The sequence below is a fragment of the Mammaliicoccus sciuri genome, from assembly GCF_002901825.1.
Taxonomy (GTDB): domain Bacteria; phylum Bacillota; class Bacilli; order Staphylococcales; family Staphylococcaceae; genus Mammaliicoccus; species Mammaliicoccus sciuri.
Genome location: NZ_PPQD01000001.1, coordinates 1 through 52,971, shown reverse-complemented (window position 1 = coordinate 52,971; position 52,971 = coordinate 1). Strand labels below are relative to the sequence as shown.

General features: G+C 34.1%; 52 protein-coding genes, 1 tRNA gene, 1 other RNA gene and 2 riboswitches. Of the genes, 15 read left to right on the top strand and 39 right to left on the bottom strand.

The features are described from left to right. Positions 1-234 precede the first annotated feature (234 nt). The 9 genes from CD035_RS00270 to treP all read right to left on the bottom strand — a co-directional run bounded on the left by CD035_RS00270 (position 235) and on the right by treP (position 8,752). A complete protein-coding gene (locus tag CD035_RS00270; RefSeq protein WP_078354892.1) occupies positions 235-1,083 on the bottom strand; it encodes a patatin-like phospholipase family protein in 849 nt (282 codons plus the stop codon). A gap of 81 nt (positions 1,084-1,164) precedes the next feature. Continuing rightward, a complete protein-coding gene (gene recR / locus CD035_RS00265) occupies positions 1,165-1,761 on the bottom strand; it encodes a recombination mediator RecR (protein WP_025906091.1) in 597 nt (198 codons plus the stop codon). A 2-nt stretch (positions 1,762-1,763) separates the two neighbouring features. After that, a complete protein-coding gene (locus CD035_RS00260) occupies positions 1,764-2,084 on the bottom strand; it encodes a YbaB/EbfC family nucleoid-associated protein (protein ID WP_048540322.1) in 321 nt (106 codons plus the stop codon). A gap of 91 nt (positions 2,085-2,175) precedes the next feature. Beyond that, positions 2,176-3,867 carry a DNA polymerase III subunit gamma/tau gene (dnaX, locus tag CD035_RS00255; protein WP_048540320.1) on the bottom strand — a complete coding sequence of 564 codons (1,692 nt, stop codon included), beginning with the start codon at positions 3,865-3,867 and terminating at the stop codon, positions 2,176-2,178. A 69-nt stretch (positions 3,868-3,936) separates the two neighbouring features. Then, complete coding sequence (locus tag CD035_RS00250; RefSeq protein ID WP_048540318.1) at positions 3,937-4,473, bottom strand: GNAT family N-acetyltransferase; 537 nt, start codon at positions 4,471-4,473, stop codon at positions 3,937-3,939. Positions 4,474-4,564: 91 nt separating this feature from the next. After that, positions 4,565-4,833: signal recognition particle sRNA large type (gene ffs / locus CD035_RS00245), an RNA gene on the bottom strand. A gap of 54 nt (positions 4,834-4,887) precedes the next feature. Next, entirely contained in the window at positions 4,888-5,616 is a 729-nt protein-coding gene (treR, locus tag CD035_RS00240) for a trehalose operon repressor (RefSeq protein ID WP_048540316.1), read from the bottom strand. A gap of 28 nt (positions 5,617-5,644) precedes the next feature. Continuing rightward, complete coding sequence (gene treC, locus CD035_RS00235; protein ID WP_048540314.1) at positions 5,645-7,288, bottom strand: alpha,alpha-phosphotrehalase; 1,644 nt, start codon at positions 7,286-7,288, stop codon at positions 5,645-5,647. 27 nt (positions 7,289-7,315) lie between these two features. Continuing rightward, positions 7,316-8,752 (bottom strand): PTS system trehalose-specific EIIBC component, encoded by a 1,437-nt coding sequence (treP, locus tag CD035_RS00230; RefSeq protein WP_048540312.1) that lies wholly within the window; start codon positions 8,750-8,752, stop codon positions 7,316-7,318. Between the two features lie 119 nt (positions 8,753-8,871). Here treP and CD035_RS00225 point away from each other — a divergent pair, with 119 nt between their 5' ends. Then, the gene (locus tag CD035_RS00225) at positions 8,872-9,618 is read left to right on the top strand and encodes a serine hydrolase (RefSeq protein WP_048540310.1); all 747 of its coding nucleotides are present in this window, start codon (positions 8,872-8,874) and stop codon (positions 9,616-9,618) included. Here the strand turns inward: CD035_RS00225 and CD035_RS00220 are convergent. From CD035_RS00220 to gltB, 6 genes are all read right to left on the bottom strand, one after another. Further along, positions 9,607-10,515: a C40 family peptidase gene (locus CD035_RS00220; protein WP_048540308.1), complete on the bottom strand. Its 909-nt coding sequence runs from the start codon at positions 10,513-10,515 to the stop codon at positions 9,607-9,609. The genes CD035_RS00225 and CD035_RS00220 overlap by 12 nt on opposite strands. Beyond that, positions 10,512-11,612 (bottom strand): dipeptide epimerase, encoded by a 1,101-nt coding sequence (locus CD035_RS00215; protein ID WP_048540306.1) that lies wholly within the window; start codon positions 11,610-11,612, stop codon positions 10,512-10,514. The genes CD035_RS00220 and CD035_RS00215 overlap by 4 nt, the downstream gene beginning before the upstream one ends. Before the next feature lie 12 nt (positions 11,613-11,624). Beyond that, complete coding sequence (locus tag CD035_RS00210) at positions 11,625-12,548, bottom strand: S66 peptidase family protein (RefSeq protein ID WP_048540304.1); 924 nt, start codon at positions 12,546-12,548, stop codon at positions 11,625-11,627. 601 nt (positions 12,549-13,149) lie between these two features. Further along, positions 13,150-13,242 (bottom strand) — tRNA-Ser (locus CD035_RS00205). A gap of 60 nt (positions 13,243-13,302) precedes the next feature. Next, positions 13,303-14,760: a glutamate synthase subunit beta gene (locus tag CD035_RS00200; RefSeq protein ID WP_048540302.1), complete on the bottom strand. Its 1,458-nt coding sequence runs from the start codon at positions 14,758-14,760 to the stop codon at positions 13,303-13,305. A gap of 15 nt (positions 14,761-14,775) precedes the next feature. Continuing rightward, positions 14,776-19,269, bottom strand: a complete 4,494-nt coding sequence (gltB, locus tag CD035_RS00195; protein ID WP_048540301.1) for a glutamate synthase large subunit — start codon at positions 19,267-19,269, stop codon at positions 14,776-14,778. A gap of 142 nt (positions 19,270-19,411) precedes the next feature. On the opposite strand from gltB, the gene gltC reads away from it, so the two are divergent. The 4 genes from gltC (at position 19,412) to CD035_RS00175 (ending at position 22,870) form a co-directional block, all read left to right on the top strand. After that, positions 19,412-20,299 (top strand): glutamate biosynthesis transcriptional regulator GltC, encoded by an 888-nt coding sequence (gene gltC, locus CD035_RS00190; protein ID WP_048540299.1) that lies wholly within the window; start codon positions 19,412-19,414, stop codon positions 20,297-20,299. Between the two features lie 16 nt (positions 20,300-20,315). Further along, positions 20,316-20,927, top strand: a complete 612-nt coding sequence (locus CD035_RS00185) for a DNA-3-methyladenine glycosylase (RefSeq protein WP_048540297.1) — start codon at positions 20,316-20,318, stop codon at positions 20,925-20,927. 69 nt (positions 20,928-20,996) lie between these two features. Next, the gene (locus CD035_RS00180; protein ID WP_048540295.1) at positions 20,997-22,112 is read left to right on the top strand and encodes a YibE/F family protein; all 1,116 of its coding nucleotides are present in this window, start codon (positions 20,997-20,999) and stop codon (positions 22,110-22,112) included. Further along, on the top strand, positions 22,112-22,870 hold the full coding sequence (locus CD035_RS00175) for a YibE/F family protein (protein WP_048540293.1): 759 nt from the start codon (positions 22,112-22,114) through the stop codon (positions 22,868-22,870). Before CD035_RS00180 ends, CD035_RS00175 begins: the two co-directional genes overlap by 1 nt. A 106-nt stretch (positions 22,871-22,976) precedes the next feature. Here the strand turns inward: CD035_RS00175 and CD035_RS00170 are convergent, their stop codons facing one another. Together CD035_RS00170 and CD035_RS00165 are read right to left on the bottom strand one after the other, a co-directional pair. Next, positions 22,977-23,906 carry a VOC family protein gene (locus CD035_RS00170; protein ID WP_048540291.1) on the bottom strand — a complete coding sequence of 310 codons (930 nt, stop codon included), beginning with the start codon at positions 23,904-23,906 and terminating at the stop codon, positions 22,977-22,979. A gap of 122 nt (positions 23,907-24,028) precedes the next feature. Continuing rightward, a complete protein-coding gene (locus CD035_RS00165) occupies positions 24,029-24,787 on the bottom strand; it encodes a nucleotidyltransferase domain-containing protein (RefSeq protein WP_048540289.1) in 759 nt (252 codons plus the stop codon). 128 nt (positions 24,788-24,915) lie between these two features. On the opposite strand from CD035_RS00165, the gene CD035_RS00160 reads away from it, so the two are divergent. Beyond that, positions 24,916-26,076: an MFS transporter gene (locus CD035_RS00160; protein ID WP_048540288.1), complete on the top strand. Its 1,161-nt coding sequence runs from the start codon at positions 24,916-24,918 to the stop codon at positions 26,074-26,076. 43 nt (positions 26,077-26,119) lie between these two features. On the opposite strand, the gene CD035_RS00155 is transcribed toward CD035_RS00160, so the two are convergent. The 3 genes from CD035_RS00155 to CD035_RS00145 all read right to left on the bottom strand — a co-directional run bounded on the left by CD035_RS00155 (position 26,120) and on the right by CD035_RS00145 (position 29,545). Next, a complete protein-coding gene (locus CD035_RS00155; protein WP_048540286.1) occupies positions 26,120-27,190 on the bottom strand; it encodes an NAD/NADP octopine/nopaline dehydrogenase family protein in 1,071 nt (356 codons plus the stop codon). 116 nt (positions 27,191-27,306) lie between these two features. Further along, a complete protein-coding gene (gene rocD / locus CD035_RS00150) occupies positions 27,307-28,512 on the bottom strand; it encodes an ornithine--oxo-acid transaminase (protein ID WP_048540284.1) in 1,206 nt (401 codons plus the stop codon). A gap of 136 nt (positions 28,513-28,648) precedes the next feature. After that, positions 28,649-29,545, bottom strand: coding sequence for a TIGR01777 family oxidoreductase (locus CD035_RS00145; RefSeq protein WP_048540282.1), 897 nt, complete (start codon positions 29,543-29,545; stop codon positions 28,649-28,651). An 85-nt stretch (positions 29,546-29,630) separates the two neighbouring features. On the opposite strand from CD035_RS00145, the gene CD035_RS00140 reads away from it, so the two are divergent. Further along, positions 29,631-30,083, top strand: a complete 453-nt coding sequence (locus CD035_RS00140; RefSeq protein WP_048540280.1) for a GNAT family N-acetyltransferase — start codon at positions 29,631-29,633, stop codon at positions 30,081-30,083. Between the two features lie 12 nt (positions 30,084-30,095). Here CD035_RS00140 and CD035_RS00135 read toward each other — a convergent pair whose 3' ends face one another. Together CD035_RS00135 and CD035_RS00130 are read right to left on the bottom strand one after the other, a co-directional pair. Further along, positions 30,096-30,410, bottom strand: coding sequence for a DMT family transporter (locus tag CD035_RS00135; protein ID WP_037589390.1), 315 nt, complete (start codon positions 30,408-30,410; stop codon positions 30,096-30,098). 1 nt (position 30,411) lies between these two features. Next, positions 30,412-30,735, bottom strand: coding sequence for a DMT family transporter (locus CD035_RS00130; protein WP_025906137.1), 324 nt, complete (start codon positions 30,733-30,735; stop codon positions 30,412-30,414). Between the two features lie 47 nt (positions 30,736-30,782). Next, positions 30,783-30,882: riboswitch (guanidine-I (ykkC/yxkD leader) on the bottom strand. Between the two features lie 138 nt (positions 30,883-31,020). Between CD035_RS00130 and CD035_RS00125 the strand changes: the two genes are divergently transcribed. Then, positions 31,021-31,356, top strand: coding sequence for a helix-turn-helix domain-containing protein (locus CD035_RS00125; RefSeq protein WP_048540278.1), 336 nt, complete (start codon positions 31,021-31,023; stop codon positions 31,354-31,356). A gap of 49 nt (positions 31,357-31,405) precedes the next feature. Here the strand turns inward: CD035_RS00125 and CD035_RS00120 are convergent, their stop codons facing one another. The 3 genes from CD035_RS00120 to CD035_RS00110 are packed head-to-tail and all read right to left on the bottom strand — an operon-like array spanning position 31,406 to position 33,070. Next, positions 31,406-32,197 (bottom strand): DUF4097 family beta strand repeat-containing protein, encoded by a 792-nt coding sequence (locus CD035_RS00120; protein WP_048540276.1) that lies wholly within the window; start codon positions 32,195-32,197, stop codon positions 31,406-31,408. Next, positions 32,194-32,754 carry a DUF1700 domain-containing protein gene (locus CD035_RS00115; RefSeq protein ID WP_048540275.1) on the bottom strand — a complete coding sequence of 187 codons (561 nt, stop codon included), beginning with the start codon at positions 32,752-32,754 and terminating at the stop codon, positions 32,194-32,196. Before CD035_RS00115 ends, CD035_RS00120 begins: the two co-directional genes overlap by 4 nt. Beyond that, positions 32,747-33,070 carry a PadR family transcriptional regulator gene (locus CD035_RS00110; protein WP_025906145.1) on the bottom strand — a complete coding sequence of 108 codons (324 nt, stop codon included), beginning with the start codon at positions 33,068-33,070 and terminating at the stop codon, positions 32,747-32,749. The genes CD035_RS00115 and CD035_RS00110 overlap by 8 nt, the downstream gene beginning before the upstream one ends. 170 nt (positions 33,071-33,240) lie before the next feature. Here CD035_RS00110 and CD035_RS00105 point away from each other — a divergent pair, with 170 nt between their 5' ends. Next, on the top strand, positions 33,241-33,717 hold the full coding sequence (locus CD035_RS00105; protein WP_048540274.1) for an SRPBCC domain-containing protein: 477 nt from the start codon (positions 33,241-33,243) through the stop codon (positions 33,715-33,717). Positions 33,718-33,770: 53 nt separating this feature from the next. Here CD035_RS00105 and CD035_RS00100 read toward each other — a convergent pair whose 3' ends face one another. Then, the gene (locus CD035_RS00100) at positions 33,771-34,343 is read right to left on the bottom strand and encodes a helix-turn-helix domain-containing protein (protein ID WP_048540271.1); all 573 of its coding nucleotides are present in this window, start codon (positions 34,341-34,343) and stop codon (positions 33,771-33,773) included. 183 nt (positions 34,344-34,526) lie between these two features. Beyond that, on the bottom strand, positions 34,527-34,709 hold the full coding sequence (locus CD035_RS00095; protein WP_048540269.1) for a hypothetical protein: 183 nt from the start codon (positions 34,707-34,709) through the stop codon (positions 34,527-34,529). 142 nt (positions 34,710-34,851) lie between these two features. Here CD035_RS00095 and CD035_RS00090 point away from each other — a divergent pair, with 142 nt between their 5' ends. After that, positions 34,852-35,196: a nuclear transport factor 2 family protein gene (locus tag CD035_RS00090; protein ID WP_048540267.1), complete on the top strand. Its 345-nt coding sequence runs from the start codon at positions 34,852-34,854 to the stop codon at positions 35,194-35,196. 323 nt (positions 35,197-35,519) lie between these two features. Here the strand turns inward: CD035_RS00090 and CD035_RS00085 are convergent, their stop codons facing one another. Together CD035_RS00085 and CD035_RS00080 are read right to left on the bottom strand one after the other, a co-directional pair. Continuing rightward, positions 35,520-35,882, bottom strand: coding sequence for a hypothetical protein (locus CD035_RS00085; RefSeq protein WP_048540265.1), 363 nt, complete (start codon positions 35,880-35,882; stop codon positions 35,520-35,522). 106 nt (positions 35,883-35,988) lie between these two features. Then, entirely contained in the window at positions 35,989-36,951 is a 963-nt protein-coding gene (locus CD035_RS00080) for a VOC family protein (protein ID WP_048540264.1), read from the bottom strand. Positions 36,952-36,987: 36 nt separating this feature from the next. Between CD035_RS00080 and CD035_RS00075 the strand changes: the two genes are divergently transcribed. Next, positions 36,988-37,569: an alpha/beta hydrolase gene (locus tag CD035_RS00075; protein ID WP_048540262.1), complete on the top strand. Its 582-nt coding sequence runs from the start codon at positions 36,988-36,990 to the stop codon at positions 37,567-37,569. Position 37,570: 1 nt separating this feature from the next. Here CD035_RS00075 and CD035_RS00070 read toward each other — a convergent pair whose 3' ends face one another. From CD035_RS00070 to xpt, 9 genes are all read right to left on the bottom strand, one after another. Next, positions 37,571-38,842 carry an MFS transporter gene (locus CD035_RS00070; RefSeq protein ID WP_048540261.1) on the bottom strand — a complete coding sequence of 424 codons (1,272 nt, stop codon included), beginning with the start codon at positions 38,840-38,842 and terminating at the stop codon, positions 37,571-37,573. Beyond that, entirely contained in the window at positions 38,842-39,420 is a 579-nt protein-coding gene (locus CD035_RS00065) for an ArsR/SmtB family transcription factor (RefSeq protein ID WP_048540259.1), read from the bottom strand. The genes CD035_RS00070 and CD035_RS00065 overlap by 1 nt, the downstream gene beginning before the upstream one ends. A gap of 138 nt (positions 39,421-39,558) precedes the next feature. Next, positions 39,559-40,137, bottom strand: a complete 579-nt coding sequence (isaB, locus tag CD035_RS00060) for an immunodominant staphylococcal antigen IsaB family protein (RefSeq protein ID WP_048540256.1) — start codon at positions 40,135-40,137, stop codon at positions 39,559-39,561. Positions 40,138-40,343: 206 nt separating this feature from the next. After that, positions 40,344-41,126 (bottom strand): hypothetical protein, encoded by a 783-nt coding sequence (locus tag CD035_RS00055; protein ID WP_048540255.1) that lies wholly within the window; start codon positions 41,124-41,126, stop codon positions 40,344-40,346. A gap of 189 nt (positions 41,127-41,315) precedes the next feature. Further along, positions 41,316-41,636 carry an antibiotic biosynthesis monooxygenase family protein gene (locus tag CD035_RS00050; protein ID WP_037589416.1) on the bottom strand — a complete coding sequence of 107 codons (321 nt, stop codon included), beginning with the start codon at positions 41,634-41,636 and terminating at the stop codon, positions 41,316-41,318. Between the two features lie 123 nt (positions 41,637-41,759). After that, positions 41,760-43,304 carry a glutamine-hydrolyzing GMP synthase gene (guaA, locus tag CD035_RS00045; protein WP_048540252.1) on the bottom strand — a complete coding sequence of 515 codons (1,545 nt, stop codon included), beginning with the start codon at positions 43,302-43,304 and terminating at the stop codon, positions 41,760-41,762. Between the two features lie 19 nt (positions 43,305-43,323). Further along, positions 43,324-44,793 carry an IMP dehydrogenase gene (guaB, locus tag CD035_RS00040; RefSeq protein WP_048540251.1) on the bottom strand — a complete coding sequence of 490 codons (1,470 nt, stop codon included), beginning with the start codon at positions 44,791-44,793 and terminating at the stop codon, positions 43,324-43,326. Positions 44,794-44,827: 34 nt separating this feature from the next. Continuing rightward, entirely contained in the window at positions 44,828-46,096 is a 1,269-nt protein-coding gene (locus tag CD035_RS00035) for a nucleobase:cation symporter-2 family protein (RefSeq protein WP_048540250.1), read from the bottom strand. A gap of 1 nt (position 46,097) precedes the next feature. Further along, positions 46,098-46,673, bottom strand: coding sequence for a xanthine phosphoribosyltransferase (xpt, locus tag CD035_RS00030; protein ID WP_048540245.1), 576 nt, complete (start codon positions 46,671-46,673; stop codon positions 46,098-46,100). Between the two features lie 108 nt (positions 46,674-46,781). Next, positions 46,782-46,884, bottom strand: a riboswitch (purine riboswitch). Between the two features lie 255 nt (positions 46,885-47,139). Here xpt and CD035_RS00025 point away from each other — a divergent pair. Beyond that, the gene (locus CD035_RS00025) at positions 47,140-48,720 is read left to right on the top strand and encodes a DUF2382 domain-containing protein (protein ID WP_048540242.1); all 1,581 of its coding nucleotides are present in this window, start codon (positions 47,140-47,142) and stop codon (positions 48,718-48,720) included. A gap of 137 nt (positions 48,721-48,857) precedes the next feature. Further along, positions 48,858-49,514 carry a GNAT family N-acetyltransferase gene (locus CD035_RS00020; protein WP_048540240.1) on the top strand — a complete coding sequence of 219 codons (657 nt, stop codon included), beginning with the start codon at positions 48,858-48,860 and terminating at the stop codon, positions 49,512-49,514. A 28-nt stretch (positions 49,515-49,542) separates the two neighbouring features. Here CD035_RS00020 and CD035_RS00015 read toward each other — a convergent pair whose 3' ends face one another. Continuing rightward, positions 49,543-50,583 carry an NAD(P)H-dependent flavin oxidoreductase gene (locus tag CD035_RS00015; RefSeq protein WP_048540239.1) on the bottom strand — a complete coding sequence of 347 codons (1,041 nt, stop codon included), beginning with the start codon at positions 50,581-50,583 and terminating at the stop codon, positions 49,543-49,545. A 100-nt stretch (positions 50,584-50,683) separates the two neighbouring features. Here CD035_RS00015 and CD035_RS00010 point away from each other — a divergent pair, with 100 nt between their 5' ends. Together CD035_RS00010 and CD035_RS00005 are read left to right on the top strand one after the other, a co-directional pair. Beyond that, a complete protein-coding gene (locus tag CD035_RS00010; protein ID WP_048540236.1) occupies positions 50,684-51,343 on the top strand; it encodes a nitroreductase family protein in 660 nt (219 codons plus the stop codon). A 177-nt stretch (positions 51,344-51,520) separates the two neighbouring features. Beyond that, a complete protein-coding gene (locus tag CD035_RS00005; RefSeq protein WP_048540233.1) occupies positions 51,521-52,861 on the top strand; it encodes a sodium-dependent transporter in 1,341 nt (446 codons plus the stop codon). Positions 52,862-52,971 lie beyond the last annotated feature (110 nt).

The window sequence follows — 52,971 nt, the reverse complement described above, 5'->3', positions numbered from 1 at the left end:
CAATTATTGGAATTAACGTTGACATATTGTCATTCAGTTTTCAATGTTCATTTTGTCTCACAAGAAACTATTATACACACTTCTTAATTCGAAGTCAACAACTTTTTAAAATTAATTTTCAAAGTGTTTTGATGTTTTATTTATCTCTCGCTCACAAGATATAACTATACACGCTAAATACCCTTTACTCAAGCATAAAAATTACACCAAAACACTCAATACTCTCAAATATACTTAATTCTCAACATATTCTTTTAGTTTTTCGTATATTTTTTCAGCATCTTTATATCCTTGTTTGTATAAAGCATCTAATTTTCTAGGATTTTTCTCGATTCTATCTACAGATAATGAATCAGAAGGTCTGATAACAAACAAATTACCTTTCTCTTCTTCCGCTTCTATCCATTCTAAAGTCTGATTATAATGTTTATATCTTATCGCCATTAAATGATTGATTTTAGGATATGCTTTCAATCTGAATACTTTTGAAAATTTACTTTGTTTTTTACGATAGCCTTTCGGTCTTGTCAAAATCAAAACATTTTTCTTATAGCCTTCTTCAATTGCTTTATCAATCGGAATAGGATTGACGATACCACCATCTAATAATGTATGACCTTTATATTGAACTGGGTTGGCCATCATTGGTAAAGAACTTGTTGCCTCTAAGGCAGTCAATATAGAGCCTTCTGTTTCTTTCTTATTGAAATAAACCGCTTCTCCTGTGTCACAATCTGTCGTTACAACAACAAACTCTTCCTCTGCTTGATCAAACTTTTCAAAGTCAAAAGGTTCCAAGTAAGTCGGTATATGATGATACACAAAGTCCATACCAAATATCTCTTTATTTTTTACATAATTTGATAACGAAATATAACGCTTATCTTTAATGTATTTTGTTGTGACACGATGATTGCGTCTAAATTGTCGAGATATATAGCTTGCAGCCATAGATGCGCCTGCTGAAACGCCAATATTATATTTAAAATATAAATCTTTCTTAATGAAGAAATCTAGCACACCAGCTGTGTACATACTTCTCATTCCGCCACCTTCTAATATTAATGCTGTGTCTTTTATCATAGTTACACTTCTTTCTATACTATTAGTTGAATGAAAGCGAGGCTGAGACATTATTCATTGTCCCAGCCTCAAATATCGTTATTAAATTTCTGTTCTTCCAGTTATAGCTTTCGAAAGTGTTACTTCATCAGCGTATTCTAAATCTCCACCTACTGGTAGACCATGTGCTAGTCTAGTTGTCTTGATACCAATCGGTTTAACAAGTCTAGATATATACATCGCTGTTGATTCACCTTCTATATTAGGATTAGTCGCCAATATAATTTCTTCGATTTCATCATTCTTCAATCGTTCTAATAACGAAGGAATATTAATATCTTCAGGTCCAATACCTTCCATTGGAGATATCGCACCATGCAATACATGGTATAACCCTTTATATTCACGCATTTTTTCCATAGCTATGACATCTTTAGAATCTTGAACAACACACACAACTGAACGGTCTCTTTGTTTATCTTGACATATATGACAAGGGGAAACATCCGTAATGTGTCCGCAAGTTTCACAATAAGTCAGTTCTCTCTTAACATCTACGAGAGATTTGGCAAAAAGTACAACGTCGTCTTCCTTCATATCTAATACGTGGAAAGCTAAACGTTGTGCAGTCTTCGGACCTATTCCCGGCAATTTCATAAAGCTATCAATGAGTTTAGATATTGGTTCTGGGTAGAACATCATTACATCATTCCAGGAATGTTTAGACCTTTTGTATGTTTACCTAAACGATCTGCTGTTACATCATCTGCTTTAGATAAAGCGTCATTTGTTGCTGCTAATACTAAATCTTGTAACATTTCAATATCTTCAGGGTCTACTACATCTTCTTTAATGATAACATCTAACACTTCTTTATGACCAGAAACAACGACTGTAACCATACCGCCACCAGCTGTTCCTTCGATTTTTTCTTCTTTTAGCTTTTCTTGTTCCTCAGCCATTTTCTTTTGCATTTTTTGCATTTGTTTCATCATTTGTTGCATATTTCCGCCACCGCGCATAATTTCGTCCTCCTAATTTCTAATTTATACATTTAAGATTATTAATTTTTGTCATATTTATTATACATGCCTTTAGAGGTGATGTCATGTATTACTCATCCGTAACATGTACGGTATCTTCACCAAACAACTCTTGAGCTTTCTTTACAACATCCGCTTCTTCTGGCTTTTCTTCTTGCTCAACTTCACCTTGAGCCGTATTCGCTTTTTTAGATTGAATATACTGTTGACGGACTTGTAACCATTGTGAATTTGGTACGCCAACAACTTTTACATTCTTGTTAACTATCTCGCATACAATCGCTTCGATATGATTTCTTTTTTCATCATTCTTATTCACGATTTCACAATGAATATCTTCATCAAATTTCACGAGCACATGGTCTTCACTTGCTGCAACGGGTTCCGAGTTTAAGAGAAGACTAACTAGCGCTCTTTGCTCTTTCTCTTTAACCGATTCTATCACTGCTTGCCATTTTTCTTTAAGTAAATTCAAATCATCACGATTAGCATGGTCAAGCACACGTTCGATTTGTCGAATAGAGAAGACATGCTTAGATTGTTTACGAGGGATATTTTGTTTATTTTCAACTGGTTTAGCCTTTTGACTTACACCGTTTTGAGCTAGTTGCTGAATCGTCGCTTCAAGTTGTTGGATTTTATCCATCACTTCACTAGAGCCAGCGTTTTGATTTGAACTAACAGAAACCGTTTGTCCGTTATTGTTCTGATCAATTAATTCCGTTAACTTAACGATTAGTATTTCTATATGAACATTTTGGTTAATTGCAAATCTCATTGAAACTAATGTGTCGTTAATACAATCAATCATTTTGTACATTGTATTTAAGTCTACTTGATTCAGTGCGTGGTCGTCTTCAACTTGTTCAGTTGTCTTAGCGACAATTGAATCTCTTATGAAATAAATCATATCATTTACAAGTCTATTAACTTCTTTACCCGCAGAAATAAATTCATGATACCTAGTAAAAGCTTGTTTAATATCTTTAGCAACCATGTCATTAAACAAAGCATTTAAAGCCGCTTTATCTACACTACCCGTTACATTTAAAGCATGTTCGAGTGATAAGTGTCCATCTCCAAAAGCTATTGCTTGGTCCATGATACTTAATGCATCTCGCATACCACCTTCTGAAACCTGAGCGATAAATGCCAAAGCTTCTTCTTCGTAGGTAATATTCTGCTCATCTGCGACAAACGCGAGTCTGCTTTCTATTTCACCAGAATGGATGGCTTTAAAATCAAATCTCTGACATCTAGATATAATAGTAGGTGGTATCTTGTGAGGTTCAGTAGTTGCGAGTATAAAAATAGCATGACTTGGCGGTTCTTCAAGTGTCTTTAAAAGTGCATTGAAAGCACCTGTTGTAAGCATGTGCACTTCATCTATAATATAGACTTTAAATTTAGATTCACTTGGTGCATATTTTACTTTATCTCTAATATTACGTATTTCATCTACACCGTTATTACTAGCAGCATCAATTTCAATGACATCTGAATTTGTTCCTTGTGTAATGCCTTTACAAATTGCGCATTCATTACAAGGTTCACCATTCGTATTCACTGTACAGTTAATTGCTTTAGCGAAGATTTTAGCAATACTTGTCTTACCAGTTCCACGTGGGCCATTAAACAAGTAAGCATGTGATTGCTTTTCTTTTTGGATGGCGTTTCTTAATGTTTTTGTGACATGTTTTTGACCGACAACATCTGCAAATGATTGCGGTCTATACATTCGATACAAAGCCTGGTAGTTCAAAGTGGCACCTCCAAAATTTAATAAGATATTGGCTATATTATATCATGAATCAATAGGTACACCCTATTATTAATTATCAAAAGCTTCTGGATAATGAACTGTGCCTTTAATTTCTTTTGTTGGGTGATCCCATAAATATTTAAACATGAAATTTTCATCTGGCACTTCAAATGGTGGGTATATATTAAACTCTGACGCTGCATGATAACCTAATTTATGATAATAAGCTGCATGACCTAGTACGACTACACCGACATAGCCATTTTCATAAGCTCTATATTCTAAAGCTTCTATTAATGCTTTCCCTATTCCTTTATTTTGATACTCTGGCAAAACAGAAACAGGCGCAAACGCTAATACTGTATGTGTTTCTTCATCAGAACTAACGGTGACTTCTGACATCATTGCATGCCCCAGAATTTTGCCTGATTCTGTCTTCGCTACAACTTCAAGTTCTGCATTATAATTCATTGATTTTCGTATTTTACCGATTAATTCGTGTTCTGTTCCATCAGAATAACGTTCATTTTTGAATGCTTCTTTAACGACTTCTTTAGCTAATTCATATTCCGATTCTATGATCGTTCCAATTAGTAATTGGGTCATGTATAAAATATCCTCCTGATATAAGAAAAAGGGTGACCGCGGTCACCCTTTTGAATTTATATATAATTTGATAAGTTTATAAAATTTAAAACCGTGCACCTTTGCTTTGAACAAACATCACAAGCGTTACCTCAGTCGTTAGCTAAACTTCGGCTACCCTACGGCACATACAATGATCCACTTAATGCTGCTTCCTTCCGGACCTGACATGATTCATGGGTTTGTATTGCATAGGACCGACGTCTTCAGACACCACGTGCTGAGGGCAGACCTCACAATAATATGTCCGCGGCAAAGGAATTCAGTCTTGCATAAGCGGATTTCAAGTACAGGGAACCGCTACCTCCCCACTTAGCACGGCAATATATATACTACAACAAAATGTTACGATTTGGCAAGAAAAAACTACTTCAATCAAAGTGTTTTATGAATCACCCTGCGAGAAAAATCTACAAACTTGAATTCCGTCGCGATGTGTCTTGAAATATTATATTGAAATTTTTCTGCGTTATTAAGATATACAGTACCTCTAACTGTTGCTGTATAAGGCGGATTTAATTTTCCGAAATATAATATTTCATTCTCTGTCATCTCTTCAAATGTAATAGACTTATTCGAGTAACTGATTTCTACATTCATTTCTTGTTCAATAAATTTATAGATAGATTCAGCTGCAACTTCTTCAGTCAGCTTAGGAATAATCTGACATATAAAGTAATCCTCATCCATAATACGCACGGCGTCATCTTTTGTTCTCGTTCTGACAACATGCCACAACTTATCTTGGTCTCTTAACTCAAGCGCATGTTGAACGACAGGAACGTCTTTAGCATCTATAACCTCAAGTAATTCAACTTTAGTTTCATAATCAAGTCCTAATCGTTTATTAATTTCTTGGAAACTCACCATTTCCGATATTGGAAATTGAATAACATCTTCATAAATAACGACAGACCCTTTGCCTCTTAACTTTTGAATATAACCTTTTTCTTGCAATAAATTTAAAGCTTTCCTTACAGTCTCTCTAGAAGTTGAATATATCTTTGTTAATTCATTTTCTGAAGGTAGTTGCTGTAAATGAGCATATTCACCATTTAAAATTTTTTCACAAATAGATTGGTAGATTTTCATATACTTGTTCATGCGTTCACCTCTATACCTTCAACATCAATTAGTCACCACTTACTTTTACGACAAAAGCATCAAATGGTTGCAAAGCGTTACCATTTAAATCATTATTTGCAATCATGATTTCACCCTCTAAATCGATATCTTCTGGGATATCAACGATTTGATCAGAGTAGTTTGCAACAACTAACCAAGTTTCATTATTTAAATGTCTCTTGTAAACGAACAGCTCTGGATGTTCCATATGAAGTGGTTCAACTTCTCCATACGTTATCACATCGTGTTCATGACGTAATTGTATTAACTTTTGATACGTATAGAAAATAGAATCTTTATCTTCCAATGCCGCTTCAACATTAATATGCTTATAATTTTCTGGGATACCAATCCATGGTTCTCCAGTTGTAAAGCCTGCCTCAGTATGTGCATTCCATTGAATAGGCGTTCTAGAGTTATCTCTAGATTTCTGACCTATTACTTTCATAATCATTTGTTCATCCATACCACGTTCTTTTAATAATTTGTATGCATTAAGTGATTCTACATCTTTATATTGATCAATATCCGTGAAACCTGGATCTGTCATGCCAATTTCTTCACCTTGATAAATATACGGCGTACCTTGAAGCATGTGTAATGATATCGCAAGCATCTTAGCAGATTTAACTCTTTCCGCTTCTGTATCATCTTTACCGAATCTCGTTACGACTCTAGGTTGATCATGGTTACACCAGAAAATAGCATTCCATCCGTTACCTTTTGCGATGTTCACTTGCCAATCCATTAAGATACGTTTCAGTTCAAGAAAATCAAATTTCATATCTGACCACTTTTCACCATCTTTGTAATCTACTTTTAAATGATGAAAATTAAATACACTACTTAACTCATGACGTTCTGGATTTGTATATTTAATACAATTATCAATTGTTGTTGATGACATTTCTCCAACCGTCATAATGTCTTTATTGCCAAATGTTTGTTTATTCAGTTCTTGTAAATACTCATGGACTTTTGGTCCATCTGTATAAAATTCTTTACCGATTGCTGTTGAATTTTCGAAAGCACCTTTGGAAATTAAGTTAATGACATCAAATCTGAAACCATCTACGCCAAAATCAATCCAATAATTAATCATTTCATATATTTCAGCCTTCAATTTGTCATTCTCCCAATTTAAATCAGCTTGAGAAACATCAAACAATCTTAAATAATAACTTTCTGTTTGTTCATCATAAGTCCAAGCATTACCACCGAACTTAGACTCCCAGTTCGTTGGTGGCTCTTCTTTAGTGCCTTCTTTCCAAATATAATAATCACGATACGGATTATCTTTAGACTTGCGAGATTCTACAAACCAGTGATGAGATGTCGAAGTGTGATTGATCACAATATCGAGCATTACTTTAATACCTAAACTGTGCGCTTCATCTAGTAATGTTTTGACGTCTTCCTTTGTACCAAAATCAGGATTAATTTGATAATAATCACTAATATCGTATCCATTATCGTTCATTGGTGATTGATAAATGGGTGTTAACCAAATGTAATCTACACCTAACGTTTGTAAATAAGGTAATTTTTCTATAATACCTGGTATATCACCTTGCCCATTTCCAGTCGTATCATTGAATGACTTTGGATAAATTTGATAAACAACGGACTTCTTCCAATCTGAAACTGCCATATAGGTATACTCCTTTATTTATATATATTATTCTTGAACCATTTCTTTAGCTTTTTCATTAGCAAAGTTTGAAAGCACAATCGTTAGTATAGCTGGTAACACGATCGCAATCAATGTCGCAATACCGAACACACCCCAATATTCTCTTTGAATCGAGATAATTGCAGGAACGCCACCTACACCTACGCTACCTAACACTTTATTAGCACCAATAAATGCACCTAGTAAACTAGACGAAATAATTGCTGCAAAGAACGGATATTTCAATGGTAAGTTGACACCGAACATTGCCGGCTCAGTTACACCTAAGAATGCTGAAATACCAGATGTAGCAGCTAAACCTTGTTCTTTAACCATTTTACGTTGTTTGTATACTACCCAAGCGCCGAACGCTGCTGAACCTTGACAAATATTAGATATTGCCACAATTGGCCATAAGTACGTGCCGCCTAAAGGACTTCCCATGAGTTGGAAATCTACCGCTAAGAACATATGGTGTAATCCTGTAATAACAAGTGGTGCATAGAATAATCCATACACTGCGCCACCTAACCAGCCAGCAGTTTCGAAAATTGCTTTAATACCGTTCGTAATTAACGTACCTAACTCTAACGCTAATGGACCGATAACGATAAACGCTAAAAATCCAGTAATTAATAACGCTACAGGACCTACTACAAGCATTTTGATAGAATCATGTACACGTTTAGCTAAGAATTTCTCAATAATAGATAATATCCAAGTTGCGAATAAAATCGGTAATACTTGACCTTGATAGTTTAATTGCTTAATTTCTAAACCAAACATGTGCCATACAGGAATTTCACTCGATTTACCGCCACCTAAATCATATTGAGAAGCAAGTTGCGGATGTAACAAAATTAAACCTAATACTAAACCTAGAATTGGGCTACCACCAAATACACGCATAGCTGACCAACCAATTAAAGCCGGCAAGAAGATAAATGCTGTACTTGCGATAACGTTTATAATGTTTGCAAAGTCTGCAAGCCATGCATATTGTTCAACAAGTGGCTTAGCGCCAAATAAATCTTTTGCTGTTAATACATTGTTTAAACCTAATAGTAAACCTGCTGTTACGATTGCAGGTAAGATTGGAATGAATACATCACCCAACAATTTAATTAAACGTTGAAATGGATTCATCTTCTGTTCAGAAGCTTTCTTCACATCATCTTTCGAACTTTCTTCAACACCTGTTTCTTGTTGGAAAATTTCATACGCCTCATCAACAGTTCCCGGTCCAATTACGATTTGAAATTGGTTGTTTGCTGAGAAGGACCCTTTCACTAAATCTATTTGATCTAATGCATCTTTATTTACTTTACTTTCATCATTTAATACAAGTCTCAACCGTGTGACACAGTGGGTTGCGGCATTTACATTGTCTTGCCCACCAATAGCGTCAATAATCTGTTTTACATCTTCTCTATTCACAGCCATTAAACTCACTCCCCTAACTTTATTTAGTTGAATTATAACTTGTATATACAAGTATGTAAAGGCTTACAATTAATATTATATAAATAATGTAGTATGATTGTGTAAAGGAGGTTTTTCATATGTCTTTTTTAACACATGAATATATCGATCATGACAATGTTGCACTCGATTTTGCAAAAGGAGATTCTATCATTTTCACAAACCATCACCACGAAAAAATATTTGAATCAGCAAGTTTAATTAAATTACCTATTATGATTTATATTTATGAAAGTACGACTCAAGAAGATAGAAAAGCACTCGTTCAAATCAATCATAAAGTTGGCGGCAGTGGTGTTCTAAAAAATATGAATATCGATCAACTGAGCGTTCAAGATTTAATCTACTTAATGATTGTTGTTTCAGACAATACGGCAACTAATACATTAATTGATCATTTCGGACTTCAACATATTAACTTATTTATTCAAGAAACATTGCAATGTGAACAAACACAGTTAAATCGTTATATGATGGATGCAGAAGCTATAAGTGAAGGTAAACAGAATACAACATCTTCTCAAGATATGATTCATATACTACGTTATATTGCAGAGCATAAACATCATCAAGAGATGTTGAACATCATGAATGACCAACATTTAAACGATAAAGTTTCAATCTATCGATCATTTTACGAAGATACACTGAATTTCTACTCTAAGACAGGGGAGTACGACAACGTTGTCAATGATGTAGGTATCATCCAACATGAAGGCGAGTTATATTATTATTGTTTCTTATCCAACACAAATAAACCCAAAAAGGCGATCGATTTCTCTCACCAATTTGGGTCATATATTATCCAATCTATATTAGATATTTGATAATCGTGCAGCTTTAGCTAATATCTTTTGATAATAACTACCTGATAACTTAATGATTTCGATACTTTTCGGTGTATGAGGCGCATGAATCATCATGTCTTCTCCCATATATATGCCAACATGTGATAGAAAGCCTTCATCTTCTAGTTTACTGAAGAACAGCAAATCACCTGGCAAAAAGTCATGTGATGCTATCGAAACATCCGTCATTGCTTCATATTGTTCATCGGCATCTCGGGGGATGTGGAAGTTTTGACTTTTGTACATTTGGAAACATAATCCTGAACAATCATAACCATAACTAGACATCCCTCCCCATAAATAAGGCAAGTCTAAAAAGCGCTTCGCATTTTCAATGACACCTGCCATTGTACCAATTTCGAATGCGCCAGATTCATCACTGAATTCTACATCATTCGCACTAATGAGCCCTTTGCCTTCAGGTGTGTCAACTTCAATAAAAGGCTCATCTTTCTTAATAATAGGTAAAATCGTATTAAATGACAGAATTTGTTTCGTTGTAAAGTCTAAATTAAACAATGTCGTCTTAGGTACATTAACACGAAGGCGTGGATGTGTATCGTACGCCTTCATCTCACCTAATTGACTCGTCGGAATAAATCCTGGATATCCCTTTGGATTCTGTTTAGACGTTTGCTCTAAACAGATAACGTAACTCCAACCATCTTGTTCTTCTACTACTTCTACTTTTTCGCCATAAAGAATTTGCGTATCTATTCTACTATCTTCCGTAAAAGATAATTTCTGTTCTAAATTAAGTTCAAGTAACCAACGTTGAATATCTGCTGGATACATGATACCGTCTCTATCAATTTCTCTAGCTTTATCAAAGCTTCTCCATATTGTCCCGACATTTACTCTGCAATATTTAATCATGAGCTCACCTTCTTATATAAAGATTCACGATCTATTCCTAACCCTGTCCCTTCTGAAACGGTTACTTTAGCACCTTCATAAGTAATACCACCTTCAACTTGTCGCTCAACTACCATTAAAGGTGCATCAAAATCAACACGGTTCACTTGTTCTGCTGCTAAACTAAAATGTAAAGCCGCCGTTACAGATACATGTGTTTCCATCATACATCCAACCATGCAAGGTATCGCTTCACCTTTAGCAATATCATGTATCTTTAATGCTTGATGAATACCACCAGTCTTCATCAGTTTAATATTCCATATATTTGTTGCACCAACTTCTACAAGTCTCTGTGCATCATGTAAACTAAACAATCCTTCATCTACCATTAAAGGAATTTTGAATTCTTGAGATAGCTCACCTAGTACCTTATACTCATATCTTCCAACAGGTTGTTCGATGCTCTCAATATCCAAATCTGCTTCATCAAAATGTTTCAATGCATGACGCGCACCTTTTTCATCCCATGCTTGGTTTGCATCCGCACTTAAAATAACCTCACTCGGTAAAGTAGAACGTAATGCCTGTAATCTATTTAAATCTGTAGAGACATCATCTTTCCCCACTTTTATCTTCAAATGGTTAAAGCCATCTTCTACATATCTCAAACCATCTTCTACCATTTCATCAGCATCATTTAGACTCACGGTATAACAAGTTTCTAATGATTTATTTCCCGGGTTATGATTGATATATTGATATAAAGGCAATTCTGCTTCTTGAGCTAATAAGTCATAAAGCGCGATATCTATTGCAGCTTTGGCACTTGTATTACCTACGATGACTTGATGAATTTCATCTAGTAAGTCTTTCGTTAATGGTCGGTTAATTAATAGTGGCTTAAAGACCTCTTCAATCGCAGCTTCTATACCACCTTTTGTATCACCCGTAATAACATATGTAGGTACAGCTTCACCAACACCTATAACATCTTCATAATTCGTTTCAATAAATACATATATACTTTCAATCACTTCTACTGTTCTCAGTGCTGTTTTGAAAGGTTTCTTCAAAGGCGTTTCATATCTATAGTATTTTATATCTGTTATAAACATATAACTTCCCCTTTATTCTATAATTACACCTGACGCTATATTTAATACTTTATTGTCCACATCTAATGTAGCTTGCGTTCCAAACGGTATCGCAAAATGCGGCGTGCAATGTCCAATATTCAAATCATACACTGCCGGTTTATTTAATGGCGTTATAAAATCATCTAACACTTCTTTCATCGTTAAAGATTTCTTTGGATTTTTAGGCTCGCTATCTGTGAATGTCCCGAAAATAAATCCAGAAGCATCATTTAACTTGCCAGCAGATTTGAGTTGTTGTAAAAATCCGTCTACCTTATAAGGCACTTCACCAATATCTTCTATAAATAAAATTTTGCCCTTAGTATCGATTTCATATGGTGTTCCTAGACTTGAAACAAGTAAAGATAAACAACCACCAACAATTTCTCCTTCAACGCGGCCACCAACCAACGATTTAAACGTTAATTGATCTGTAGGATAAGACACAGCTTCACCATTAAATAACTGCTCAAAGCTTCCAATAGAAATCTCATTATAAGTATCTCCTATATCTGATGCGATCATAGGACCTTGAAATGTTACCAATCCCGTTTGTTGTCTAATAGCATTGTGTAAGCATGTAATATCACTATATCCCCATATAATTTTAGGATGTGCTTTTACAAGATTATAATCAATACGTTCTACAATTCTAGGTGTACCATAACCACCGCAAGCACATATTATGCCTTTCACTTCATCATCTTCTAACATGTCATGCAAACTATCTAATCGTTCATCATCCGTTCCCGCTAAATGACCATGAACGCGGTCTATATTTTTCGCTAGTTTAAACCGAATACCATATTTCTCTTCTAAAAGTTTCAACCCGTTCTTTAAATGCGTTTGGTTTGGCGGACTCGCTAATGCTACAACCCCCACCACATCTCCTCTATTTAATCCCTTTGCTTTCATTAAGACACGACCTTTTATCAGAATATTCTTATATTATAACAAAGTTGTTATCCTTTTGTGAAAACAAAAGAAATTGTCATAATCGCATGACGATATGAGGTTGGAATTAGGTTCGAGTGAGGTTGGAGTTAGTTTGGAGTCCGGTCCGAGTAACTGTCATTATTCGGAATTCTGGTAATTAGAATGCTGTAACTTCCATTATTTCGAATTCTGGTAGTTAGAACGCTGTATCTTCTATTATTTCGAATTCTGGTAATTAGATAGGCGCTCATTTACGGACATTTCTCAGAATTCTGTCCCTAACAGCACCTCTTATGGACATTTCTCAGAATTCTGTCCCTAACAACGCCTCTTACGGACACTTCTCAGAATTCTGTCCCTAACGTCACCCCTTAGAGACACTTCTCCGAATTATGTCCCTAACAACGCCCCTATATTTCCACCTACTATATTTTCACCGCAATATTCCACCCTGCAACTTAATCTCCACTCCGCTCCCAAATATACATCCAACCATTATATTTTTTCACAACAAAAAAACACTGCCCACAAAAGTGGACAGTGTTCTTTATATATATAGTCTTGGATATTTAAAAAATAATGGCGGAGGAAGAGGGATTCGAACCCCCGCGAGCCGTTAAGCCCCTGTCGGTTTTCAAGACCGATCCCTTCAGCCGGACTTGGGTATTCCTCCAAATAAGACATTATTTATCTTATAACATGCCATTACTGATGTCAACAAAAATCACAAAATTTAAATTGTAATTTTTTTCTTTAAGGATTCATCTACAGCTTTTGCAACTGCACGCCCTTCTTTTATTGCCCAAACGACTAAACTTTGACCTTTTCTTGCATCTCCAGCTACAAATACTTTATCTTGATTTGTTCTGAAGTCTTTTTCATTTGCTATGATTTTGTTTCGTTCTGTCTTTAAGTTGAATGAATGTGGCACTAAATGTTCTGTACCTTCAAAACCGATTGATAATAGGACTAAATCTGCTGGCCAATGACGTTCTGTACTTTCTACAATGACCATTCCGTCTTCAGTTTCTTCTAACACTTGCGTATATAAACCGCGAATATTACCATTTTCATCAACATCATAACGCATTGTTTGAATACCATATGCTCTTGGTTCAAATCCGAACTTTTCACGATATTCTTTATGCGCATAGTCTAACTTGAAGATTGGCATTGGTAATGGCCATGATGTATTTTGTTCCATTTTATCTGTTAGTCTTACATATTTATTAAATTGAACGACTGATTTACAGTCATCTCTTAATGCTGTTGCTACGCAGTCAGCACCTGTATCACCCGCACCGATTACAATCACATTTTTACCTTTTGCTGTTATAGTTGGTTCGTCAATTTCTCCCATTTGTAATTGCGTTTGCTCTGTTAAATATTCCATCGCAAAATGTATACCGAAGCTCATACGTCCTTCTAATGGTAGGTCACGCCCTTTTTGTGAGCCTGTACAAACAATAATTGCATCATACTGTTCATCTAGTTCCTCTTTCGTGATGTCTTTCCCCACATTAACATCTGTTTTAAAGACGATACCCGCTTCTTCCATTAATTTCACACGACGTTCGATAACTTCTTTATCTAATTTCATACTTGGTATGCCGTACATAAGCAAACCACCTGGACGATGGTTACGCTCATATACAGTCACATTATAGCCAAGTAAATTTAATTCTTCTGCAGCTGTTAAGCCTGCTGGACCACTACCGATAATGGCTACTTTTTCTTCTAAGCGATGTTCTGGAAACTTAGGTTTCACAAGTCCCATATCATACGCTTCATCTATAATTGTACGTTCTATACCTTTGATAGCGACTGAATCATTATTAATCGCTAATACACATGAAGATTCACATGGTGCAGGACATACACGACCTGTAAATTCAGGAAAGTTATTTGTTTCTGATAATCTTGCATATGCTTCTTCATAATCTTTGCGATACACTAAGTCATTCCATTCTGGTATATAGTTACCTATTGGACAACCTATTGTATCTCTACCGAATGATGAGCCTGTTTGACAAAATGGTGTTCCGCAATCCATACAACGCGCACCTTGTGTAGCTGCGTCTTCTTTAGTAAAACGTTGTTGGAATGCGTCATATCCTTTAATTCTATCTTTTAACGGCAACTCATCAAGTTGTTGCTTAGGATACTTCATAAAACCTTTAAATTCACCCATAATATGCCCTCCTTCTTAATATACCGAAGCCAGTTCTTCTTCATCACCAATAGATTTTCGATCATCAAAGAATGCATTTAACAGTGCATCTTCTTCGTTTTCTAATTTGTGTAGTGAAATCTTCTGCATCATGAGTTTGTAGTCTTTCGGAATCACTTTAACCACTTTGTCGACAATTGTGTCAAATGACGTTAGCACTGCTTTTGCTTTTTTACTATTTGTATATCGAACATGTTCTTCTAACATGTGTCTTAAATTCGCAATTTCATCTGGATCTTTTAATGTTTCAAACTCTAAAGTGTCAAGTTCATTATCTTTTTTGAATGCTTCAACACCTGTTGGCAATGCGTAACATACACCACCACTCATACCTTGACCGAAGTTACGCCCTACATCACCTAAAATGACGACACGTCCACCAGTCATGTATTCTAAACCGTGGTCGCCGACACCTTCAACAACGACGTTAACGCCACTATTTCTTACACAGAAACGTTCCCCAGCTCTACCGTTAATATAAGATGTTCCACTTGTCGCACCGTAGAAACAAACGTTACCGACGATGATATTGTCTTCTCTATCTTCGTTAGGTGCATTTAAGATCAATTTACCTCCAGATAAACCTTTACCAAAGTAATCGTTAGCGTCACCAGTATGATGTAACGTCATACCTTTAGGCGTGAATGCACCATAACTTTGTCCAGCATGTTTAAACGTCTTAACACTTATTGTATCTTCTGGTAAACCAGGTTCACCATGCACTTCTGTAATATAACTACCTGTAATAACACCAACATCTCTTTCAGTATTTCGAACGTTATAACTACCAACAAATTTTTCACCATGATCAATTGATGCTTTTGCATCTTCATATAATTTCGTTAAGTCGAATCCAACATCAAGGTGATGATTTTGATTCATAGAGCGGTATCTTTCACCTTCATTTACAAATAAAAGTGCCTCTAAATCAAGTTCTCTCGCTTTAGGGTGAGAGTAATATCTGTTTGATACTGATAACAAGTCCGTTCTACCTACAAGTTCGTCCATTGTTTTTAAGCCTAATGAAGCTAGAATTTCTCTTATTTCCTCGGCAATAAAATACATGAAGTTTACGATGTGATCTGCTTTACCTGTATATAATTTTCGTAAGTCGCCATTTTGAGTCGCAATACCAACTGGGCATGTATCTTTATGGCATACTCTCATCATAATACAGCCAAGCACAACTAAAGGTGCTGTCGCAAATGCAAACTCTTCTGCACCTAACGCACAAGCGAGTGCAACGTCACGACCAGTCATTAATTTACCATCTGTTTCTAATGTTACACGTGAACGAAGACCGTTTAACATAAGCGTTTGATGTGTTTCAGATAAACCAATCTCCCACGGTAACCCAGCATGTTGAATACTCGTCTTAGGTGATGCACCTGTACCGCCGTCATATCCACTGATGACAATCTTGTCGGCAAAAGCTTTAGCAACACCTGCTGCAATTGTACCTACACCAGATTTAGAAACGAGCTTAACACTGATGTCTGCTTTTCTATTTGCATTCTTTAAGTCATGAATCAATTGTGCTAAGTCCTCAATAGAATATATATCATGGTGAGGTGGTGGTGAAATTAATCCGACACCCGGTGTTGAACCACGTACTTCAGCTACCCAAGGATAAACTTTTGTACCAGGTAATTGTCCACCTTCACCAGGTTTAGCACCTTGTGCGACTTTAATTTGAATTTCTTTAGCGTGTTGTAAGTAATCGCTCGTTACACCAAAGCGACCTGATGCGACTTGTTTAATAGCACTCATATAATTTGTGCCATCCGGCTTAATAATAAAGCGTTCTGGATTTTCTCCACCTTCACCACTATTACTACGTCCACCAATTCTATTCATCGCTTCTGCTAAAGTTTGATGCGCTTCTTGAGAAATAGAACCGAAGCTCATCGCACCTGTCTTAAAGCGTTTCACAATTTGGTCAGCAGATTCTACGTCTTTTAAATCAATTGCGCGATTTGATTTAAAATCAAGTAAGTTTCTTAAGTGACTCATACGTTCACTATCTGCAGCTTCAGAATACTCTTTAAACATTTCAAAATTATTATCTCTACATGCATGTTGTAATAAATGAATTGTTTTAGGATTGAATGCATGATATTCACCTTGTTGACGCCATTGGAAAGTACTACCTGAATTTAAATATTTAATCTGTTCAGACTGTCTAGCTTTATTCTCTTTATCAATCGTATCAATTGATATACCAGAAAGTTTAGACGGTGTACCTGTAAAGTATTGATCGATAACATCTTTACCTAATCCAATTGCTTCAAAGATTTGTGCACCTTGATAACTTTGAACAGTTGAAATACCCATTTTAGCCATTACTTTAATCACACCAGCTGATAACGTTTGACTAAACGTATCAATATTCTGTTCAACTGTACCTTCAAGACGTCCCGCAGCAGTTAAATCTTCAATCGTATAATGTGCTAAGTATGGCACAACAGCATTGGCACCATAACCTATTAATGTAGCTAAATGATGTACTTCACGACACTCACCAGAATAAGCCACAATACTTGTATCTAAACGTTGACCCGTTCTAATCAAGTGTTGATGAATGTGACTAACCGCTAATAATATCGGCATTGCAAACGCCGCTTCTAAATCTTCAACAGACTCATCTTCTAAGACAATAATCTCAGCACCATTTTTAACGGCTTTCGATACAGTTTGTCCTAAGTCATCTAACACTTCTTTAAGTGAACCTGTGTAAGTCGTCGGAATCACCGCAACATTAAATTCACTATCCTGAATTTGCTCAAGTTGCGCTTTCGATAATACTGGATGATTTAACTGAATTCTTCTCGTGTTATCTTGATGCGGTTGTAACAAGTTACCTTCTTTACCTAAGTAAACCAATTCACTTGTAACGATTTTCTCTCTATATGAGTCAATTGGTGGATTCGTTACTTGAGCAAAATGTTGTTTAAAGTAATTAAACAACGATTCTGGTCTCGTACTTAACACGGCAACTGGCGTATCAAAGCCCATCGCACCAATTGGATCTTTCTTTTCACTCACGAGTTCTGACATATATTTATTAATTTCTTCTTTTGTATATCCGAAACGACGTTGTAATTGGAATAATTTTTCTTCTTCAACATGTGATGGTGTCGCCACTGTATCATTTACGTTTAACGCTTTATGACTTACCCACTCATCATAAGGATATTCACTTGCGATACGTTGTTTTAATTCATCATTTTCGATAACTTTATTCTCTTTAAAATCCACTAATAAAAGTTTACCTGGGTTGAGTTGCCCTTTATAAACAACATGTTCTTCTTCAACGTCAATAACGCCTACTTCTGAAGAAAATATAATTTCATTTGAATCTGTAATTGTGTAACGACCAGGTCTTAAACCATTACGGTCTGTTAATGCGCCAAGTTTATCTCCATCACAGAAACTAATCATTGTCGGACCGTCCCACGGTTCCATTAAATAACTGTAATATTCATAGAAAGCTCTAATTTTAGGATCTTGTGTTTCGTTATATAACCACGGTTCAGGAATCAATAGCATTGCAGCTTGTTCTGGAGGAATACTTAAACTTAAGAACTCGAGTGCATTATCAACGATTGATGAGTCACTTCCTGATTCATCTAGCACTGTTCCAATCTTATCTTTCACATCACCAAAGATTGTTTCAATTAATCTATCTTGTCTTGCACGCATCCAGTTAACATTACCTTTAATCGTATTAATTTCACCATTATGCATTAATAATCTATTTGGATGTGCTCTTTTCCAACTTGGAAATGTATTCGTACTAAATCTCGAATGTACAGAACCAAATTTAGAAACATAATCCTCATCTAACAAATCAATATATAAACCTTTAATTTGGTCAGAACGCAACCAACCTTTATATACGATTGTGCGTCTAGATAAACTTGCAAAGTATAAATCTAAATCTTGTTCATCGCCATATCTTTCAATTTGTTTACGTGCAATGAATAACGAACGATCAAAGTGTTCACTTGAATGATTTTCAACAAACACTTGTTGAATACAAGGCATTGTCGCTTCGACATGTTCTGCCAATACTGACGTATCTAATGGAACATCTCTGTATCCAATAACTTTTAACCCTTCTTCTTCAAAGTACGCATTAAACTTCTTTTCATGTTCACTGCCAGCTATTTTTTCATCAGTGAAGAACATACCTACTGCATAATGTTCTTCTTCAGGTAAATTTAATTTTAATTTTTGTTTAAAATAGAGGTGAGGGATTTCTGTCATAATACCAGCACCATCACCAGTAATTCCGTCAGCTCCAACTCCACCTCTATGATCTAACCTACAAAGCATTTCAATTGACTTTAGTACAATTTCATGTGACCTTTTGTTGTCCATATTGGCGTAAAAGCCAATCCCGCAAGCATCATGCTCGTCCATCGAATCATATAGGCCAAGTTGTCTTCTATCTTTCTTAAATGACATTCGACATCACCTCAACAATAAATTTCAGAATCTTCAATAATTGATAGTCTATATCATACTTTACAAGGACTTATCTTAACAATATATAAAATAGATGAAATATATCTAAAAATTAGATAATATAAATAATGAGGTGTTGAATATGGAGATAAAACAATTAATTTATTTTAGAGAAGTTGCTTTGAGAGAGCATATTTCAGAGGCTGCGCTCGAACTAGAGATCGCCCAATCTGCGGTCAGTAGACAAATCGCGAATTTAGAAAAAGAATTAAACACGACGTTATTTTTAAGAGAAGGCAGAAATGTAAAATTAACAGACAGTGGCGAACTGTTACTTACACAGACAAATAGAATTTTAAATTTAATAGAAGAGACGAAAGATTTATTTATACACCAAGAACATTCAGATAGACGTTCTATTAAACTCGCTTATACAGAAAGTTATGTATCACAAGCTTTACCGGCTATTATTAAGACTTACGAGCGAGATTTTAAAATAGAAGTTAGACCTATGATGATGACACCATTAGAAATCGAAGAAGGTTTATTATCTCATCAAATAGATGTCGCGTTATGCGAACTCACACCGAAACTAACAAACAATAAACATACTATTAAACATACACTATTCGAAGAAACATATAATTTATACGTACACAACAACAACGATTTATCAATGAACCCTAAACCGCCTTTATCACAATTGAGCCAACAATACATTTACCATTTCAACACATTACCTGATCAGATATCACATTTAATACGTAAACATGCATCACAGAAGACTTACCCGATTTCAAACTTTGCATTATTACGACAAACTTTACTATCTGAAAAAGGCGTACTCATCGTGCCTGATTATTTAAGTAATGGTATTGAAAATGAACAACTTACAAAAATCCCGTTAACACATACCGAACTTAAGAGAACCATTAACATTGTTTATCAAGACAATAATCAAAACAGTAAATTGAAGACTTTTATTGAACATACACGTTCTTTATTACAAAGACAAGCAACATATCATTAAGGAGGATATTTTCAAAATGGATTTTATCAATAGAACGACTGAAGAAATTGCTGCCGACTTACTTGGCGTCAAAATCATTCACGAAACAGAAGATATCGTATATACAGGTTATATCGTTGAAACTGAAGCTTATATTGGTAAACACGATCAAGCTGCCCATTCATTCAATGGTAGAAATACTAAAAGCGTGAAATCTTTGTACTGTGAGGGTGGAACGATTTATGCACACTCCATGCACAAACAACTACTGATTAACTTTGTTACACAAGTTGAAGGTGAACCTCAAGGTGTCTTAATTAGAGCGATTGAACCTGAACATGGCACTGAGCAAATGGCATTGAACCGTAACGGCAAAACAGGTATAGAATTAACAAATGGACCTGGCAAATTCACGCAAGCGATGCAAATATCTAAAACATTAGATGGCACTAAACTTAATGCTAATTGCTTAAAAATTGATACAACAAATAGAAGATATCCTAAACAAATTGAGCGTTCAGCAAGAATCGGCATCCCAAATAAAGGTATTTGGACAGACAAACCTTTACGTTTCACAGTAGCAGGACATCCGTATGTCTCAAAAGCTAGAAAACGCGATTCACTACCTTGTGCTGAAACATGGAAATAATTGAAGTACACCACTTATGTACGTATACTATAGTATGTTCAAATCAAAGAAAAATGATGGTGGCAAAACATGAATTCAAAAATCAAACAACAATTAACGAAACCATTTAATGTTGCGATACTCATATTTATTGTATGCGTTGTAATAACCTATATATTCACCCAACATAATGCGCAATATTACAAAACACCGATTGGTCAAATTACGGATATTACACACCAATCTTCACAAACAACGGTTGACCAAAATAAAAATAAAGATACGTTACATAAAGAACAAATCCATTTAGAGATTCAGAATGGCCAGCATAAAGGAGACCGCATTACAGTTTCTCATAAATACACGGATTCTTTAACGGACTCTGAGAAATACCATGTAAACGACCAAGTCCTCTTATCCTATAAAGGTGAAGAAGACACTGCTATTATAAAAGGTTTAAAACGAGATGGTGCTGTCACGTTAATGACTGGTTTGTTCTTATTAACTTTACTTATCGTCGGTAGAAAATCAGGACTATATTCCATTATTTCACTCATTATTAATGTCACAGTTCTACTATTAATGATTGATTATTTCATGAAACATAATAATCATCACTTCTTTATATTAATGACAGCAACAGTTATATTCTCAACAATCGTATCCTTACTGCTCGTAAGTGGCTTTAAGCGGAGAACTTTTGTTGCGATTATTTCAACTTTATTCGGTACATTTTTAAGTATCGGTATCGCTCAACTTGTCATGATGTTTACGAATGGTGACGGCGTTAAATATGAAACGATGAGTTTCTTAACGATTCAGCCGACACAAATATTTCTTGCGTCTGTGCTGATAGGTTCGCTTGGTGCCGTTATGGATGTTGCAATTACGTTAACAAGTTCCTTATATGAGATTAAGGCACAACACCCCGAAATTTCATTGAAACAATTGCGTCAATCTGGCACAAACATTGGTAAAGATATTATGGGCACAATGACGAACATCTTATTCTTTGCTTATTTATCTGGTAGCATTCCGATGATTATTCTTTACTTTAAAAATAGCAATACAATCACGTACACCTTATCCATGAATTGGTCATTAGAAATTACAAGAGCACTCATGGGTGGTATTGGTATTGTGATTACGATACCTATCACAATATTTGTTGCAATGATGTTCATGCAACGAGAGGAGGCTAAATAATGACGACATTTATTTTAGCCAGTATATTACTCATTCTTATGATCATCGTTGGTGGAAAGAAAGGATTTAGATCGTTCGTAACGTTATTTTTAAACTTGCTGACGTTGTTTATTGCGTTATTACTCATCATTTATAAAGCGCCTATATTCATCGTATTAATCATCTTCTGTTTAATTATTACGTGTATTAACTTGTTCTATATTAATGCATATAATACTAAGACAGTTGCTGCCTTTTTCGCGACCATTATATCTACGCTTATCTTAATAGGATTAATCTATTTCATTGTAGATATTTCAATGTTGCAAGGATTCACTGAAGAAGAACAAGATGAAACGTATATATTTTCAATGAATGTAGGTATAAACTATGCTGAGCTCATGGTATTTACAGTCGTATTAGCCGTAATCGCAGCAGTGATTGATTTAACAATATCCATTAGTTCTCCAATGTACGAACTATATGAAGCACATCCAAAAATATCATTGCAACAACTTTTCAAGTCTGGCTTAACAATAGGAAGAGACATCCTATCAACAACAACCAATACAATTTATTTCGCCTATATAGGCGGACAAATCACGTTATTTTTCTGGTTTGGTAAATTAAATTACACCTTTGGCGAAATAATCAATGCTAAAATATTTGCAGCAGAAATCATAACCATATTATTAGGTGGCATCGCTGTAAGTATCGCTATACCAATCACCTCATTTATCACAGTGAGATTAATAAAGAAACAACAACATAAAATATAGAAGAAAGCACCTTTTGACTCGGTCAAAAGGTGCTTTTGTTTGTATATATGAAGGGCTAACGATCTTGTTTTTCAGTCTTGATCATTAGAAACACTACATTCTTCTATTAAATAGGTTCTAAATTACTTTCAATTTCTGCTCTTCTTGATTCTAAAAATCCTGGTAAATCCAGCTGTTGTCCAAGTTGTGACACATCATCATATGGCATACCTGGTCCTTCTGTCGCAAATTCGATTAATATATGTGAATGTCTATAATATAAGCTTTTAAAGAAATCTCTATCTACTATTCCAGAATGTACAACGCCTTTTTCATCTAATAATTCTTTCACTTTATTTAATTCTTCTTCGTCTGCTACGGATAATGCAAGATGGTGAATACTTCCTTTACCAGGCCTTTCTCTTTCACCTTCTACTTCTTTCAATATAATATCGCTATACAATCCTTCAAAATCAATCGTATATAATAACTCACTTTCAGAATCTACTAACTCAAAATGCAAATCATTTTCCAGGAAATTTTTCATTTCTGAAACATCATCAATTTTAAATTCTACAGGACCCATACCCATAATTTGATGTTCTTCTGGTACATCTGTGTATCTGTTATGACGCCAACTTTGCGGCACTTTACGTTCACCATTAGGTAATAACACCATTTCCAATCCTTCATGATCTCTAAAATGCAAAGCCGTCATACCGTTATAAATACCAATAGCGTCATGATCAACATCAAGCTTTTCAAAACGATCTTTCCAATAATTCAAGCTTTCTTCACTTGGTACTAACAATCCAATTCTTGAAATTGAGTTCGTACCTTTATAAGTTTGTCCCATCGGTTTAAGTTCGAAAAATGTTAAAGAAGTACCAGGCGAACCGACCTCATCACCATAGAACAAATGATACATAGAAGGGTCATCTTGATTCACTGTTTTTAAATATAAACGTAGTCCTAATTTTTCCACATAAAAATCTTTATTTAACTTAGCATCTTTCGTAAGCATCGAAATATGGTGGTGCCCTAAAATTTCTATCATAATCGTACCTCCCATTAATTTAACTACATTATACGCGCATCAGTTTCATCATTACAAAAATTATACTCACATGTAAATATATAGACACCAGTCATAGTGACGTCACTATGACTGGTGTCTAGTTATGCATATTTTTTATATAAATAGTCGTATATTTTTTCGAATCCTTCAACCCAATATTCCTCAACTATGTCTTTAATATAGTCTTGGTAAAGATTCATATATTGAGCAACCGCTTCTCTATGCTTTATAGAATTATTACAATCATTTATATGATTTAACTTTGAATAAATATCAGCAGGCAGATGATGAGCAGCTTTTTTACCTAGAACTGCCTTCTCAGGATAATATTTATATAACAATACTTTAATTGCATGATTAAGTGCGTTATCTATCATTTGAGTCGTCCATAAATATTGTCCTCTTCCAACTATATGATCATATTGAAAGATAAACCAACAACTATCTAATGCTGAATCTATAAATACCTCTTCAGTTATACTTAAATCTTTTTTATCATATTCCTTCAATTTATCATTAGGGTCATACATCACTTTTATATCATCTGTTTGAGGATAATCATGTTCATGAACAATATAACAATCTATATGTAACATATCTTCAAATACACCAACGATTTGAGGGCATATAATTTCGACAACTTCTTTAAATAACAGCGATTGATATTGCTCTAGTGCATCTACAATACTGTCATATACTTCTTCAACTTGTACATCACGTTCTAACATGACATAAATATCTAAATCAGAATATGCATCATTCTCCCCTCTAGCAATAGACCCTTTTAAAAATATTGATAAAACTCCATTTACTTTTTTCAAAGCAGGTACAATTTTCTCTAAAGCTATTTCGTATCTCATATTCCCACTCCTTACTTAAAAATTCAGATTATTATAATATATCACAATTACAATTGAATAATATATGCATATTTTTCGAAAAATGATTTTTTTAGCGTTATGATTATTGTTGTAGGGAGAGATACAATATGACAAGTGAACAGAAAAAGAGATCTATTTCATTATTATTAGCAGGATTCATCATTTTTTCTAGCCTTTATGTTACGCAACCGATATTTAATGGGCTTAGTCAATATTTTAACGTGTCGCTATCTGATATCAGTTTAACTTTATCCGTTTCTACTTTTATGCTTGGTATTGGTTTAATTTTAGTGCCTATGCTCAATAATATTGAGAAGAAACGTATGATGTCTATTTCTGTATTACTTGTAAGTGTATTATCTATCATCAGTGTATTCATAACGAACTTTCATTTATTTCTCGTCATTCGTGGTCTGATGGGATTAGCTTTAAGTGGTGTGCCTTCTATCGCAATGGCGTATATAGCTGATGAAGTACATAAAGATAGAGTCAGTAAAGTAATGGGTTTATATGTAGCAGGAACGACCTTTGGAGGTATGTCTGGCCGTGTAGTTGTTGGTATTCTAACAGACATCGCGAATTGGCAAGTTGCGATCGCGTCGCTCAGCATTCTTAATTTAATACTCGCAATATTAATGGTTATTTTATTACCAACTTCAACAGTTCACACACCACAATGGGTATCACCGAAACAACATTTCATTAAATACGGAAAGCTGTTAAAGAACCCAGCCGTTTTAAAAACGATGTCACTAGCATTCTTATTAATGGGTACCTTTGTCACAATATACAGTTATATAACGGTACGTTTCGAACACCCACCATTCTCACTTAGTGAGTCTACAATTGCCTTTATATTTATTTTATATTTAATAGGTACGTATAGCTCCATTAACTTTGGGAAACTCAGTTATAAACTTGGAATAAAAAAAGCATATGCAATCGCCATAACAATTATGATTGTAGGTATTATCCTTACATTCATAACATACTTACCAATTGATATATTAGGACTCGCCGCAATGACATTCGGATTCTTTGGCGCACATTCCATTCAAAGCAGTTATATCGCCACATTAACCGAATCAAGCAAATCACACGCCTCAACTTTATATTTATTAGGTTATTATGTAGGATCAAGTTTATTAACAATATTCGGCGGTTATGTATTCGTACAATACGCATGGATAGGTATCGGCATCTTAACACTCTTATTAACAGTAATAGCCGCAATAATTAGTAGATCATTATTTAAAAATATCGCTTAATAAATTGAAAAAACGCTTAGCTCGCAGATGAGCTAAGCGTTTTCTATTCCAATCCTAATTTCTCTAATCCTAATGATTCGACTGTTAAACCTTCTGTATAGAAATCTCGCTCTAATATTGTTGAAGCGATTATGATAATGGCATCTATGTTTGGTGTTGGTACGCCGATTACTTTTCCTAAGCTTGACCATAGTACTAAACCATATGCGATATCTTCTGTTAAATATCTATTTTCTACTTCGTTTGGTCCGTTGATTTGTGAAAATACTGGACTTGTATTGAATAATTTATTGAGTGGTTCGTCTTCATCATCATTAGATAGATAACCGCGTTCTATTCGTGCACCTTTTGCTGTATTAAGCTCGAAACCTAATTTTCTACCTAGTGACAATCTTTCTAATTCGACTGCATGCAATAACTTCACAGTATGAGGTGTAATACCTTCTTTATATAAGGCAAATTCATCTGCATAGTCTATTCTGCCTACGTTTAATAATGTTGGACCTGGATGGACTTCTGGATTCCCGTTTTCTAAGTTTGTCTTCCAAAGACTTTCTTCTTTGACGATATACGGATATAGTTCTTTAATCATTTTAAAGCTTTCTGTTAAATAGCTTTTATCATATGTTGAGAAGTGTACTTTCTGAACGTTAAGAGATAAATTCACTTCTGCTTTATCATAATCTACACGTGTCCCGTACGTTAATGTATTCAATTCAGCAAACTTTGGCATTGTTTCAATATGTTTTTTCTCTAACACATTGATAAACCTAATAGATCCCATAGCTGCTGCGATATTGAATAAGATCAGTTGATCATTATTGATAAGAGGCGCCATCGTTTTCGCATAATGTTCGATGAATGATGAAGGAATAATCATTTGTATCACTTCTGCATCTTTTAATACATACGACATATCATCACTTATGTCAGTAAACTTAACAAATGTCTTTTCACCTTCATTTATAAAATCAAAGCCACCTCGTTCAAAAGCTTTATCAAATTTATGAATAGATTGATTACGACAATATAATTTTACTTCATGTCCTTTAGATATCATGTCTAGAGCAGCGGTTACGGCACCATTACCTGAACCTACTATTGCTATTTTCATATTATCCTTCCCTTCAATAAAAATTAGTATATATAAATATATACCCAGGAAATTTTAACATAAAAGAAAAGTGAGTAAGACATTGATTTATGCCTTACTCACTTTTTATAAAAAATCTATGATTGATATTGTTTTGACTTTTCTTCTATTGTTTGTGTAATGACATTAACAATAGTATCAATGTCTTGTTCTTCAATAACGAGTGGTGGAGCTAAACGTATAATATTGCCTTGTGTTTCTTTACATAAGACACCTTGTTCATTAATACTTGATACGATTGATTGTGCTTGCTCATTAAGTTCAATACCGATAAACAACCCACGTCCTCTCACTTCTTTTATAATTGGACTATTTATTTTTTTCAAACCATTAAATAATTTTTCACCAAGTTGTTGCGAACGTTCAGGAAGCGACTCATCTATAAGTACATCCAAAGCTGCAATTGAAACAGCACATGCTAATGGATTTCCGCCAAATGTTGAACCATGTGTACCTGGCGTTAATACTTGCATGACATCATCGTTCGCTACGACCGCAGAAATAGGATAAAGACCGCCACCTAAAGCTTTTCCTAATAAATAAATATCAGGTTCAACGCCTTCCCATTCCATCGCAAACATCTTACCTGTTCTACCTAATCCTACTTGAATTTCATCTGCAATCAAGAGAATCTGATGTTGTTCACACAAAGCTTTAACTTCTTTAATGAAATTTTTAGGTGGGATATGAACGCCACCTTCTCCTTGAATAGGTTCTAAGATGATTGCTGTTGTATTTGGCGTGATAAGAGTAGCAATTTCTTCAGCATTGCCAAATTCACCGTATTTAATATTACCTGCTAGTACACCAAAGCCTTCTTTATAACTATCGTTTGATGATAAGGACAGCGAACCAATTGTTCGACCATGAAAATTACCTTCCATCGCAATAATTTCAGCATCAAGTGCATTGATACTTTTGATATCTTGACCCCATTTCGTTGCTACTTTGATGGCAGTCTCTACCGCTTCTGTTCCAGTGTTCATAGGTAAAACTTTATTTTTATTGGCTAACTTACAAAGCTTCTCTTCCCAAGTGCCTAAATTATCACTATACAAAGCTCTAGAAGTCATTGTAATCTTTTGACTTTGATCTAAAAATGCTTGAATAATTTTAGGATGACCATGCCCTTGGTTTAGAACTGAAAATCCAGAAACACAATCAATATATGTATTGCCATCTGAATCTTTGACATGTGCACCTTTGCCTTCAGTCAAAACAATATCTAATGGACTATAATTATTCGGGCTATACTTTTCTGTTAATGCGATAAACTGATTCATTGAGTACCCACCTTTATAATAAATATACTATAATTCGTATTAATATTCATTATCATACATTTGTTTTGTATATAAGTCAAAAGAAAAAAGTGACTGAGACACTACATTATGTCCCAGCCACTTCTATAATTAATATTTATTTTAATAAATGACTAATGGCATCATCTATATATGGATAATCAAATTCAAAATTCTGTTCTTGCAACTTTTTAGGGAATACTTTTTGAACATCTAGAATAACGGTAGACTGCTCTCCTAATAACAAGCGCAATGCAAATTTTGGTACTGGTAATAAATGTGGTCTATGAATCGCTTTTCCAATTGATTCGCCGAGCTCATTTTGTTGGACTGGATGAGGACTACATAAGTTATAAACACCTTGAAATTGTTCATTTTGAATGAGCGTAGTGATGCCTTTTACTAAATCATCAATGTGAATCCAACTCATCCATTGTTTACCTGAACCAAGTGGGCCGCCAACAAAGAATTGATACGGTTTAACCATTGTAGGTAGCGCACCACCCTCACTGGATAATATAACACCAAATCGACCTATAACGACTCTCGTTCCTAATTTATCAAATAGCCATGCTGTTTGCTCCCATCTTTCTACAACCGTCGATAGAAAGTCATGTGATAGAAACTGATCATACTCATCGTAAGATACCACTTTAGACGGCGGGTAGTATCCAACTGCGCTTGCATTAAACAATACTTTTGGCACATAATTTTGCTTTTCAAAATAATTATATAACCGTTTAGTCGATTCAATACGACTCTTCATAATGGCTTCTTTATGCTCTGGCGTCCAACGGTTGTTGAGACTAGCACCAGCCAGGTTTATCACGATATCAATTTGAGGTAAATACTCTTCCCAACCATCTTCAGACCAATTAATATAATGCACAAACGGTTCATCTGACGTTCTATCACTTCTTGTTAATATATAAATTTCACTATCTGTATTTAAGTAATGTGCAACTAAAGCTGATCCAACTAGACCTGTTCCACCTGTCATTAATATTTTTTTCATTTTATCCCCACTTTAATTTAAGTTGTTGTATAAAATCATCTATAATAATATATACCCATTTATATAGATATTAAGGAGGTTAAATATGTTTATTAGACAAGCAACCATTTCAGATTTAAGTGAATTAGTCGAATTACGCAAAGCGCAATTAATTGATGAAGGTTCTAACCCAACACCTAATATAGATGTTGAACTAGAACAATTTTTCACGGACATGTTAACGAACAAATCGCTTTATCAATTATTAGCCATTGTTGATGATAAAATTATCGCAAGTGGTGCGATTATCTATTACCCATTTCCACCATCGTTCACAAACCCTTCAGGTGAAAGAGCATACGTTACTAATATTTATACACACCCAGATTTTAGAGGACAAGGCATCGCCCAAAAAATCATTACTGAACTCATTCAAGATGTCGAATCAAGAAATATCAAAAAAATCTTCCTCGCCGCTTCTACTCTAGGTAAACCAGTGTACAAAAAGCTTGGTTTCAAAGAAGTCAACGAATGGATGGAAATCAATTATGATTTATAAGCTATTAAATAGTTAACTGATTAACTTCAAACCTATCGTGCTTGCTAGAATAATGCCGATAAATAATATACGTTTAAATTCTTTAGACTCCCCATAGAATATAATACCTAATAACGCACCGCCGACAGCACCGATACCAGTCCATATTGCATAGCTCGTGCTCATAGGTATTGTATTCATTGCGATGGATAAACAAATAAAGCTTAATACAAAGAATAACCCTAGTCCTAATAACGATGGGATATTATTACGTTTTGCATAAATGTTCATAAATAATACGCCTAACATTTCAAATAAACCTGCCAAAATCAATACAATCCATGCCATGTTATGCACCCTCCTCTTCACGCGTTACAAGTTTCAAGCCAATGACACCTATAATTAACGTCACGATTAAAATAACTTTTCCGATAACAACAGGTTCACCAAATAATGCGAAATCCACAATGGTTACACCCGTCGCACCTAACCCAACATATACAGCATACGAAGTACCTACTGGCAGATATTTAGATGCATTAATTAATAAATAGAAACTTACGACAATCGCGATAACTGTCAGAATCCATTCAAATGTATTATTTGCATGTGTTAAGCCGACTACCCAACCAACTTCAAATATTGCGCCAATGATAATTTTTATCCAGTTCATTTACATTTCCTCCTTAAATTAAAAAGCCCGGGAAACTTATTTAATAAGTCTCCCAGGCTTTTATCCCTCCGTGTCACAAGTATCAACTTGCGGCTTTCTCTCGGTCCAGACTAACCACTCGGTTACGGAACCCTAGAAAGCTTTTATTCGATTAGTTCGAATTATAGCAAATGAATATTTATTGGTCAATAAAGTATCATTCGTATCTGAAAATTACAAATCACAACTTAAATCAGATATAATAGAATTAATAGATCATCATTTGAAGTGATTGAGGTGAAAGTATTGAATCAAACAGGATATCGAATTAAACAAAGAAGAGAAGAACTCGGATTTAGCACGTATAAATTAGCTAAACTGATTAACGTCAATCAGTCGACCATTTCCAGATATGAGACTGGCCAAACATCTAAATTAACACCATCAGTAGTTGAAAAATTATCAATCGCACTGTCTACAACACCCGCTTATATTATGGGTTGGGTAAACGTACCAGAAGCATACGAAGATGAAGAAGATTCACAAATTATTAATGATGCCATTCAATTATTACGTGGTTTAAGCAAAGAGAAAAAAAGACAAGCATTAGCATATATACAAGAAATATCTCAAAAATCATAACGTTTAAATTAAATAAAACGCTAACGAATCAATCGTTAGCGTTTTATTATTAATCTATTTGAACAGAACCAACATCACTTCTAATTTTGACTAAGTTATCCCCTGAACCTACTTTTTTATTCTTTAATTCATTGCGGTTAATTTGTGTATTACCTACATCTTGTTCAATATCTAGTAACGTATTTTTCAATGCTTTATTATAAACCAATCTCACAGACCCTGTATCTGTTTCAATGTCTAATGGTGTATCGGTTGGTGCATCATTTAATCTAACTGTTCCTGTATCACTTTGAATTTTTCCATTCTTGAAGTTCGTCTTATTAGTTAAAATTTTTCCTGTATCTGAATATGCTTCAAAATTCCCTAAATCTGAACCATTAACATTTATCATGCCCGTATCTACAACTAAAGATGTGTTATCAGATTTAATATCGTGCATATTAATTTTACCTGTGTCTGTCTTTATATCCAGTTGTTCAAGATTTTTAGGTACAGTTATTTCAATTTCATTATATGCATTCTTAAAGAAATTAAAATTAATCATCAAATTTTGTTCTTTTAAATTGACGTTTAATGTTTCGTCTTCTACTTTAGAAGTTATATCAAATTCATCTTTATTCCCTACAGATGTCACTTTAAATTGATCGCCTTTTTTGATGGTTACAGCGGCATCTGATGCGTTAACATTTATATGTTTAATTTTTTCTTGATAAGTCTTATTTAAGATCGTTTCTCGTTTCGTATTATCTGCTTCTTTTTTCCCGACAGCAAATGTCAGTGTACCAAATACGATAAATATAGCAAGTCCTAGACTAAATAAAATCCATAATAATTTCTTCATGATTTAGCACTTCCTTTCACGATAGAAATATTCCAACGTAAATACTTAACCGTTAATTGATATGACCATTTAGTTAATAAGTAAGTAACCACAAACAGCACGAGCCCTAAACCAAAGCTGGCTAACACAATATATACATCTAATTGGTGAACTGCATCAAAGCCATTATAGACACCCTTTACAATCAACATCGCTGGCGTAACGAGTAAAGATAGAGTTGTCGCCATAAAACTAAATAGCACCGAAATAATAATGACAAAAGGAATTAAAATAACAAAGAAATTTAATAAACCTAGTCCCATTACAGATATAATCGCTTGCCACACGTTACCTACTTTATGATGAGATTCTGCTCTATCTATCGCTAAAGTTGCATTTATTTCCTTGGCAATATCTCTCGGATGACCAAGTTCTTTAGCAATATCCTCTTCTGTTTGCCCGTCTTCAACACCACTTATAAAATGCGTTTCATATTCAGCTAGAATATCTTGCTTATCTTCCTCAGATATATTCTTTAAATACTTACTTAACAAATTTAAGTATTCTTTCTTACTCATTACTTTCACTCTCCTCTAAAAACAAATTCACCGCATCTGTGAAACTTTGCCATTCTTTTAACAACTGTTCTAATCGCTCATTACCAGAATCTGTGATCTTATAATACTTTCTAGCTGGTCCTTCAGTAGATGGCTCATAATATGTTGTTAAATATGCTTCTTTTACGAGACGTCTTAACAAAGGATAAACCGTTCCTTCAGAAATGGTGATTCTAGGTGTGATTTTTTGAATTAATGAATAACCGTATTGATCTTCGCCTTTAATAATAAGCAATACAATAAATTCAAGTGCGCCTTTTTTAAATTGTATATTCATATTTTTTCCTCCACTTAACCCAGTACTATACAATGTATAATAGCTCTTGATGAAAATATAACATACACTATTATACATTGCAAGGTACTAAATTATACTATGCTATAAATTTTTTATATTTGGATAAATTGTTGGTATATTAAGTACAACTAACAGTAAGGGGGATTAGAATGAACGTAAATTACAGAACTGACGAAACGCACGCTCATCAAACGATTGATGTATCCATACATTCACATAAGTCACATGTATTCAAACTTTTAGGAACGACTGAAGGTATTAAACAATGGTTTCCTGAATTATCTTTTGAAGAAGAACGAGCAGGTAGTCAATTAATCTTCGACCTTGGTAATAATGAATATGAATATGCGAAGATTACAGACTATCATCCAAATGATCATATTGGATATGACTGGGACCAAGGTCATGTAGATTTTTCATTAGAAGAAAATGGGGACACTGTAACGTTAACATTTAAAGAATCGTTACCATTCACCTTCGAAACCATTGCGAATGATTTTACAGGCTGGTATTTTCAAATACAAAGTGTAAAAAAATTAGCCGAAACAGGACAACCATTATCGAAAGATGCATTTGATTTTAAGTCAAAGACCGACGAAATAAAACAAGCTTTAAACTTAAATTAGAGTAAAAAAAGCCAAACCACATGAGCAATCATGTGATTTGGCATTATTTTTGATCAATCTATTAATTTCATGCCATAATAAGCAATTATAAATGCGATAAGTGCGAATATAATTGGCGTTACAATAGCAACGACTCTATCTTTAAATTTATCTTTCTTTGTTCTTTCACGAATTGTTTTTACATCTTTACCATTCATATAGTCCATAATTTGACTATATGCTTTAATATTATGGACTTCTTTAAATTTATCTACTTTATAAGCAAAGTACATACCGATTAACCAAAGAACAAAAGGTACAACCAATCCATACATGCCCATTAACATCATACTCGGTATAAGTAGAATAGCAGCAAGTCCCATAAAGGTCATCATTAACCAAGTCCACTTATCAAATACTTTTCTATCCATTTCTCTTTTCATCATGTTTACATCTCCTTTTACTAAATGATCTAAGGAGACATCAAATATATTACTAAGTAGCAATAAAGATTCAATATCGGGGTAACTCTTACCCCTTTCCCAATTAGAAATAGACTGCCTACTCACAAAGACTTTTTCAGCTAGATCTTCTTGAGATAAGTTATATTCTTTTCTCAAATGAATAATTTGCTTACTTAAATTCATATTGATGTCCTCCTTGTCATCACCTTAATAAAAGATTCAAAAACAGTGTATCAAACATCGTTGTCATTGCATTAAAAATCCTGAAAAAACATTGCCAAAGATATTTTGCATCGTTGATATGAAAGGGTTTATAAAAAGAAGCTTACACTTTAAAAACCGTGTAAGCTTCTTTAATATATTACGTTATCTATTATTCCTTGCGTCTTGAATACCCTCTAATATTCCTGCAAAGAAATCTGATAATGCTAGCAACATTATTACAAAAGCCATAGTAAACAACAATGTCTTAGCATTAACAGGAACTTTCTTCTTATACGTGTATATGCCAACTACTAATGCAGCAATTAATGTGACAATAAAGTGCATGTTGACCGCCCCTTTCACATAACAAGAATGTTAATATTTGTAATTATTATAAAATATTGTAACAATTTTGACAATATTCTGCCTCCAAATTGTTATTTTACACTCTGATTGATATAATTTATCTAAAATGAGGTGAACTTCATTGTCTAACTCATCAGTTGCAGAAAGTTTTTCTACAGGACATTTTGATAAATGTAATGCTTATTTAGATCAAGATATCGAATGGCATATTGTTGGCGATACAACATTGAAAGGTTATGAAGAAGTTGCAAATTATTGCACACAAGTCTCACATTATTTTGAAACCGTAACAACACAATTTGAAATTCACGATACGATTAAAAGTGTCCACCAAATTGTCGTTATAGGTACTGGTTATTTTTATAAAGATAGCATCCAAATAAACAAGATAGATGCATGTGACATATACACATTTAGTGAAGATAAGATTATAAAAATACAGTCATATTGTATAGAGAATAAGTAAGTATTATATAGTCTTCGTGCGATACGCCCTAATTTTATACCTTAGCGCACGATATCTCTCAGTCTTCGTGCGTTACTCACTGATTTTGTACCCTCGCGCACGATATCTCTCAGTCTTCGTGCGCTACTCACTGATTTTGTACCCTTGCGCACGATATCTCTCAGTCTTCGTGCGTTACTCACTGATTTTGTACCCTTGCGCACGATATCTCTCAGTCTTCGTGCGCTTGGACTTGCTTACACCTAACGTGCACTTGATTTATTCCACAAAAAAGAACCAGCAAAAATTCACAAGTCATGTGTAATTTTTGCTGGTTTTATTATTTACTCATAATATTCTTTCAACATATTTAAATACTTTTTCTTTCTTCCTGGTGAAACATGAAACTCAAATTGATGGTCTTTTTCTGTTACTTCATACTTTGTTAATCCTGTTATTTCAAACAAGTGTTCTTTTGAAATGCCATGCTTTTTTATGATTTGGTTAAGTTCTTCACCTAATACTTCATGAGACGCATTCATATTGAAATTGACAAATACCATGATTGACATTCCGATTCCTATTATTATAAATGACTCTATTTTTATATTATCCCATAATAGTAGTAATGGCCATAAACATGGAATCGCTACACATAATATAAATTGCTTAGGTCTTTGTTTAATATTTTTAATAATCGTATTCATAAATATCAACCCTCAAATATAATATTCAATGTTAATTATATTATATGGTTATATATATCGTATTTCAAATACTTGTATTATATAAAATACCTTATTTTACTCAATTCTATTTTTGTAATTGATTTTCTATATATGCGCGTTTCTCTTCTAAATGTTCTGGTAAGTATAACGGGATGTCTTGAAATGCTTTGTCTTCAAAGGCAATTTCTTTCATATTAAGCTTTAAAGTCGCAACTTCAAATAGCAATTGATTTGGATCTCTATAGTAAATTGATTTAAAGAATCCTCGATTTTTAATCGGGGAATGGACCATATTTAATTTATCTAAAGCTGTTTCAACTTCTTGCAATTCACCTTCGTCTTCAGCTGAAATAGCAACGTGATGTATACCGCCAAATCCTTGATCTTCAAGTGGATTAAATGTGTCATAAATAAAATGTATTTCATGATACATATCTTGATTATGATTATGCAAAATCTCAACAGTTAAATCTGTATCAAAGAATGTCTGCTGACCTGCTGATGTCCAATTATATAATTGTTGGAAATGTTCTATACTTGCTTTAGGATATCTGACACGTGCATGTATAGAATCTAGACCAAGTATTTGATATTCTACTGGCACGGTACTTTCTTCATCTGTATTAAATTGATGGACATTTTCTTGATCAGAAATGACGATTAAACCGAGTGGCGTATTATCCGGTCCTTCAAAACGAATTAGACTACGGTCAGTGTAAACTTCAATACCATAGTGGCATATTTTATATTCATCAAACCGTGCTTCCCAATATTTTAACGATTCTACAGAAGGCACTTTAAAAAGTAATCGATCAAATGCATTTGAACCAAACTGATTATCTTTACCTTCTTTCATTTCAAAAAGCGTCACTTCTGTACCTGGTCGTCCATATTTATCAGCAAAGAAAACATGATACATTTCATAGTTCTCTTGATTAACAGTCTTCATTAGTAAATTGAGACCTAATATATTACGATAAAAATTGAATGATTCTTCTGCATCATGATTTATAATAGATACATGATGTATAATTGAATTGTGATTCATAAACAACAGCCCTTTCACATTAATGGAGGAGATATAATGGAATATTTCTTACAAGAAAATCCGAATAGCAATACTTTAATTGTACTTTTTCATGGAACAGGTGGCAATCAATACCAACTTCTTCCTTTTTCAAGTATATTAAACCCTGAAGCTAACATTTTAAGCTTACAAGGTAGTGTTGGCGAAGGGCAAGAAAGACGTTTCTTTGCACCGCTTCAGAACAACACATTAGACCGACATGACTTCGAGCAACAAACGAAATCTTTTATAGATTTTTGGAATACATTTATCGAAGAACATGATTATGAAGAAGTCATATTTTTAGGTTATTCAAACGGTGCGAATTTCATATTAGGATTACTGGAACAACACCTTATTAAAGTTGATCAAATCTTATTACTGCACCCATCAGACCTCGACTATCATATTACAGAAACTTATAAAGAAACATCCGTCATTATTACGACAGGTTCAAATGATTATTTAACAATACCTGGCAAAGTAAAAGCACTATCAGAACAACTTAAACCATTATTTAAAAACGTTCAATTCGAACTACTCGACGGCGCCCACGAACTAGAAGAACCAGAAATTGAACATATTAAAACGATGCTCTAATTTAACTTCCTAGAGCATCGTTTTTTATATCAATATTCTTATTATCTACACTTATTTCAAAATCATCCAAAGTTAATAAATCAATAGGTCTTAGTTTATTAAGTTTTGGATGCACTAGCCAAATAATCCCCAAAACAATAAAAAAGCAACCTGTTATACTGATTAAAGCAATTGGGTTCATTAATTCTAGTAAAAACCCACCTATTAGACTTCCTAAAGGTAAACCAATGACACCTAAACTACTTGTAATTGAAGTTATTCTTCCTAAGATGTACTCTGGTATGATTGCTTGGCCAGCTGACAGGAATAAAATATTCGCCAATCCTACAGATAGCCAACTTAAGCCAAACAAAATAATAAATATATAAATAGGTGTTACAAAACCTAACAATAGAAAAACACCTGATAAAATAAAAGTTACTACCATCAATTTACCAAATGGATATTTCTTAACATATCCAACAACTAGCGTTGATAATACCATACCTAATGATATAGCAGATAAAAACAATCCATAATATATTGGTTGATTAAGGTAGTGAGATAAAACAGGTAGTGCTGTATAAACCATGCCAATTCCAAAGTTAACTGCAAATGCGCCAATCTGGAATATCCACAATAATGAATGTCTCACTGTATATAAACCTTCACTTAATGATTTCATATATGTTTTAAAATCCAATGTACTACCAGTAGATTTTTGGGATTGAACTTTTATCATCGCATATATAACTGCTGCGCTTATAAAAATAATTGTATTCATAACGTATAACGTATATATACTGACTAAAGAAATCAATATCGTAATGACTGTATTTAATACTAAATCCATACTTTGATTAGAAAATGACATCATTGCGTTACCTGACACAATTTTATCTTTAGGTAATAACACTGGCACTAGCTTATTACTAATAGGATAAGAAATTTCACCTACCATTGCTGCTGCCACCACAAGAATGATAATAAGTATAGCATTTTCATAGTGAAAGAATAGGAGAATAGCTATTATACCCACTAAGACTGCTTGAACTGTTTGAGAATGTATCAAAATTTTCTTCAAACTGAAATGATCAATAATTGGCCCATAAAACATCTGTAAACATTTCGGTACTAATATCAAACTACTTAAAAGCCCTGTAAGTGCAGAGCTTTTTGTTATATCATAAATTAACCACATAGTCGTAATAAAATAAATACTATCTGCAGTATTGGTTAATATTCGTCCAAAAATGAGTTGCATAAAGTCAGTATGTTTTAAGAGTGCTCTCATTAATCATCATTCTCCTCACGATTAAAGACTTTATCTCTCATTTCAAATCCAATTATATTCAAATAATAATATGATTTATCTTCATCATTGGATTGTTGATCTACTTCATCAATTAATGCATCAAGTTTTTGCTTAAATGTATCGAACTGATTCTGAGACCACTTCGCTTGTACAGTCTTTGATATTAACTGTTCATCATCCATGATTAAACCATATTGATTTAACACATCAATTGTTCGATTAATCTGTGAAGTTACCATATCTTTTGTTGAATCTGACACTTCATCTCGATATTCATTTAATAGTTGTGGATTCACTTTAAATCCGTTATGAGTTGCTACATAATATTTGTAAACATTACTTCCTTTAACCTCTGTACGATTGATTTTCACCATTCCATATTTCTCAAGTTCTTTCAAATGGTAAAATATCTTAGCCTTTGGAATATTCAAATGTTTCCCAATTTCCGTTGCAGTCATTTCTCGTTCTATCAATAGCATAGATATTTTCATTCGTAGTTGATCAGATATACACTTCAGTTCCTCGAATGTATTTATTTCAAATCGATTTGATTGCATGAAATCTCTCCTTCTATTTACGGTTAATTTATTTTAACCGATTAATAAAAATAAATCAATCGAATTAAAACAATCCTCTAAACCAAAAGTTTAGAGGATTGTCTATTCTTTATATATAATCAGTCACATCATCATACACTATTGACCAATACGGATATGTGTTAAATAACCATCTTTATCAAAGTAGGCTTTATAAGCGCCGTTATTTGTATTATAAGGTATGAATGTACTACCATCTTCAAATTTTCCTTCTGCTGTACTATCATTTGATGCGTGCGCTTTTTTAAATTGTGCTTTAGTGACTGCGTGTGGTTTTGTATTGAATTCCATTTGAATAACTTGATCTTTCTCATTAAAATCTATTTGAGAACCATAAGAATCTACTGTATAAGCATGGTTTTGGTTAGCTTTTGGATTTGCTTTATAGCCATTGAGCGTAAAATTATCATATTTCATTGCACGAACAAAATTATAATCTAATGTAAATGTTGGATCATATGTTGTATAGCCTTCATAGTTATACCATGGTATTTGCGATTGTGTATCTGCAGTACTTTCTGTACTAACACCGCTTCCACCTTCACCATGACCCCATTCTTGAACTTTTTCTGCTGCTTGAACATCTGAACTACTACCTGTTATAGGCACCGCTGAAGACCCTACTACAAGTGTTGATAAGACGACCGTTGCTGAAAGTACTTTACTTACTTTACGCATAATCAATCACTCCTTAAATTTTGAGTACTTACTTGCGATAACTTCTCGTTTAAACATTCAATCAACGCAACTATGACAATCTCCAAATCCTAGCTTTTTAATTATCACCCCCTCAAATTTATATTAAAAATTTTAGAGTGTAATTATTCACCTTCATGATACAACACACATATATAATTTCAAGTGAAAATATAAATTAGTAATTTTCAATCAATATATTCTCTTAAATATTTCCCATACAGTCCGACTTCTCCATTCGCCAATATGTGACTATAATGTTTTAAGACAACCCTCTTTGTTACCCAACCTTCTTGAGCATAGAATGCTTCACCTTCTTTACTTGTAGCGAAAGCATCAAATGGGTCATCTTCAGTTTTTCCACCTACGTGATCATTTTCTCCAACAATCCATGTTAATGGAAATGATCCTTTAACATGTTGTGACTTTTCTATATGAGTGGCAATCCCTTCTTTCTTTGGAGAGCCTCCTCCACCAAACATTATAGCGCCGCCAGATTGAACATTTAGTTCTGGTAATTTATCTAACATCCAATATGCTGTTGTTTCTGCACCACCTGAAAAGCTACCTATCCATAATTTTTCATGATTTGGTAAAGAAGAAATCAATTCAACTAAATATTGCACATTTGCTTCTCCATTCTTCCACCATTGTTCTTCATCGTTAACAGACTTCGGTACAACTAAAGTTAACCCTTTTTCTTTAGCAACTTGACGGATGCCATCTTTCCCAGCTAAATAGACTTCTGAATCAGGATGATGAAACTCATAAGCACCATCACCATGTAACCACACTAATATCCCCTTAGCGTCCTTAACAGGATAAATTAAATATTCACCTTCCGTTCCATTTTTAGAAGTAAAATTCCGAACATCACGATCATTATCTCTTTCATTTGATATAAACAACATCACACTGACCACAACTACGATGAATATACAAAATAATACGATTAACCTTTTAATCGCCAATCCCTCCTAATAAGCGTTTCAATTCATAACTTAGGAATTTATTTATATACTTAAGTTCTCTTATATTATACAAAAATTTACAGTTATAAGTATGACTTCTACAAAAAAATCACGAGTGACTAAAGATGAATATCCACCTAAAATCACTCGTGATTTTTATTTTATAAGCTCCTTAAAATAACTTACTTATTAATCTACAAGTTCGTATTTTTTAATTTGCTTTTCGATTTTTGAAACTTTCGCTTCTTCGTTTTCTTTCTTTTCTTTACTCATATTTTTATGCTCTTCAACATGAGAAGGTCTAGAAATCCAAGCTTGAAAATCTTTCTTATCATTCCATTTAGAAACAATTGCATATTCTAACTTACTTCCCGTTTCAGACTTCCAAACTTGAGCATCAATAAAGCCCTCAAAACCTTCAAAATCTTGTTTAGCATGACTAGCTTTATTATCTAATATAGCCTTAGATGCCTCATCTTTAGTAGAAAAAATTGCTTGTGCAACGAACATTCATAACGCCTCCTTGTCTATATATTCCAATATATATAAAATAAAAATTACAAACATATGAAATGCTTTATGAAAATATAAACACCCCTCTAACCGTTAAGGCTAAAGGGGTGTTTAATTATCTTATTCCCACTCGATTGTGCTTGGGGGCTTAGATGTAATGTCATAGACAACTCTATTTACGTGGTCTACTTCGTTTACGATACGGCTTGATACTTTTTGTAAGACTTCCCAGTCAATTCTTGCGAAGTCACTTGTCATGCCGTCTATTGATGTTACTGCACGTACGCCGACTGTGTAGTCATATGTACGGTAGTCTCCCATAACACCTACTGAACGGATATCTGGTAACACTGTGAAGTATTGCCAAATGTCTCTTTCTAGACCTTCTTCACGCACGACTTCTCTTAGAATTGCGTCTGATTCTCTTACGATTTCTAATTTTTCTTCAGTAATTTCACCTAATACACGAATTCCTAAACCTGGGCCTGGGAATGGTTGGCGCCATACTAAATGTTCTGGTATGCCTAATTCGATTCCTAGTGCTCGTACTTCGTCTTTAAATAGTGTATTAATTGGTTCGATTAATTGGAACTGCATGTCTTCTGGTAATCCACCTACGTTATGGTGTGATTTAATCGTTTGTGCAGTCTTTGTACCTGACTCAATAATATCTGTATATAGCGTACCTTGTGCAAGGAAATCTACACCTTCTAATTTTGATGCTTCGTCATCAAATACATATACAAATTCATTACCGATAATTTTACGTTTTTTCTCAGGATCTGAAACGCCAGCTAATTTATTCATGAAACGTTCTTTGGCATCTACTCTAATGATGTTCATATTGAATCCTTCACCAAAGTTCTCCATTACCATGTCGCCTTCACCTTTTCTAAGCAAGCCATGGTCTACGAAGATACAAGTTAATTGATCGCCAATTGCTTTATGAAGTAATACTGCTACAACTGATGAATCAACGCCACCACTCATCGCACATAATACTTTACGATCGCCAACTTGTTCTCTAATTTTTTCTACTTCGATTTCAACAAAGTTTTCCATTGTCCAGTTTCCTGTACATTCACAAACACGACGAATGAAGTTTCTTAATAAGTCATTTCCGTATTCAGTATGTCTTACTTCTGGATGGAATTGTACACCGTATAATTTTCTTGATTTATCTTCAATTGCTGCATTTTGACAACTTGGGCTGTCTGCAATGATTTCAAAGTTCTCAGGAATATCGATTACTTTGTCACTGTGACTCATCCAAACTGTTTGACTATTAGGTAAGCTGAAGAATAACTCGTCATCTGATTTAACATTTAATGTTGCTTTACCGTATTCACGTTCGTTAGCTCTTTCTACAGAACCACCTAATAATTTAGTCATTAATTGCATACCGTAACAAATACCTAAAACAGGAATACCTAGTTCAAAGATTTCAGGATCAACTGTGAATGATCCTTCTTCGTATACTGAATTTGGTCCACCTGAAAGTATAATACCTTTAGGATTCATTTTTTTAATTTCTTCGATAGAGATTTCATGGTCGTGTAACTCACTGTATACGCCCATTTCTCTTATACGACGTGTAATCAATTGATTATATTGACTACCAAAATCCAATACAAGAATTAACTCTTGTTCAAAAGCCATTTCCATAATTGTAGTTCTCCTTTAATTAAAATGAGTAGTTTGGTGCTTCTTTAGTAATTTGAACATCATGTGGATGTGATTCTTTAAGGCCTGCGCCAGTCATTCTAATAAACTGAGCTTCTTCTCTTAATTGTTCTAGGTTAGCTGATCCTGTGTAACCCATACCGCTCTTAATACCGCCAATTAATTGATAAATTGTATCTTGTAATGGGCCTTTAAAGTCAATTCTACCTTCAATGCCTTCTGGTACAAATTTCTTAGCTGCAGTATCTTCTTGGAAGTAACGGTCTTTAGAACCTTGTTCCATCGCACCAAGTGATCCCATACCACGATAAACTTTGTATTGACGACCTTGGAAGATTTCTGTTTGTCCAGGGCTTTCTTCTGTACCAGCAAGTAAGCTACCTAACATAACTGCATTTCCGCCTGCTGCTAAAGCTTTCGCGATATCACCTGAGAATTTAATACCACCGTCAGCAATAATTGCTTTACCATAGTTACGCGCTTCCGTTGCACAATCATAAATAGCTGTAATTTGAGGTACACCTACACCTGCAACGACACGTGTTGTACAGATTGAACCTGGTCCAATACCAACTTTAACCACGTCTGCTCCCGCTTCAAACAATGCTTTAGTACCTTCACCAGTTGCAACGTTACCTGCGATAATTGTAACTTCTGGATATGATTCACTAATATGTTTAACGACTTCTAAGACACCTTTAGAGTGACCATGTGCAGTATCAATAACAAGTGCATCTGCTCCCGCTTCTACTAATTTTTGAGCACGAATTGGTGTATCTTTAGCGATACCTAATGCTGCTGCAACAAGTAGACGTCCTTCACTGTCTTTTGCTGCATATGGGAATTCGATTACTTTTTCAATATCTTTAATTGTAATTAATCCTTTAAGTTTACCCTCTTCAGAAATTAATGGAAGTTTTTCAATTTTATATTTTTGTAAAATTTCTTCTGCTTGTTCTAACGTTGTACCAACTGGCGCTGTTACTAAATCTTCTTTAGTCATAACATCAGAAATTTTAATTGAGAAGTTCTCGATAAATCTTAAGTCACGGTTTGTAATAATACCGATAAGTTCCATATCTTCTTCGTTATTAACGATTGGAACACCAGAAATACGGTATTTACTCATCAATGCTTCTGCTGCGTACACTTGCTCTTCAGGTGTTAAGAAGAATGGGTTCGTAATAACGCCATTTTCAGAACGTTTAACTTTTTGTACTTCATCTGCTTGATTTTCTATAGACATGTTCTTATGAATAACACCTAAGCCACCTTGTCTAGCCATAGCAATCGCCATTTTAGCTTCAGTAACAGTATCCATACCAGCTGAAATGATTGGAATATTTAACTTAATATTTTTTGAAAGAGATACACTTAAGTCGACATCACTTGGTAATACCTCTGATTTTGCTGGTACTAATAATACATCATCGAACGTTAAGCCTTCTTTTTGAAATTTGTTTTCCCACATGTATATAACCTCCATTAATTTATTTTCATATTTATTATTTCACATTTTCACTGTTTTGTTGATTGTTTAATCCATTAAAACATAAATTTAATATAATAGCTGAGAAAGTACCTAATACGATACCATTTTGTGTTAACCATGCATAGTTTTCTCCAAATGTTTCAAGTGCTTGAGGTACTGCTGTAATACCTGCACCAATTCCGACCGATACGGCAATAACGAGTAAATTGTTTTGTTTGTTAAAATCTATGCCACCAAGCATTTTCACACCGTATGCCATAACCATTCCAAACATTGCAATCATCGCACCACCTAGAACTGGAAATGGAATCATACTTGCTAATGCACCGAGTTTAGGTATGGAGCCACAAACGATTAATAACGCAACCATCATATACATGATTTGATTCTTTTTAGCTCCAGACAATGAAACTAGCCCGACGTTTTGAGAATAAGCTGTGTAAGGAAACGCATTAAAAATTGAACCAATGATAATCGCAATTCCTTCAGCTCTATAACCTTTTGATAAATCTTTTCTAGTAATAGGTTGTTTCGTAATTTCACTTAAAGCATGATACACGCCTGTTGATTCAATCAAACTAACGATTGCAATAATGACAAAGACGATTGTTGTACCAAATTCAAATTCAAAACCACTAAATCTAAATGGTCTAGGTAATTCTAACCAATTGGAAGTTTTTAAATTCGATGTATCCACTAATCCATAGAAGGAAGCGACGGTTGTGCCTATTAATAAACCGAGCAATATCGCTATAGATTTAATGAACCCTTTAGATAATCTTTGTATTAATAAGATGATCACTAATGTAAATAATCCTAAGAATATATTTTTACTATCTCCATAATGCTTTTCACCTTGACCACCAGCTAAATAATTCATGGCAACTGGCATTAACGTAATACCGATTATTGTAACGACACTTCCTGTAACAACAGGTGGAAATAATTTTACTAAATACGAGAAAAATGGAGAAATTAAGACTACAATAACCCCTGAAAGAAATATAGAACCGTACAACACACCTATTCCGTGTGTATTACCAACTAGAATCATTGGTGCAACTGCAGTAAATGTACATCCCAAGACTACCGGCAGTCCAATTCCTATTCCTTTATATACTTGTAAAAATGTTGCTACACCACACATAAAGATATCAATTGCGACTAAGTAAGCCACTTCTTCAGGTGTGAATTTTAAAGCAGATCCGACGATAATAGGTACCATTATGGCACCAGCATACATAGCAAGTAAATGTTGAACACTTAAGATGAAATTTTTCATGTTATTCTCCTACCAGTTTGACTGTATTTCCTAATAATGAAGCAACTTGGCATAGAGATAAGACTTCTAATCCTTCAGATTCCAACTTCTCTCTGCCCGGTTGGAAACTTTTTTCTATAACAATTCCAATTCCAGATGTTGTTGCATTTGCTGCTTGAACTAAGTGATGTAATCCTAATGATGCTTCTCCATTCGCTAAAAAGTCATCAATAATTAATACATGATCATCCTCATTTAAAAATTGTTTCGCAATAACCACTGTACTCGTTGTATTTTTAGTAAATGAGTGAATATCTGTTTGATAAAATTCAGATGTCATTGTAGATGGTTTTGCTTTTTTCGCAAATAAACATGGCACATCTAAATGTAAGGATGCCATAATAGCAGGCGCGATACCTGACGCTTCAATCGTAAGTACTTTCGTAATTTTCTTGTCTTTAAAATGTTCCGTAATAACTTGACCAACTTCATACATTAACTTTGCATCAATTTGGTGATTTAAAAATGAATCAACCTTAAGAATCTTTTCATCGATGACTACACCATCTTCTTTAACCCTATCTTGTAGTGTCCTCACACTACTCGCCTCCTCATTTAGATTAAAAAAAACACACCTTAATCCTAGAAAATAGGTAAGATGAGTAAAAAATAATATAAAACCACACCATTTTGGATAGTCTGATTCCAGTGTTATTCATTTACTCATAGTCGTGTCGTTTAAGGCAACACGGTAGAAACTTCCAAAGCCATATTCTTCAGATTATATGAGTTTTTAGTAATAAATTATTCATTGATAATAACAAAATTTCAGTATTTTTACAATAGGCAAAACCTTATGTTAGCGCTATTTTAAGCGATTTTAAATAGACTGAAAAATCCAAATAATTAGAAAGTTAATAGAATTTTGTTTGATTCTCCTCCACAAGGGTATTTGTGAATTATATTGTATTTACGTAGACAATATTTATTAAGTATGTAAACACCTAGAGAATAATCACTGTTGATAAGATTTTTACACATTACAAATTTATGGAGGTTTTAGTATGGGTAAAATAGAAAAATTTAGTAGCGAAAGTGATTTACTGCAACGTATTGATCAATTAAAAGAAGAAGGCGTCGGAGAAAGTGACTTACAAGTTATTTCCGAAGACAAGTTAGATGATAACTCCTTAGACTACACGGATGTTAAAGTGAAGAACTCAAGAGGTTCATTTAGTGACAAGATTACTGCACTATTCTCAGGTGAAAGTGCTGAAGAACGTGTACTATCTAGTTTAAATGTTCCAGAAGAAGAATTAGATGGATACAAACAAGAACTTAATAACGGAAAAATATTATTATATGTTGATAATGACAATATAAGTGATACTGAAAACTATGATTCAGATCACCCTAAAGACTCTCAAACAGGAAATGAGCATTACGATAACACGAAACCATTTTCTAGTGATGAGAGCGAAGAAAGTGGCGTATCTAAAGGTACAGCTGCTGGTGCCGGATTAGGTGCAGGTGCTGCGGGCGCTGGTGCCACTGCCGCGCATTCATCTTCTGATCAAGATCATGATGAAGCTGTAGATGAAGCATCTGATTTTGATAAAGCTGAAAGAGAAGATGAATTTAATCAGCAAGATGAAGTATCTGAAAATGATATTACTAAAGGTACTGAAACAGAAAAAACAGAAGCATCATCATTCGATAATGAAGCTGAAACAGATAGAGATGTAAATACTAATCGATATGGTAATAATATTAATGAAGAAGATGTAGCCCATGATGATGTAGATGATTCAAACATCAACCATGATGGCACATCAACATCAGCTAATTTAGCTGGTGCTTCAGGTCTTGGTGCTGCTGGTTATGCAAACGAACAAAGAGAACAACAAGAAACAGAAGATGAAGTACAAGATGATAGAAGAGTCTACTCTAGCGATAATGAAAGAGATTTAGAAGACTTGAATAATCGAGAAACGACAAATACGTCTACTCAATATGGTGAAACAGATAATGTTAAAGATCAACGAGATTTAACAAGAGAAAATGAATCATCATTCTCAAGAGTGCATGATGATGATGTGGAAACAGAGCGTTCAAGCTTAAATTACGATAAACCAAACGAAAGTGTTGAGCCACCAACATCAAATGAAACAACAACACGTGAATCTAACTTCTCTTCTAGTCAAGATGAACAAGATACAAATGTTTATGCATCTCAACAGTCCTACAATAACGACACACAAGATAACAATGTAGATGAAGAAGCTGTTCAACTTCATGAAGAACGTCTAAATGTAGACAAAGAGAATGTTGAAACAGGTGAAGCATCTGTTGATAAACATGTTGTTGAAGAAGAACAAGAATTTGATGTACCTGTTGAACGTGAAGAAGTAACAATCGAACGTAGACCTGTTAATGAGAAAGTAGACGAAGATTTTAACGCAAATGATGATGATTCCGTACACATTCCCTTACACGAAGAACGTGTAAACGTAGAAAAAGAAAATGTCGTATCTGAAGAAATCGTCATTAAGAAAAATAAAGTTCAAGATACTGAACATGTCTCTGAAAAAGTCAGACATGAAGAAGCGGATATCAATAACCCTACAGATGATAATCCTAAATAAGACAATATAATATCTTAAGAGGCTGGGACATAGTGTAATGTCCCGGTCTCTCTTTTTATTTCCTCAATACGATACTACTACCACTAAAATCTTATGTTATAATATTATAAAATATTGATTATGAGGGGTTCATAACTATGAATTTTGAAGTTGTCACATCTATCGATGATCCATTATTCAAAAAAGCATTAGAAATGTATGAAGATATTTTCAAGGCAGAGTTGCGAGAAGACCGCCATGTCTTTATCCATTCGCTAACATCTGATTACATAAAGAAACATTATATATTTTTAGTTGGTTTAATTGATGACACGGTCGTAAGTTTATCTACAGGTCATTATGAACCTACAACAAATTCAGCTTTTATCATTTATTTAATGACGCATCCTGAATACCGCAATCAGCGTGTTGGCGGACAAACATTGGAAAGAATTGAAACAGAACTTCATAAACATGCTCAAGATGTTCATGGAAGAGATGCTAACATGATTATGTTGGAATCGTTTGGAGAAGAATCATACGAAAACAACAGTGGTAAAGAAGAAGCGATTTTACGTAAGAACTTCTTTAATAGACATGGTTATGAAGTTCAACAAGACATCCCTTATATACAACCGAATCCACAAAAATCATTAGCACCTACGCCAATAGATTTATATATTAAGCAATACTTGCCGCTTCAAAAAGACGTTATCTCACCGAGTATTCGTTCTTGTTACATCAACAAATATATACACGGAAATGAAAACAATCGAGAATTTGTATACGAATTATTAGAATCTATGGATTTATAAATTAGAAAAGCTGACATCGCAATCGAAGTCAGCTTTTTATTGCTTTATGATATCTATCCATTAATGCACGGACACTTTCATCTTTGGCACCTTCCGGATTTGTTCCACACCATAAATTCATATAATCCTTATTCTTTAACTTTTTAGACTGCCCTCTTAAAGGTTGTGTTAATATATTTTGAATAGGATACGGACAAATATCATCTTTAAACTGTTCCATATACTGTATAAAGGGATTTATAATACCATTTGCATAACGGCCACTAAACGTATTCGTTAATATAATATCATCTGGATGTGCCTTTAATATGGCATCTTTATGCACTTCTGGCGCACCACTTTCATGTGTCGTTAAGAATGCTGTACCCAGTTGAACTGCACTAGCACCTTTTTGAATATAATTTTTCGCTAATTCAGGTGTTGTAATACCACCCGCTACTATTAATGGAACGTTAATCAAAGGATAAATTTGATTAAACAATTGCTCAGTTGTGAGACGATTTTCTGGCAATGATTGTTCAAATGAACCTCTATGACCACCCGCTTCACTACCTTGAATCACTATCGCATCAATACCTATGGATTCCAAAGCTTGAGCTTCATTTAAATCTGTTGCTGTCCCTATTACATTAATATGATGACCATGTAATTTGCGAACGAGTTTTTCTGAAGGCTTACCAAATGTGAAGCTTACATATTCAACATGTTTATCTATAATCACGTTTAACATGTCATCAAAATTCACATCTATTGAAACATCCTGTATTTGATTGCTGTTTAATTTTTCAGTTATGGGATGTAATATTTTATTCATAAAATCAACTTTTTCTTGATCAACAGCCGGATACTCTGGCACAAATAAATTGACGCCGAACGGTTCAGTCGTCATTTGTCTAATTTGGTCTATATCTTTAGCTAAAGCATCAGGCGTCATATATCCAGCACCAATTTGTCCAAAGCCGCCTTCATTACAAACTGAAGCCACTAAATCAGGTGTTGTAATACCTCCAGCCATACCCGCTAGAAAAATCGTTTTATCCAGTTCTGTGATTAATATTTTCGATTCCAATGACAATCCCTCCTAAAAAAATTTATTTCGTAAGCTAATCATTTTATTTTTTTAGTTAATTGGTGCATTATAATGACATCATACTAAAAGGAGAAATAAAATGACACACTCAAAGCTTTCATTAACTGAAATTATTAATAAAAGAAAATCAGTTAAAGAATTCGACCCAAACTTCAAAATTCCAAGAGAAGAAATAAAAGAAATGATAGCACTTGCTACTAAAGCACCTTCATCAATCAACTTACAACCATGGCGCTTTGTTATCATCGATTCTGAAGAAACAAAACAAAAATTAGACCATCTTGTACAGTTCAACCAAAGACAATTACATTCATCAAGTGCAATTATTCTTGTACTTGCAGATTTAAAACACGCTGAATATGTGAGCGATATTTACGAGAAGAATGTTGAACTTGGTTATATGGATGAAAATTCAAAAGATTACTTTATTGAAACAATTTCAAATTTAATTAGCAGTGCTGACGAAAGTTACTTTAATGCACAAGGTTTAATGGATGCAAACTTAGCCTCTATGCAATTAATGCTTATTGCGACTGATCATGGTTACGATACAAACCCTATCGGCGGTTTTGACAAAACAGCTGTATTAGAAGCATTAAATATTGATACTTCTAGATATGTACCAGCTCATTTAATCGCTATTGGTAAAGGTGTTAAACCACCACATGATTCTAGTAGATTACCAGTAGATAGAATCATCGCTTGGAATGATGAAAGTAACGGTTCAATCGGCGAATAAGTTCTTTATTCGTTCTATTAATTATAATACCCTATCGGCAACTAACTTATGTTGCCGATATTTTTTAATATTGCATTATCCAAAAATATAGTGTAAAATTCATTGCTGTGAGTTTTATTTTTTTGCTTAAAAGCTTTACCGCTTTAAAGTGAATATCAATTAAAAGAAGGAATATATATGAAAAATTTATCTCAATGGTCGTCCAGTATCGGTTTCGTTCTAGCAAGTGCCGGGTCAGCTATAGGAATTGGTGCTGTATGGAAATTCCCATACATGGCTGGAACATACGGTGGTGGCGCATTTTTATTAATATTTATTATTTTCACATTGCTTGTTGGCTTACCACTACTTTTAAGTGACTTTGTATTGGGTCGCTATGGTAGAACATATTCTACTAACATCTTCAAAAAAGTGTCCGGTAAATCATCTTGGAATTTAGTAGGATGGCTTGGAAATTTAACAGTCTTTGTACTATTTTCATTCTATAGTGTTATCGGTGGTTGGATCATTTTATATATTATACGTACACTTTTAGACAGCTTTGGATTAACGCAATCACATAATTACGGCAACATCTTTAATGATTATATATCTAACCCATTTTATTCATTAGCGAGTCAGTTTGCTTTTATACTTTTCACTGTAGTTATTGTCAGTAAAGGTGTAGAAAAAGGTATCGAGAAAGCTTCAAAAGTCATGATGCCACTTTTATTTATATCGTTCGTAATTGTCATTATTAGATCGATCACTTTAGACGGCGCTTTAGACGGAATTCAATATTTCCTACAACCAAAAGTATCGGATTTAAGTGCTGAAGGTATACTATATGCCCTAGGACAATCGTTCTTCGCATTATCATTAGGAACATGTGGTATGATGACATACGCTTCATATTTAGATCGTAAAACAAATATCGTCAAAAGTGCGAATGCCATTGTATGGATGAACATAGCTGTATCAATAGCAGCCGGGTTAGCCATCTTCCCAGCTATTTTCGCATTTGGATTAGAACCTAACCAAGGACCAGGATTATTATTTATCGTCCTTCCACAAGTATTTGATCAAATGTTTGTCGGTCAATTATTCTATTTACTATTTTTAATATTATTTTTATTCGCAGCCATTACATCTTCAATTTCGTTATTAGAATTGAATATCTCAAACATTACTAAAAATAATAATGATAATAGAAAAAAATGGTCATATATCATTGGTATATTAGTCTTTATATTCGGGATACCATCAGCACTTTCAAACGGGTTACTCCAAGACTTTACATTCGGTGTCGGTACATTCTTTGATAATATGGATTACTTAGTCGCGAATATCTTAATGCCAATAGGTGCATTTGGCGTAACCATCTTTGTTGGTCATATATTCAATAAAGAAATCATTATGAAAGAATTAAATATGAGCGATACTAAAAAAGGAAGACTCTTTGTAAATACATGGTATTTCTTAGTTAAATTTGTACTTCCAATTATCATCATCGCCGTATTCATCGGGCAATTAATTTAAATAACGCAAATCAAAACCACCCGTTTAACGGGTGGTTTGTTCTGCGGCTATAAGCTTCTATTACTGACCAGCCCTAAAAGGGCACTGAGAAGATCAGCCAAATGTACTAC

Coding starts and splice junctions, on each gene's coding strand:
- CD035_RS00185 (WP_048540297.1), top strand. CDS start 20,316: ATGGATTTTATCAATAGAACGACTGAAGAAATTGCTGCCGACTTACTT.
- isaB (WP_048540256.1), bottom strand. CDS start 40,137: ATGCGTAAAGTAAGTAAAGTACTTTCAGCAACGGTCGTCTTATCAACA.
- CD035_RS00180 (WP_048540295.1), top strand. CDS start 20,997: ATGAATTCAAAAATCAAACAACAATTAACGAAACCATTTAATGTTGCG.
- CD035_RS00120 (WP_048540276.1), bottom strand. CDS start 32,197: ATGAAGAAATTATTATGGATTTTATTTAGTCTAGGACTTGCTATATTT.
- gltB (WP_048540301.1), bottom strand. CDS start 19,269: ATGTCATTTAAGAAAGATAGAAGACAACTTGGCCTATATGATTCGATG.
- CD035_RS00270 (WP_078354892.1), bottom strand. CDS start 1,083: ATGATAAAAGACACAGCATTAATATTAGAAGGTGGCGGAATGAGAAGT.
- CD035_RS00065 (WP_048540259.1), bottom strand. CDS start 39,420: ATGCAATCAAATCGATTTGAAATAAATACATTCGAGGAACTGAAGTGT.
- guaB (WP_048540251.1), bottom strand. CDS start 44,793: ATGTGGGAAAACAAATTTCAAAAAGAAGGCTTAACGTTCGATGATGTA.
- CD035_RS00115 (WP_048540275.1), bottom strand. CDS start 32,754: ATGAGTAAGAAAGAATACTTAAATTTGTTAAGTAAGTATTTAAAGAAT.
- CD035_RS00095 (WP_048540269.1), bottom strand. CDS start 34,709: ATGCACTTTATTGTCACATTAATTGCTGCATTAGTAGTTGGCATATAC.
- CD035_RS00130 (WP_025906137.1), bottom strand. CDS start 30,735: ATGAACTGGATAAAAATTATCATTGGCGCAATATTTGAAGTTGGTTGG.
- CD035_RS00200 (WP_048540302.1), bottom strand. CDS start 14,760: ATGGGTGAATTTAAAGGTTTTATGAAGTATCCTAAGCAACAACTTGAT.
- guaA (WP_048540252.1), bottom strand. CDS start 43,304: ATGGAAATGGCTTTTGAACAAGAGTTAATTCTTGTATTGGATTTTGGT.
- CD035_RS00160 (WP_048540288.1), top strand. CDS start 24,916: ATGACAAGTGAACAGAAAAAGAGATCTATTTCATTATTATTAGCAGGA.
- CD035_RS00165 (WP_048540289.1), bottom strand. CDS start 24,787: ATGAGATACGAAATAGCTTTAGAGAAAATTGTACCTGCTTTGAAAAAA.
- CD035_RS00135 (WP_037589390.1), bottom strand. CDS start 30,410: ATGGCATGGATTGTATTGATTTTGGCAGGTTTATTTGAAATGTTAGGC.
- CD035_RS00250 (WP_048540318.1), bottom strand. CDS start 4,473: ATGACCCAATTACTAATTGGAACGATCATAGAATCGGAATATGAATTA.
- CD035_RS00050 (WP_037589416.1), bottom strand. CDS start 41,636: ATGTTCGTTGCACAAGCAATTTTTTCTACTAAAGATGAGGCATCTAAG.
- CD035_RS00170 (WP_048540291.1), bottom strand. CDS start 23,906: ATGATAGAAATTTTAGGGCACCACCATATTTCGATGCTTACGAAAGAT.
- CD035_RS00025 (WP_048540242.1), top strand. CDS start 47,140: ATGGGTAAAATAGAAAAATTTAGTAGCGAAAGTGATTTACTGCAACGT.
- CD035_RS00225 (WP_048540310.1), top strand. CDS start 8,872: ATGTCTTTTTTAACACATGAATATATCGATCATGACAATGTTGCACTC.
- treC (WP_048540314.1), bottom strand. CDS start 7,288: ATGGCAGTTTCAGATTGGAAGAAGTCCGTTGTTTATCAAATTTATCCA.
- CD035_RS00005 (WP_048540233.1), top strand. CDS start 51,521: ATGAAAAATTTATCTCAATGGTCGTCCAGTATCGGTTTCGTTCTAGCA.
- CD035_RS00175 (WP_048540293.1), top strand. CDS start 22,112: ATGACGACATTTATTTTAGCCAGTATATTACTCATTCTTATGATCATC.
- treP (WP_048540312.1), bottom strand. CDS start 8,752: ATGGCTGTGAATAGAGAAGATGTAAAACAGATTATTGACGCTATTGGT.
- rocD (WP_048540284.1), bottom strand. CDS start 28,512: ATGAATCAGTTTATCGCATTAACAGAAAAGTATAGCCCGAATAATTAT.
- gltC (WP_048540299.1), top strand. CDS start 19,412: ATGGAGATAAAACAATTAATTTATTTTAGAGAAGTTGCTTTGAGAGAG.
- CD035_RS00085 (WP_048540265.1), bottom strand. CDS start 35,882: ATGAATACGATTATTAAAAATATTAAACAAAGACCTAAGCAATTTATA.
- treR (WP_048540316.1), bottom strand. CDS start 5,616: ATGAACAAGTATATGAAAATCTACCAATCTATTTGTGAAAAAATTTTA.
- CD035_RS00100 (WP_048540271.1), bottom strand. CDS start 34,343: ATGAATTTAAGTAAGCAAATTATTCATTTGAGAAAAGAATATAACTTA.
- CD035_RS00105 (WP_048540274.1), top strand. CDS start 33,241: ATGAACGTAAATTACAGAACTGACGAAACGCACGCTCATCAAACGATT.
- CD035_RS00210 (WP_048540304.1), bottom strand. CDS start 12,548: ATGAAAGCAAAGGGATTAAATAGAGGAGATGTGGTGGGGGTTGTAGCA.
- CD035_RS00145 (WP_048540282.1), bottom strand. CDS start 29,545: ATGAAAAAAATATTAATGACAGGTGGAACAGGTCTAGTTGGATCAGCT.
- CD035_RS00035 (WP_048540250.1), bottom strand. CDS start 46,096: ATGAAAAATTTCATCTTAAGTGTTCAACATTTACTTGCTATGTATGCT.
- CD035_RS00155 (WP_048540286.1), bottom strand. CDS start 27,190: ATGAAAATAGCAATAGTAGGTTCAGGTAATGGTGCCGTAACCGCTGCT.
- CD035_RS00075 (WP_048540262.1), top strand. CDS start 36,988: ATGGAATATTTCTTACAAGAAAATCCGAATAGCAATACTTTAATTGTA.
- CD035_RS00140 (WP_048540280.1), top strand. CDS start 29,631: ATGTTTATTAGACAAGCAACCATTTCAGATTTAAGTGAATTAGTCGAA.
- CD035_RS00220 (WP_048540308.1), bottom strand. CDS start 10,515: ATGATTAAATATTGCAGAGTAAATGTCGGGACAATATGGAGAAGCTTT.
- CD035_RS00070 (WP_048540261.1), bottom strand. CDS start 38,842: ATGAGAGCACTCTTAAAACATACTGACTTTATGCAACTCATTTTTGGA.
- CD035_RS00010 (WP_048540236.1), top strand. CDS start 50,684: ATGACACACTCAAAGCTTTCATTAACTGAAATTATTAATAAAAGAAAA.
- CD035_RS00215 (WP_048540306.1), bottom strand. CDS start 11,612: ATGTTTATAACAGATATAAAATACTATAGATATGAAACGCCTTTGAAG.
- CD035_RS00020 (WP_048540240.1), top strand. CDS start 48,858: ATGAATTTTGAAGTTGTCACATCTATCGATGATCCATTATTCAAAAAA.
- CD035_RS00260 (WP_048540322.1), bottom strand. CDS start 2,084: ATGCGCGGTGGCGGAAATATGCAACAAATGATGAAACAAATGCAAAAA.
- CD035_RS00080 (WP_048540264.1), bottom strand. CDS start 36,951: ATGAATCACAATTCAATTATACATCATGTATCTATTATAAATCATGAT.
- CD035_RS00110 (WP_025906145.1), bottom strand. CDS start 33,070: ATGAATATACAATTTAAAAAAGGCGCACTTGAATTTATTGTATTGCTT.
- recR (WP_025906091.1), bottom strand. CDS start 1,761: ATGTTCTACCCAGAACCAATATCTAAACTCATTGATAGCTTTATGAAA.